Here is a 49,404-nt window from a genome sequence, read left to right as displayed (position 1 = left end):
CCCCGCGCCCCGCGCCCCGCGCCCCGCGCCCCGCGCCCCGCGCCCCGCGCCCCGCGATCTTGCACTTTCTGCACCGACAAAAGCGGGTGAAAGGGCTATTCCGGCAACCGAAAGTGCAAGATCGCGGGGGTAGAGCGGGGGCCGGGCCGGGGCGGGTGGGTGGTTAGCCTCGGCGGTCCAGCCAGCGCTGGAGGGCGGAGCGGGGGTCGTCGGTGCTGGGGTCTTCTCGACGGTCCGGGGCCTTGGGGCGCTCGACCGGGCGGTGCGGGTCGCCGGCCAGCTCGTGGCTCGGTGCGACGAACGCCTTCTCCGGTTGGCCCTTCACGGCGGTGGCGATGACCCGGGCGACCGCGTCGATCACCTTGGTCTGCACCGCTGACCCCACCGAGTCGGCCGGGTCGTCCGGGTTGGCGGCGATACCGGCCACCGCGACCTGCGGGGTGAAGCCGACGAACGTCTCGGTGGAGTTCTGCTCCGAGCTACCCGTCTTGCCGGCCACCGGTCGACCGTCGAGGATGTCGTTCACACCGGTGGCGGTGCCGCCGTTGCACTGCCCGAACGCCGACTGCTGACCCACCGGGCAGCGCGCCGCGTCGGTCGCGGCACGGGCCACGTCCGCGTCGAGCACCCGCTTGCAGGACGGCTGCCCCACCGGCACCTTCGTGCCGTCCGCGCCGGTCACCGAGACCACCGGCACCGGCGTGCAGTAGGTGCCCTCGGCGGCCACCGTCGCGTACGCGTTGGCCAGGTCCAGCGGGGTGGTGGCCGCCACTCCGAGAGTGAACGAGCCCCAGTTCGCGGCGTTGTTCTTGGCGAAGGCCGCGTCCGAGTCGGCGCGGAACGTGATGCCGAGCCGCTGCGCCATCTGGACCACCTTGTCCTGGCCGACCTGCTCGGCCAGCCAGACGAAGTAGGTGTTCACCGAGCGGCCGAAGCCGTCCCACATCATCCGGTACCCGTCCATCCAGTCCGGGTTGGCGTTCGCCGGGCACCAGTGGCCGTCGCAGCTACCCGACCCCTCGGCGGGATACCGGGTGGGCAGCTTGGCGGGCGCGTCGAAACCGGTGGAGAGGGTACGGCCCGACTCCAGCGCGGCGAGCATGGTGAACATCTTGAACGTGGAACCCGCCTGGTATCCGTCGACACTGGCCCCGCCGGAGATCAACGGGTTGACGGTGTTCGGGTAGTTCGCCTGCCCGGCCGGGTTGTCGCCGAGGCTGTAGTGCCGGTTGACCGCCATCGCCAACACCCGCCCGGTGCCGGGCTGGACCGCCGCGATCGGCAGGGCGCGCTTGTTGTCGTACCCGTAGACCTTTGTGGCCTGCTGTTGCGCGGTGGCCTGGATCTTCGGGTCCAGCGAGGTGACCACGGTGTAGCCGCCCGCACGCAGTGCCTGCTCGCGCTCCGCGACGGTCGCCCCGAAGGCCGGCTGGGTCAGCCACCACTGGCGCAGGTAGTCGCAGAAGTAGCCCCAGTCGTCGTGGCCCTGGGAGACGGCGGTGCAGCCGTTGGGCTGGGCGGTGGGGTGCAGGGCCAGCGGCTCGGCCTTGGCCTGGGCGGCCTGCGCCGCGGTGATCGCGTTCGTGGCGACCATCGAGTCCAGCACGTACGACCGGCGGGTCAACGCCTCGTCCTTGTCGCCGCTGATCGGGCTGTACGCGTCCGGGGACTGGACCAGACCGGCCAACAGGGCCGACTCGGCGAGGGTCAACTGCGCCGGAGGCTTGCCGAAGTACCGCTGGCTGGCCGCCGCGATCCCGTACGCGCCGGAGCCGAAGTAGGCGATGTTCAGGTACCGGTCGAGGATCTCGTCCTTGCCGAGGTTCTTGTCCAGCGCGCTCGCGTACCGGATCTCCTGGATCTTGCGGCCCACCGTGGGATCGGTGGCGGCGGCGCGCTCCTCCGCGGTGCGGCTGGGGTCGGTCTTGAGCACGTTACGGACGTACTGCATGGTCAGCGTGGAGCCGCCCTGCTCGGTGCCGCCACCCTTGACGTTGGCCACCAGCGCCCGAGCCAGGCCGCGCAGGTCCGCGCCACCGTGGTCGTAGAAGCGCCGGTCCTCGGCCGCCACGATCGCCTGCCGCATGACCGGGGCGATCTCCGACAGGGGTACGTCGGTGCGGTTCACGTCGTAGAACGTGGTGATCAGCGTCTTGCCGTCGTTGGCGTAGAGGTACGAACGCTGCGGCGTGGCCGGGGTCTTCAGCGAAGCCGGCAACGCGGCGTACGACCCGAGCGCGGAGCGGGCGGTGAGCCCGAGCAGCAGGTTGCCCGGCAGCGCGGCGACTGCCAGGACGAGCCCGGCCAACACGCCGGCGAGCAGCACGGTGAACAGCCGCGACAGCGGCGAGCGAGGGGCGGCCATGCTCCCCAGGATTGCCACGAAAGCCGCCAACCGACCACCCCCACACCCGGATTGTCAGCAACTTCACGGCCTCCCACCAGCCAACCCCATGTCTCCGGACCCCCGGCCCCATCTCGGTGATCATGAAGTTATTGCCGGGACACGCCGAGGGCGAGCGCAATAACTTCATGATCAACCGGCGCGGGGGCGGGGGCGGGCGGGGGGCGGGGGGTTAGGGGTTTGGGGTGCTCAGGCTGGCGGTGGCGGCGTCTCTGGCGGTTTCGCGGGGCATCAGGCGGCCGGAGCGGTAGCCGATGCCGATGCCGGCGATCAGCACGAAGATCGCGCCGAAGGTCTGCAGCGAGCCGATCAGGGCGCCGCCGAGGCCGAGCAGCGGCGCGGCGATGATCAACATGACGCCGTCGCCGAGGCTGAAGGTGCCCGAGCGGGCCACCGCCCACCCGGTCAGGAACCAGCCCGCGCTGTAGAACATGGCGCCGAGCAGAACCAGCGACCGCGCGGTGGTGCCGAAGACCGGCGTCTGCTCCTCGAACCCGGCGAACGGCAGCATCAGCACGGTGCCGGCGATGCTGACCAGCAGCCCGGCGGCGGCCACCCGGCGGCTGCGGGTCGCGGCCAACAGCCCGGTGAGGGCCAGCAGCGCGAGCAGGCCGAGCCAGACCGCGGCCACCCAGCCGATCAGGTACACCGCCCGGCCGTCGGCCGGATAGGGGTCGTTGCCCACCCCTCCGTCGCTGGCCATCGCCACCGCGCCGTAGAGGATGGCGTACGCGGGCAGCAGCCAGACCGCCGCCCGTGCGAACCGGCGCACCGACCAGGCCCAACTGGCGTTCGTGGCGGGGGCGCCCGGGGTGGGCTCGCCGACGAAGGGCAGTACGCCGAACCCGCCACCGCTGCGCCGGGAGCCCAGCGGGGCGACCGGGTCGTGCGCGCCGGGCACCGGGGCCGAGGACCACATCCGCTTCGCCGGATCCTTCATGCGTCACCTCGCTCGTCGTCGAGCGGTGCACCGACGCGCCGGGGCGCCCCGATTGCCTGGTCACCACCCGTCCTAGGACCGATCGTGGCAGGCGTCGGAGCGCCCCATGAGTCTTTCTCGTATTTAGTTGACCGGGCGGCCGGCGTACCGGATCAGCCGCGCTCGCGCTGGTCGGCCGGATCCTCGACGAGGCTGGTCGGCGACACCGGCTCCGGTGCGGGCAGCCCCTGCCGCCCCTTGCCGCCGGTGGCCTGCGCCTCGGCGACGCGTACCTCGTCGTGGATCTGTTGGGCGGCGTCCGCCGCTGCCTGCGCCGCCTCCGCGGCCTCCCGCTCGACCTGGCTCGCGTGGTCCGCGGCCTCCGGCGCGGGCATGTCCCCCACCATCTGGCTCAGCCCACCGAGCGCGCCACCCATCCCCTCCAGGGCCTTGGTCAACTCGGCCGGGACGATCCAGACCTTGTTGGCGCTGCCCTGGGCGATCTGCGGAAGCGCCTGGAGGTACTGGTAGGCCAGCACCTTCTGGCTCGGGTTGGCCTGGTGGATCGCGTCGAAGACGGTACGGATCGCCTTCGCCTGACCCTCGGCCTGCAGGATGCGGGCCTGCCGGTCACCGTCGGCCCGCAGCACCGCCGACTGCTTCTCACCCTCGGCGGTGAGGATCTGCGACTGCTTGTGCCCCTCGGCGGTCAGGATCGCCGCACGGCGGTCCCGCTCGGCGCGCATCTGCTTCTCCATCGAGTCGCGGATGCTGGCCGGCGGCTCGATCGCCTTGATCTCGACCCGGGTCACCTTGATGCCCCAGCGGCCGGTGGTCTCGTCCAGCACACCCGAGAGGTGCCTGTTGATCTCGTCGCGGCTGGTGAGCGCCCGCTCCAGATCGAGCGAACCGATCACGTTCCGCAGCGTGGTGACGGTCAACTGCTCGATGGCCTGAAGGAAGCTGGAGATCTCGTAGGTCGCCCGGACCGAGTCGACCACCTTGAAGTAGAGGACCGTGTCGATCGAGACCACCAGGTTGTCCGAGGTGATCACCGGCTGCGGCGGGAAGCTGACCACCTGCTCCCGCATGTCGACCTTGGTACGGACCGCGTCGATGAACGGCACCAGCAGGTTGAGGCCGGGGCTGAGGGTGCGCTTGTACTTGCCGAGCCGTTCCACCACGTCCTGGCGCTGCTGCGGCACGATCCGCACCGCCTTGGCCAGCGTTATCACGGCGATCAACGCCACCGCGATCACCACCACCCCGATAAACGTCATCCCGTTCACCCTCTCGATTCCGGCAGCTCGCCGGCGGAAGAAACATCGTCCTGCCACACCAGGGCGGTAGCGCCCCGGACCTTTATCACCCGAACCCGTTGACCGGGGTCGTAGACCTGTGTCGTGTCGTACGACCGGGCGCTCCACAACTCACCGTCAATCTTGACGAGACCCTGCTCGGCGTCCACCCGTTCCAGCACCAGCGCCGTGGAGCCCTCGATCGCCTCCACGCCGAACGGCTGCTCGCCACTCTCCAGCGCCGAGCGGCTGTGCCGCCGGATGACCGGTCGGACCACCACCAGGCTCAAGGCCGACACCACAGCGAAGACCAGCGCCTGCACGGCGACCGGCGCGCCCAGGGCGGCCGCACCGGCAGCGGCGAACGCACCGGCCCCGAACATGATCAGAAATAGCGTCGTCGTGAAAATCTCGGCGACGGCCAGCAGCACACCCAAAACGATCCACACCACGGCGTCCACCCCACGATCGTGACACGCAAATGCACGCGCGGCCTCCCCGCGAAGATCAGTAGGCTCGGCGGGACCCTTTTCCGGCCCGCAAAACACCACGAATCGGCGGCCCGACCCGAGGAGATCCCGTTGACCCTGTTACCCGAGACCGCCCGACAGATCGACACCCGGGTCGCCCAGGCGCAGGCCGACGGTCACACCCCGTCGCTGGTGCTGGGCGTGGTCCGCGACGGCACGCTGGCGCATGTGGCCGCCGCCGGCGAACACCCCCGCCCGGACGTCGATCTCCAGTACCGGGTGGGCTCGATCAGCAAGACGATGACCGCCACCCTGATCATGCAGTTGCGCGACGCCGGCCGACTCGCTCTGGACGACCGGCTGGAGCAGCACCTGCCGGGCACCGGTGTGGGCGCGCTCACGGTGCGCCACCTACTCGGCCACGCCAGCGGCATCCAGCGCGAACCCGAGGGTGACTGGTGGGAGCGGGCGGCGGGCGTCGATCTCACCACCCTGCTCGCCGGGGTCGACACGGACAAGATCGCCTACCCGCCGCACCGCGCGTACCACTACTCCAACCTGGCGTACGGGCTGCTCGGCGGGCTGCTCGAACGGCTCACCGGGAAACCCTGGGCCGACCTGCTCGACGAACGGGTCCTCGCCCCGCTGGGCCTGCGCCGCACCACCTACGCGGCCACCGAGCCGTACGCCCGCGGCTACGTCGTCCACCCCTGGCACGGCACGCTGCGCGAGGAACCCCGTACCGACACCGGCGCCATGGCCCCCGCCGGGCAGCTCTGGTCGACGATCGAGGACCTCGGCCGGTGGGCCGCGTTCCTGGCCGACCCCGACCCGGCGGTGCTGGCCGCCGAGACGCTGACCGAGATGTGCGCCCCCGTGGTGATCAGCGATCTCGACTCCTGGACCGGCGGGCACGGCCTGGGGCTGGAGCTCTACCGCGACGGCGAGCGGGTGTACGTCGGGCACGGCGGCTCGATGCCCGGGTACGTGGCCGCCCTCGTGGTCCACCGACCGAGCCGCACCGCCGTGGTCGGCTTCGCCAACTCGTACGGCTTCCCGATCACCGGGCTCGGCCGTCAGCTGCTGACCATGGTGCTGGACGCCGAGCCGGCGAGCCCGCAGCCGTGGCGGCCGGCCGCCGCCGCACCCGACGCGGGGTCGGCCGAGCTGACCGGTCGCTGGTGGTGGATGGGCACGTCGCTGGACCTGAGCTGGGACGCGGGTGACCTGGTGGCGCACGTACGCGGTGAGCGGGTGAGCCGGTTCACCGCCGAGGGGACGGACCGCTGGCGGGGACGTTCCGGCCCGGAGAACGGCGAGATCCTGTCGGTGCTGCGCGACGACAGCGGACGGGCGGTGGCGGTCGACATCGCCACGTTCGTCTTCACGCGCAGCCCGGACGAGGTTCCCTGACCCGCCGCCGCCGGCGGGCGGGCGGTCACGCCGCCGGCTGGCGGGCGAACCGGCGGCGGCCGGCGGTCAGGCCGGCTCGGTGACGAAGTCGATGAGCCGTTCCATGGCGTTGATCAGCGGGGTCTCCACGTCGGCGAAGCTGTTCACCCGGGACAGGATGTGCCGCCACATGTCGGCCGGCTCGGCCACCCCGAGGGCCGCGCAGACCCCCTCCTTCCACGGCCGCCCCGGCGGCACCACCGGCCAGGCCGCGATGCCCAGCGCGGCCGGCTTGACCGCCTGCCACACGTCCACGTAGGGGTGCCCGGTCACCAGCACGTGCGGGGAGTTCACCCGGGCGACGATCCGGCTCTCCTTGCTGCCCGGCACCAGGTGGTCGACGAGCACGCCGAGTCGTCGGGTCGGGCCGGGGCCGAAGTCGCGTACCTCGGCGTCGAGGGCGTCGATGCCGTCCAACGGCTCGACCACCACGCCCTCGATCCGCAGGTCGTCGCCCCAGATCCGCTCGACCAGCGCGGCGTCGTGGATGCCCTCCACCCAGATCCGGCTGGCCTTCGCCACCTGGGCCCGCACGTTGTCCACCGCGACGGAGCCGGACGCGGTCCGGCGGCGGGCCGTCGGCACCGTCGCCCGGCTGGGGCGGCGCAGCGTCACCGGGCGGCCGTCGAGCAGGAACGCCGCCGGCAGCAGCGGGAAGTTGCGCCGTTTACCGTGCCGGTCCTCCAACACGACCGCGCCGGCCTCGAAGCCCACGACCGCTCCACAGAACCCGGAGTCGGCATCCTCGACCACGAGATCCGCCTCGGCGTCCACCTCGGGGGTGACCTTGCGCCGTCGCCAGTCGCCCGCCAACACGTCCTCGCCGTATCGCCCCGCCATGTCGATCACGCTAGACCCAGCCCCCTCTCACCCCACCCCCGACACACCGCCCCGCCCCCCAACCGCCGCAGCCGCCACCCACCCCTGTCGATCAGGGAGTGGTGGTGCTCCACGAAACGGCGTCAACCGGTGCCGATCACCCACCACGACTGCATGATCGACGCGACCCGGGGGGTGGAGGCAGGGGTGCGCGGGGGCGGGGATCGGGGCGAACAGGGCAGTTGGGGGCAGGCCGGGCGACCGGAGCGGCAGCCGAGACAGGGCCGGTCGTGACCACGTACCCTTTCGGCATGTCCACCCCCGCAACGGGCGCGGTCACACTCGCGCCGCGCCGGTCCAGCCGGTTCGTTGCCTGGGTGCGCGCGTGGCGCGCCGGGTTGGTGCCCTTCGACGAGGTCGCCGACGCCATCGCCGGCGACGAGGAACACCTCGTTGCGGACGCCCCGGGCACCTGGACCGACGTCCCGCTGGGCGCCGCGCTGCCCACCCTGGCCAAGCTCTCCCCGGACGAGATCCGCCTGGTGCTGCCCGCGCCGGGTGACCCGAGGGGTCTGCCCGGCCCCGGCGACTTCGCCGGTGCGGCGCTGGTCACGGGTGAGGCGGTGGTCGCCGGCGGGCTCGGGTTGATTCCCCAGGTGCGGCTGCACACCTCCGGCTCGGGAGACTGCTTCGAGACGGTGCTCTGGCGGGTCTACCCGCTGCCGGCCAATGCCCCCGCCGCCTCACTCTCGTTGCCCGGTGCCGCCGAGGCGGAGGCCGAGCTGGCCGCCGCGCTGGCCGAGACGACAGCCGTGCTGACCCGGCTCGACGTCGCCCAGTGGCGGCCCGAGTTGGCCGGTGCGCTGGCCGCGCTCCGCCGCCCGGACGGCACCACCGACCTCCCACCGGGCTTCGACCCGCGGGCCCGTCGGCTCTTCGCCCGGGCCGCGGTGCTCGACCGGGTGCTGGCGTTGGCCGGGCACGCCGCCCCCGGGGGCGCGATCAACAACTACGAGGCGCAGCAACGCGACGCCGCGTTGCGTCCGCTCACCGCGGCCTGCCGGCAGGCGCTGGTGGCCGCCTGCAACGCCCCCCTGCGCCCCTGACCGGAGCCCCACAACCCCAGCCCTCGCCGATCTTGCAGTTTCGGTTGTCGACATGAGGGGGAATGCCCTTTATGTAACGACAGAAAGTGCAAGATCGCGGGACAGGACGGGGTGGGGTGGGTCAGATCTCGTCTAGCAGGTCCGCGACGGAGTTGATGATCCGCGACGGGCGGTACGGGTAGCGCTCGGCCTCGGTGCGGCTGCTGATCCCGGTGAGCACCAGGATGGTCTCCAGCCCAGCCTCCAGGCCGCACAGGATGTCGGTGTCCATCCGGTCACCGATCATCGCGGTGCTCTCCGAGTGGGCGTTGATGGTGTTGAGCGCCGAGCGCATCATCATCGGGTTGGGCTTGCCGACGAAGTACGGCTCGACCCCGGTCGCCTTGGAGATCATGGCGGCGACCGAGCCGGCGGCGGGCAGCGCGCCCTCCACGGACGGGCCGGTCACGTCGGGGTTGGTGCAGATGAACCGGGCGCCGTCGTTGATCAGGCGGACGGCCTTGGTGATCGCCTCGAAGCTGTAGGTGCGGGTCTCGCCGAGCACCACGTAGTCGGGGGCGAAGTCGGTCAGCACGTAGCCCACGGCGTGCAACGCCGTGGTCAGCCCGGCCTCACCGATGACGTACGCGGTGCCACCCGGGCGCTGGTCGGCGAGGAACTGGCCGGTGGCCAGGGCGGAGGACCAGATCGACTCCTCCGGCACGTCCAGCCCCATCCGGCTGAGCCGGGCCGTCAGGTCCCGCGGGGTGTAGATCGAGTTGTTGGTCAGCACCAGGAACGGCTTGCCGGAGGCGCGCATCCGGTTGATGAACTCCGGCGCGCCGGGCACCGGCTGGCCCTCGTGCACCAGCACGCCGTCCATGTCGGTCAGCCAACTCTGCACGGGCTTACGGTCATGCATGATGATCCTCAGAGGTCAGGGGCGACGGGTCGGCACGCAACAGACGGTGGGGCAGGTGTCCCACATGGGCAGCTCGCCCAGGCGGCGGCGCAGCTGCGCGCCGTCCGGGTCGGTCCGCTCGGTGACCAGCTCCCGCACCATGGTCACGAAACGCGGGTCGGTGCCCGGCGTACCGGCCCGGACGAAGTCCAGGCCGAGCTGCTTCGCCGTCTCCAGCGCTTCGGTGTCCAGGTCCCACACGACCTCCAGGTGATCGGAGACGAACCCGATCGGGCTGACCACCACACCGGTGGTGCCGCCCTGCGCGAGGGCGGCCAGGTGGTCGTTGATGTCCGGTTCCAGCCACGGCACCTGCGGCGGGCCGGAGCGGCTCTGCCAGACCAGGTCGTACCCCAGGTCAGGTGCGGCGGCAGCGGCGACGAGCCGGGCGGTCTCGTGCAGCTGCGCCTCGTACCGGCCGCCGTGCGGGCCGGCGTTGGCCGCCATCGAGTTGGGGATGGAGTGGGCGGTGAAGACCAACCGGGTGGTGTCCCGCTTTGCCGGGTCGAGCTGGCTCAACGCCGCCCGGACCGCGTCGACGTGCGGCTCGACGAAGCCGGGGTGGTCCCAGAACTGACGCAGCTTCTCGATCACCGGGGCGTCCGGGCCGACGGCGGCACGAGCGGCGGCGATGTCCTCCTGGTACTGCCGGCAGGAGGAGTAGCCGCCGTACGCGCTGGTGACGAAGGCCAACGCCCGGGTGACCCCGTCGTCGCGCATCTGGGTCACGGTGTCGGCGAGCATCGGGTCCCAGTTGCGGTTGCCCCAGTAGATGGGCAGGTCGACACCGTGCGCGGCGAAGTCGGCGCGGACGGCGGCCAGGAGGTCCCGGCACTGCTGGTTGATCGGGGACACCCCACCGAAGTGCTGGTAGTGCTCGGCGACCTCGGCCAGCCGCTCGGGAGGCACACCCCGGCCCCGGGTCACGTTCTGCAGGAACGGCATCACGTCTTCGGGCCGCTCGGGCCCGCCGAAGGACACCAGCACCACCGCGTCGTACGACATGGGGTCATTCTCGCCCCTCGGCCCCGACGCCCGGGCGACGCCCCCTGGTCCGGACGTGTGGGTCACGCGGACGGTGGCCAGGGGGCGACGTGGGAAGCGTCAGGCGCCGATGGCGTGGTAGCCGCCGTCGACGTGCACGATCTCGCCGGTGGTGGCCGGGAACCAGTCGGAGAGCAGCGCCAGGCAGGCCTTCGCGGCGGGCTCCTGGTCGGTGAGGCTCCAGCCCAGCGGGGCCCGCTCGGTCCAGGCGTCCTCGAACTGGTCGAAGCCGGGGATCGACTTCGCGGCGATGGTACGCAGCGGCCCGGCGGCTACCAGGTTGCTACGGATGCCCTGCTTGCCCAGGTGCAGCGCCAGGTAGCGGGAGGCGGACTCCAGGCCGGCCTTGGCCACGCCCATCCAGTCGTAGACCGGCCACGCCTTCGTCGCGTCGAAGGTCAGGCCGACCACCGCGCCGCCGGGCGACATCAGCGGCAGCGCCGCCATCGCGAGGGACTTGTACGAGAAGGTGGAGACGTGCAGGGCGGTCGCCACGTCCTCCCAGGGCGCGTCGAGGAAGCCGCCACCCAGGCAGCTCTGCGGGGCGAAGCCGATCGAGTGCACGACACCGTCGAGGCCGTCGACGTGCTCGCGTACCCGGTCGGCGAGGCCGGCCAGGTGCTCGGTGTTGGTGACGTCGACCTCGATGACCGGCGCGGGCTCGGGCAGCCGCTTGGCGATCCGCTCGACCAGGGAGAGCCGGCCGTAGCCGGTGAGCACGACCTGCGCGCCGTTCTCCTGAGCGAGCTTCGCCACCGAGAAGGCGATCGAGGCGTCGGTGATGACACCGGTGACGAGCAGCCGCTTACCGGCGAGCAGTCCGGACATCGCTGATTTCCTCCGTAGTCAAAAGGGGTTAGTGGCCCATGCCGAGGCCGCCGTCGACCGGGATGACGGCGCCGGAGACGTACCCGGCGCTGTCCGACGCCAGCCAGGTGACCACGTCGGCGACCTCGTCCGGGCTGGCCATCCGGCCGGCCGGGATGGACTTGAGAATCTCCGCCTTGCGGTCGTCGGTCAGGCCGGCGGTCATGTCGGTGTCGATGAAGCCGGGCGCCACCACGTTCGCGGTGATGTTGCGGCTGCCCAGCTCCCGGGTGATCGAGCGGGCGACGCCGACGAGGCCGGCCTTGCTGGCGGCGTAGTTGACCTGCCCGGCACCGCCGGCGAGGCCGACCACCGAGGAGATGAAGATCATGCGACCCCACTTGGCGCGGAGCATCTTGCCCGAGGCCCGCTTCGCGACCCGGAACGCGCCGGTGAGGTTGGTGTCCACCACGTCGGTGAACTGCTCCTCGGTCATCCGCAGCAGCAGCGTGTCGGCGGTCATGCCGGCGTTGGCGACCAGCACCTCGACCGGCCCCAGCTCGGCCTCGACGGCGGCGAAGGCGGCGTCGATCGAGGCGGCGTCGGTGACGTCGGCACGGACGCCGAACAGCCCTTCGGGCGCCTCGCCGCTGCGGTGGGTGATTGCCACCCGGTCGCCCTGCTTGGCGAAGGCCTGCGCGATGGCCAGGCCGATCCCCCGGTTGCCCCCGGTCACCAGCACGGTGCGAGCCACTGTTCCCCCTTGCTCAGCTGATCTCAGTCGCAGGCGAGCCTAGGCGTTACCGGCAGGTAAGCGCTAACGGGAGCCGCGTCACACCGAGGTACGACACCGGGATCAACCCCTGGTGGCACGCCCTGCGGCGGGGTCGCCCCGTAGCCTCCGGGTGGTGAACTGGCGACCGATCACCGTGGCCCTCGGGGGCCTCGGGCAAGCCCTGTGGGGCCGGGACGCCCCGCCCGGTCGGCCGCTGCTGGCCCGCTGGCCCAGGCTGGCTCCGTACGCCGCGCCGGTCGGCCTGCTCGCCGCGCTCGGCCTCTTCCTGATCACGCTGACCGTGGAGACCGAGTGGGGCCTGCCGACGCCGGTCGCGGTGCTGTTCGCGGCGATGACCGTGGCGCCGCTGCTGGCGCTGCCCCGGCGTCCGCTGCTGGCCTGGCGGCTGGCGGTGCTGGCCCTGCTGATCTGCACGTTCGACGCCCCAGCGGATCAGGACTGGCGGTGGACCCCGCCGCTGGCGCTCGGCTCGATCGCGGTGCTGGCGGTGGTCGTCGCACGGGTCGACCGCCCGGCGCTGGCCTGGGTGGTGCTGATCAGCACGGTGCCGGTGCTCACCATGGTGCACCCGGACAACCGGGTTCCGGTCCTGCTGCTGCTCGGCGCGCTGGCGATCGCCGGCGACCTGATCCGGCGCAACCGGCTGTCCCGGAGCGCGCTGGCCGCGCAGACCGAGCTGAGCGAACGCGAGCAGGAACGTCGGGCGGTGCTGGAGGAACGCACCCGGATCGCCCGGGAACTGCACGACGTGGTGGCCCACCACATGTCGCTGATCGCGGTGCAGGCGGAGACCGCCCCGTACCGGCTGACGGACGTGCCGGCCCCGGCAGCCGCGGAGTTCGTCGCCATCGCCGCGTCGGCCCGCGACGCGCTGACCGACATGCGGCGGCTGCTGGGAGTGCTGCGCAGCGAGGCGAGCGACGCGCAGACCGCGCCGCAGCCGGACCTCACCGACCTGGGCGCGATGGTGGACGCGGCACGCCGGGCCGGGCTGCCGGTGACCCTGGACGTCGAGCCGGTGCACGACGACCGGGTGCCCGCGCCGGTCGGGCTGGCCGCGTACCGCATCGTGCAGGAGGGCCTGGCCAACGCGGCCCGGCACGCGGCCGGCGCCGCGGTGCGGGTCACCGTCCGCGCCGGTCCGTCCGGTCTGGGGGTACGCGTCGAAAACTCCCCGGCCGACGTCCGACCGACCGCCGACGGTGGCTCCGGGCACGGGCTGACCGGTATGCGGGAGCGGGCCACCTCGCTGGGCGGTACGTTCACCGCCGGGCCGCTGCCCGATGGGGGTTACGCGGTGGCGGCCGAGTTGCCGTACGACGCGGAGGGCGGGGACCGATGATCCGGGTGCTGATCGCCGACGACCAGGCGATGGTCCGGCAGGGTTTCGGCGCGTTGCTCGCCGCCCAACCGGATCTGCTGGTGGTGGGGGACGCCGCCGACGGCGCGCAGGCGGTGGCCGCCGCCCGTCACCTCGACCCGGACGTGGTGCTGATGGACGTGCGGATGCCGGTGATGGACGGGCTGGAGGCCACCCGCAAGCTGCTCGGTGACCGCTCGACGCAGCGGCCCCGGGTGCTCATCCTCACCACCTTCGACCTGGACGACTACGTGTACGAGGCGCTGCGCGCCGGGGCCAGCGGGTTCCTGCTCAAGGACGCCCCGGCGGCCGACCTGGTGCAGGCGGTGCGGGTGGTGGCGGCCGGGGACGCGCTGCTCGCCCCCGGGGTGACCCGTCGGCTGATCGCCGAGTTCGCGGCCCGTCCGGACCGCCGCAGCCCGCGCCCCACCGACCTGGCCGGGCTCACCCCACGCGAGACCGAGGTGCTGCGGTTGATCGCTCGGGGCCGCAACAACGCGGAGATCGCGGGCGACCTGGTGGTGGCCGAGCAGACGGTGAAGACGCACGTCGGGCGGATCCTGGCCAAGCTGGGTCTGCGCGATCGGGCCCAGGCAGTGGTGCTGGCGTACGAGACGGGTCTGGTGGCCGCCGGCGAGTAGCCCTGTGGAGCCAGCTCGGAAACGGCTCTGTGGGACGACGACCGGGCCCCGCCCCCGGGCGCACTCTCCCTCCGGACGACATTCCGGAGGGAGACCGTGATGCGACGACGAGGTGCCAGCCGGGCGGCGGTGGCCGCGCTGCTCGGCGTGAGCCTGGTTCTGCCGACCCGACCCGAGCCGGCCACGGCGGTGGGGTTCGTCGAGGCGTACCCGGTGACGGCGGCGACGATGCGCGCGGCCGGCCCCCCGTACGCGGACTGGGCGGCCGACGGACGCCGGTTCCTGCTGTTCGACGAGCGCGGTGACGGCCGCGCGGTCGAGGTTCTCGGCGACCTCGCCGACGCGGACCGGATCGCGGTGCTGGTGCCGGGGGTCGGCAGCACTCTCGCCGACTTCGACCGGGGGTTGGGCGGGGTGGCCCGGCGGGCGCCGGCGGCGCAGGCCGGGCAGCTCTACCGGGAGCTGCGGGCGATCGACCCGGCGGCACGGGTCGCGGTGCTGGCCTGGCTCGGCTACGACCCGCCCGACGGGGTCCTGACGGCCGCCGGTGGCGTCAGCGCACGGCGCGGCGCGGCCGGGCTGGCCACGCTGCTCAGGGAGCTGACCGCGCGCCGTCCGGCGGCGACGATCACGCTGGTCGGGCACAGCTACGGGGCGCTGGTGGTGTCGCTGGCGGCGGCGGACGCCCCGGCCCGGGTCACCGACGTGGTCAGCCTGGGCGGCGTCGGCGCCGGGGTGCAGCGCGCCGACGACCTGCCCGGCGGGCGGCGGTTCTGGGCGGCCGAGGCGACGACCGACTGGATCCGTCGGGTACCGCCGGTGCGGCTGCCCGGCCTGGGTTTCGGCCGGCGACCCGGCGACCCGGCGTTCGGTGCCCGACCCCTGCCGGTAGGTGGGGTGGCGGGGCACGACGGCTACCTCGCCCCGGGCAGCGCCACGCTGGTCGCGGTGGCGGCGGTCGTGCTGGGCGGCGTCGGCACCGACGGGATCGGGGACGCCCGGTGAGCCGGGACCGGGCCGTCGACGCCTTGCGGGCGTACGCCATCGGCGGGGTCGTGCTGGGGCACTGGCTGGTCACCGGGTTGGTGCTGACCGGCGACGGTGGGCTGCACCAGGCGAGTCCGCTGACCGCCCTGCCCGACCTGGCCCCGATGACGTGGGTGTTGCAGACGCTCGGGTTGTTCTTCTTCACCGCCGGGTTCGGCTCGACCCGGTCGCTGGCCCGTCACCCGGGCGGCGCGGGTGGTTGGCTGGCCGGTCGACTGTGGCGGCTGCTGCTGCCCGCCGTGGCGCTGCTGGGTGTGGGGGCCGCCGTGCTGCTCGCCGCGACCGTCGTCGGCACCTCGGACGACACGCTCGCCGTCGCGCTGCGGCTGGCGGTCAGCCCGCTGTGGTTCCTGCTACCGCTGGTGATCCTGGTCGCGGTGACCGGTCCGCTGCGCGTCGCCGTACGCCGGTGGGGGGTGGTTCGGTGCGTGGCGCCGGCGGTGGCCGTGGTGGCCGCGGTCGACCTGGCCGTCCGGCTGCTGCCGTCCGGCACCGACCTGCCCCCGGTCACCGTGCTGGCGGCCTGGTCGGTGCCGTACCTGCTGGGAGTGGCGCACGCCGACGGGCGGTTGGACGGCCGGCGGGCGGGCGCGACGGTGGCGGCCGGTGGGGCGGTCGCGCTGGCGGCGCTGGTGGCGCTGGGCTACCCGGTGAGCGCGGTCGGCGTGCCCGGGGCCGGGGTGTCCAACCTGAACCCGCCGTCGCTGCTGGTCGTGGCGTTGGCGGTGACCCAGGTGGGGCTGGGGCTGCTCGCCCGGCCGGCACTGCACCGGCTGCTGACCCGGCCCCTGCCGGGCCGGGCGGTGACCGAGGTGAACCGGTCCGCCGTCCGGATCTACCTGTGGCACCAGCCGGTACTGGTGGCGGTGACCGCGCTCACCGCCCGCGGCGGGCTGGCCCTGCCCGGTCTGCACACCGCCCCGGACGCCCCGGGGTGGGTGCTGGCGCGCTGCTGCTGGCTGCCGTTGCTGGCCGTGGTGCTGGTCACCGTGGTGCGGGTGGGGCAGCCGGGTCGAGGCGTACGGGCGGGTGCCGCGCGGCGTCGGCAACCGGGCGGAGGAGGGCTCTCGGGCCGGTCGGCCGAGTGCGCCCCTGCGGCACCGCAGGTGTACGATCATCGACGTTCCGGCCCGCCCGACTTGCAGGAGGTGATCGCTGTGCGAGATAGCGATCCTCCCAGTCGTGGCCGGGCCGATGGTCAGTCCCGCTGAGCCACGACTCAGTCTGGTGAGCTGACCCCGCTCCGCTCCCCCACCGCGTCGGCACCTGCCGAGGTGAGTGTGCCGCGCCGCCCGACCCCGGGCGGTCGCCGGGAGCCGCCCGGTCACGACTTCGTGTGCGCGTCCCCACCCCCTGCGGTCCGCCCCCGCGCGCGGACCGTCCAGCCGCCACCCGGAGCCGTCATGAGCCGCTACGTCGCCCCGCTGGGCTTCACCCTCGCCGCCGTCTGGGTGGCCATCGTCTTCGTGCTCGCCGGTGGCGGTCACTGACCGCTGCGGGCCGGCAGCTCGCGCTGCCCGGTGCCGGCGGCGATCCTCGACCGCCGCCGGCGCAGCCGTTCACAGCATCCGGGACGACCACAGCAGACTGAACGCGCCCGCGCAGAGCGCCAGCAGCAACGCCACCCCGGCGTACCACTGGGTCACCTCACGCGGCTCGGTGCGGAACCCGATCGAGCTGCCCATGTCCTGATAGACCTGCTTCAACTCGCTCACCGAGGCCGCCTCGTAGAAGTAACCCTCGGTGGTCTCGGCCAGCTCGGCGAGGGCCATCCGGTCCACCGGCACCCGCTGCAACTGCCCGCCGATGTCGACCTGGCCGGTATCGGTGCCGAAGGCGATGGTGGAGACCGGAACGTTCGCGGCCTGCGCGGCCGCCGCCGCCTCCTCCACCGCCCGACCGGAGGTTCGGAAACCGTCGGAGAGCAGCACGATCCGGGCCGGCGGAATGCCCGCCGCACCATCGGTCGGCACCGACCGGATCGCCTCCAGGCAGGTGAACACCGCCTCGCCGGTCGCGGTCGCCTCGGCCAGCACCAGCCCGTCGATGGCGCTGGTCACCGCGTCCCGGTCCTTGCCCGGCGGCACCAGCACGTTGGCCGCCTTGGCGAACGACACGAGGCCCAGGTTGTAGCTCTCCGGCAGCTCATTGACGAACTGCTTGGCCGCCTCCTGGGCCGCCTCCAGCCGGTTCGGCGCCACGTCGTCGGCCTGCATCGACAACGACACGTCGATGGCGAGCATCACCGTGGCCCGCTCCAGCGGCTCCTTGGTGTCCACAGCGGGACGGGCCAGCGCGGTGGCCAGCACCAGCAGGCAGAGCAGGAAGGCGGTCGCCGGGACGTGCCGACGCCAGCCCAGGCCCTTCGGCGCGACGGTACGCAGCAGGTCCACATTGGTGAACCGCATCGCGTACGCCCGGCGGTGCAGCTGCCGCCAGACGTAGAACGCGGCGAGGGCGAAGACCGGCAGCACGGCCAGCAGCCACCACGGTTGCAGAAAACGGATCATCGTGTCGTCCCCCGGGTACGCGCGTGCCGCTGCGCGGCCACGAATCGCACCATGTCCAGCAGCCAGTCTCGGTCGGTACGCAGACGCAGGTGAGCCGCGCCGGCGCCGCGCAGGGCGGCGGCGATCGTGGCCCGTTGGGTGGCGGCGGCCTCGGCGTAGCGCTGCCGCAGCCGTGGGTCGGCGGTCTGCACCTCGTGCAGCTCGCCGCTCTCCGGGTCGACCACCGGCAACACGCCCACGTCGGGCAACTCCAGCTCACGCGGGTCGACCACCTCGATCGCCAGCACGTCGTGGCGGACGCGCAGCTTGCGCATCGGCCGCGCCCACTGCTCGGCCGGCGCGAGGAAGTCCGAGACCACCACGGCCACCCCGCGACGGCGGGGCGGACGGTTGAGCATCTCGACCAGGGCGCCCAGGTCACCACGGCCGGGTTGGATGGCGGTGCCGGCGACGGCACGCAGCAGGCCCTGCGCCTCCTTGCGCCCGGAACGGGCCGGCAGCCGGGTGAGCACCCCGGGCCCGGCCGGCGGTGGTCCGCCCCGCCAGCGTCGGGCCGGGGCGGACACCCCGCCGCCGGTGCCGATCACGGCGCCGATCCGGTTGCCCCCGCGCACGGTCAGGTGGGTGATGGCAGCCGCGGCGGCCACCACCACCTCCCGTTTGAGCCACTGCCCGGTCCCGAAGTCCAGGCTGGCGGAGAGGTCCAGCGCGAGCCAGGTCTCCAGTTCCCGGTCCGAGACCGTACGCCGCACGTGCGGCGTGGTGGTCCGGGCCGTGACCGGCCAGTCCATCCGGCGTACGTCGTCGCCGGGGCGGTACTCCCGGGACTCACCCGCCTCACTGCCCGGTCCTGGCAGCAGGCCGGCGTAGTCGCCCTGGAGCAGACCGTCGAGCTTGCGGGTGACGAGCAACTGAAGCCGGGACAGCACGGCCTCACTACGGTCGGCCAGGGGGGCCGGACGAGGGGTGGGTGAGGTCACGGGCGCTGCCCGGGCCAGCCAGCGCCCGGCGGCGGCGCGATCGACGGCGGGGTGGCCTGCTGCCGGGGAGCGACCGCTGGCAGCGGGATCGTCGACATCACCCGCTGCACGATGTGGTCGGCGGGTACGTCGTCGGCGAGCGCGTCGTAGCTGAGCACCAACCGGTGCCGCAGGATGTCCGGCGCGATGTCCTGAACGTCCTGCGGCAGCGCGTAGTCACGCCCGCGCAGCAACGCCAGGGCCCGGGTGGCCCGGACCAGACCCAGCGAGGCACGCGGGCTGGCCCCGTACTGGATCAGTTGCGCGACGTCGGGCATGCCGTGCTCGGCCGGGGCCCGGGTGGCCAGCACCAACCGGACCGCGTAGTCGACCAGGGCGTTGTGGACGAAGACCTGGTCCGCCTTGCGTTGCAGGGCGATCAGCTCCGGCGTGTCGAACACCGCGGTCGGCTCGGGCGCGGCCACGCCCATCCGGTAGACGATCTCCCGTTCCTCCGCGTCGGTCGGGTAGCCCACCACGATCTTCATCAGGAACCGGTCCCGCTGCGCCTCCGGCAGCGGGTAGACGCCCTCCTGCTCGATCGGGTTCTGAGTGGCCATCACCAGGAACGGGTCGGGCACCCGGTGGCTCTCCCCACCGATGGACACCTGCCGCTCGCTCATCACCTCCAGCAGCGCGGACTGCACCTTCGCCGGCGCACGGTTGATCTCGTCAGCGAGCAGGAAGTTGACGAAGACCGGCCCCAACTCGACGTCGAACTTCTCGCTCGACTGCCGGTAGATCCGGGTGCCCATGATGTCGGCAGGCACCAGATCCGGGGTGAACTGGACCCGGGCGAAGGACCCACCGACGACCTTGGCGAGGGTCTCCACCGCCAGGGTCTTGGCCACCCCGGGCACGCCTTCGAGCAGGCAGTGACCTCGGGCGAGCAGCGCGACGAACATCCGCTCCACCATCCGGTCCTGCCCGACGATCACACGTTTGATCTCGAACAGGCCCTTCTCCAGCAGGGTGGCGTCCTGCGCGGGTGTGGTCACCGGGGCAGGTGCCGCTCCGTTCGGCGTCGGGGCGTCGGGCATGGTCGGCTGGGCCACCGGTCCTCCACAGCGTTCGTCGGTCGTCGCGGCTCGTGCGGTATCAAGACTCGCACGCCTTGCTGAGTGTCGAGGTGGGGAGAAGCCGATTTTGGGCGTGCCGTCCCCGGCGGCCGAATCACACATCGCGGGTGTGCACACACCGGCCTGTCGCGTGTACGATTCACCCCGTCGCCGGGCGGCTCCCCCCGTGGTCGCCCGGCGCTCAACCTCTCCGTCCCGCCGCCCTAGACTGGCCGGGATGAACACCCCCTCCCCCGCCGACGAGGCCCTGATCTGTTCGGCCCGGGGCTGCCGGTCCGCCGCCGTCTGGGCGCTGGAGTGGAACAATCCCCGCCTGCACGACGCCGATCGGCGCAAGACCTGGTTGGCCTGCGCCGGGCACCGGGGCAGCCTCGGCGACTTCCTCGACGCTCGAGGCTTCCTGCGTGCCGTCACTCCGGTGCCAGGATCGCCTACGCTCGACGTGTGAGCGGCGACCCTCCGGCTTCCCCCGGCCCCACCTCCCCGTCCTGGCCGCCCACCCCGGCCATCGCGCCTCCCGGCGTCGACCCGCCGCCCGGCGCGTTCCCGGCACCCGGCACGCTCGGCCCGGAGCCCACCGCGCCGGACGTCTCGACGCCCGCCCCGCTGCCACCGGGCGCGCTGCCACCCGGTCACCGGCCGGCGCCCGCCGCCGAGCAGCGCCCGCCCGACCTACCGCCTCCCGGCCTCCTGCCGCCCGACTCCCACGTGCTGCCGACGGCCGTGCCGGGTGGCCGGGGTCCGCTGGAGCCCTGGCCGGACACTGTCAACTGGCAGCCGATCTCCACCGACCTGATCTGGGTGGAGCTGATCCGGCTGGCGATCGTGGTCGCCATCGGGCTGGCGTTGACCGGGGTCGCCTGGGCGTTCAGCGGTCACTGGTTGTTCGGGCTCGCCGTGGCCGTCGTGCTGGTGTTCGGCGCGTGGCGGGCCGTCGCGATCGTCCGCGCGGTCCGGGCCTGGGGGTACGCCGAGCGGGAGAACGACCTGCTGGTCCGGCACGGGTTGCTGGTGCGCCGGCTCTCCATCGTGCCGTACTCGCGAATGCAGTTCGTCGACGTGAGCGCCGGGCCGTTGGAGCGCGCCTTCGACCTGGCCACCGTGCAGCTGCACACGGCGGCGGCGGCGAGCGACGCCCGGGTGCCCGGGCTGCGCCCGGCGGAGGCGTCGCGGCTGCGCGATCGGCTCACCGCGCTCGGCGAGGACCGGGCGGAGGGGCTGTGAACACCCGCGCGGGCAGCCGCCCACCGCACCGAGGGCCGCTCCGATGAGCGACAGGCCCTCCGAGCCGAGCACCGTGCCACCCACCGGCGCTGTTCCCGAAGGCGCGACACCGCCCGGCGCGACACCGCCTGAACGGGTGCCGGCCGGCGCGACGCCTGGTGGGCCGGTGCCGCCCGGCGCGCCCGCGCCGTGGCCGGCACCGCCGGGCGGTGGCGAGGGCGAACCCCGGCAACGACTGCACCCGCTCAGCCCGGTGCTGCACGGCGCCAAGTCCCTGGTCGTGGTGATCGCCGGGCTGTCCTGGTCGACGCTGTCGCGGGTGGGCTTCGGCTGGTTCGCCGCCATGGTGGCGGTGCTGGCGCTCGGCGCGACAGTGCTGTCGGTCATCAGCTGGTACAACACCGGCTACCACGTCGTCGGCCGGGAACTACGGGTGTACGAGGGGCTGCTCTGGCGGCGTACCCGGGCCATCCCGTTGGAACGCTTGCAGGCCGTCGAGGTGGTCCGGCCGCTGCTCGCCCAGCTCACCGGCCTGGCCGAGCTGCGCCTGGAGGTGGTCGGCGGAGGAAAGACCGAGGCGCCACTGGCGTACCTCGGGGTGGCCGACGCGGCCCTGCTGCGCGAACGTCTGCTGGCGCTGGCCGGGCGGGTGGGGCCGCAGCCCGCGCCCGCCGACGCGACGGCCCCGGTGACCCCGGGTGCGACGGTGCCGCCGGCGGCCGTACCCGGCCGACCACTGCACGCGGTGAGCAACCAGAACCTGCTGATCAGCCAACTACTCACACCGCAGGCGTTCCTGCTCCCGTTCGGTGTGGCCTTCGTCGTGGTGCAGTTCCTCACCGCCGGTTCGTGGTCGTTCGTCGCGGTGGCGAGCACCCTGACCGCGATGGCGGGTGTGCTGCTGCAACCGATCCGCCGCGTCCTCGACGACTGGAACTTCCGGCTGGCCCGCGATGGCGGCACGCTGCGGGTGCACAACGGCCTGCTGGAGACGCGGGCGCAGACCGTGCCGCTGGAGCGGGTGCAGAACGTGCGCGCCACCTGGCCCCTGTTGTGGCGGGTCAAGGGCTGGCTGCGGCTGCGGCTGGAGGTGGCCGGCTACTCCGTCGCGGAGGCCGACGACCGTAACCGGCCCGACCGGCTCCTGCCGGTCGGTGACCTGCCGACGGCGACGATGATCGTCGCCGAGGTGCTTCCCGGGGTACGCCTCGACGCTCTCACGCTGAGCCCGCCGCCGCGCCGGACCCGTTGGCTGCACCCGCTGGGCCGGGCCGCGTTCGGCGCGGGGCTGTTCGAGCGGGTGTTCGCCACCCGGTCGGGCCGGGTCACCCGGCAACTGGTGATCGTGCCGTACGCCCGGATCCAGAGCGTCCGGGTGGTTCAGGGGCCCATCCAGCGCCGTCTCGGGTTGGCCACCGTGCACGCGGATACGGCGGGCGGCTCCGGCGCCACCGCCCAGGACCGTGACCTGGCCGAGGCCTGGGCCCTGGCAGCCGACCTGACCGCCAGAGCCCACCAGGCCCGCACCACCCCCCACCCCTGACCCCGCCCCCTCCCCCCACCCGCCCCTCCCCCCGCCCGCCCCCGGCCCTCCGTGCCCCGCCGTTCTCCGCGGTGATCATGAAGTTATTGCCCCGACACGCCGTGCGGGAGGGCAATAACTTCATGATCACCGGGCCGAGGGGGCGGGCCTTGGGTGGGAGGGGTCAGTGGTCGGCGGGGACCGGGGGGTTGGTGGTGGCGGTTTCCGGGCCGTGTGGGGTTGGGGGGTCGGGCTGAATGGTCGGGGGGTCGGCGGGGTCGGGGGGCGGTGGCGTTCCGGGCTTCGGGTGGCGGACACGCCACGCCGCCCAGCCGCGCTCCGCCAGGCCGACCACCAGGAAGGTCAGCCCCACGTAGGCCCAGCCGACCAGCACGTCGATCACGTAGTGCTCACCCGAGTAGACCAGGGTGAAGGTCATCGCCAGCGGGTACGCCAGCAGCAGCGGCCACCAGCGACGACGGGTGGCGGTCAGGAAGAACAGCACCACGAACAACGCCCAGGCGGTGTGCAGCGACGGCATCGCGGCGACCGGGTTGGAGGCGATCTGACCGGCGTTGAGGACGTTGCCGGCGCCGTGCATACCGAACGCCTTCCAACCCCGGGTGGAGATCCGGGCGACCTCGGTGAGCAGGCCGTTCTGCGCCGCCCACCAGGGCGGGGCCGCCGGGTAGATGAAGTAGGTGACCAGGCCGGCCGCGCAGAGGAAACCCCACCGCCGCATGTACGCGGCCCAGCGGTGCCGGTCGCGCAGCCAGAGCACCGCGGCGGCGGCCAGCGCCACCACGAAGTGGGAGAAGTACACCCAGCTCGCCGCGACATCCCACCAGTGCACCTGCGGGTGGTAGAGGTGCTGCTGCAACCAGACGGTGGGCACCTCACCGCCGGTAGCCCAGCCGAACATGAACCGGTCGGCGACGATCAACTCCATCGCGTGCGGCGTCGCCCCGTTGTCGGCGAACCCGCGCGAGAGGTTGTAGATCACGAACAGCAGCACCACCGGCACCCAGTCCCGGGCGAAGCGCAGGTGGCTACGCCACGGTCGATCGCTGTTCCAGGCGATGGTCGCCAGCCAGATCCAGACGAAGGCGTACGCCGGGTCGGTGGGCAGCCCGATGGCCAGCCACGCGGCGACGAAGGCGACCGCCCAGACGGTCATGGCGACGACGCGCCGACGACCCCCGTCCGGGGACGCGGGCGGGTCGGTCCGGGCGGGGGGCTGGGGGTCAGTCGCGACGGCCATCGGGGTCAAGGTTAACGACGGGTACGGCATCGACCGACGGGGACCACCCGTTGCGCGTCCGGGGGTGGTCGCGTCCGGATCGTCGGGCGCGTGCTCGACGGGTCCAGCGAGCACCTAGGCTGACGACCATGCAGGAGCAGCCCGAGCCGGCCTTCGCGCCGGGTCTGACCGCCCAGGTCGAGTTGACCGTCACCGACGCGGACACCGCCCAGGCGGTCGGTTCCGGGGACGTACCGGTGCTGGGCACCCCCCGGGTGCTGGCGCTGGCCGAGGCGGCCACCGTCGCGGCGACGGCGACCGGGATGCCGCCCGGGTCCACGACAGTGGGCACCCGGGTCGAGTTGGAGCACCTGGCCCCGACAGTGGTCGGCCGGACGGTCCGCGCGCAGGCGCTGCTGGCGACCGTCGACGGTCGCCGGCTGTCGTTCGAGGTCACAGTCAGCGACGGCGACCAGACGGTGGCCCGGGGCCGGGTGGACCGGATCCTGGTCGACCGGGGACGCTTCGTCGAACGGGCCGGGCGGGCGTCGTGAACGCCGGTTTCGTCGAGGTCGCCGACCGGGTGCACGTGCTGGCCGAGCCGCTGCTGCGGGTCAACGTCACACTGGTCGTCGGCGACGACGAGGCGCTGCTGGTGGACACGCTCTCGTCGGCCGCCCAGGCGACCGAGCTGGCCGCGGCCGTCCGGGCGGTCACCGACCGTCCGCTGACGCTTGTCAACACCCACCACCACTACGACCACTGCTTCGGCAACGCCGTCCTGGCCGGCGACCCACCCCGTCCGGTGTACGCACACGAACTGGCCGCCGCCGCCCTGCGCGAGGAGCCGGAGCGGCTGCGCCGGGAGGCGTACGAGGAGGTGCGCACGGAGCACCCGACGCTCGCCGCCGAGCTGGCCGACACCCCGCTGCTGGCTCCCACGCACACCGTGCACGTCGAGACGGTCCTCGACCTGGGCGGTCGACAGGTGCTGCTGCGCCACCCCGGGCGGGGGCACACCGAGGCCGACCTGGTGGTGCACGTGCCGGACGCCGACGTGGTGGTGGCCGGGGACCTGGTGGAGCAGAGTGGCCCGCCCGCCTTCGAGGACTCGTACCCGTTGCGGTGGCCGGACGCGGTCGCCGACCTGCTGCGCCTCACCACCGCGCGCACCGTGGTGATCCCGGGCCACGGCGACCTGGTCGACGTCGACTTCGTCCGGGCCCAGCACGCGGAGCTGGCGAAGCTGGCCTGGCTGATCCGGGCCGCGCACACCGGCAGCGCCCCGCCGGAGCGGGTGGCCGCCGAGGCCCCGTTCGGGGCTCGCCCGGCTCTGGTCGCCGCCCACCGCGGCTACCTGGAGCTGAACGGCACGGGCTGACCGCCTACACCGACGTGCGTCGCCACTGCTGGTTGGCGCCGGTGCCACACGTCCACTGCACCGCGCGGGCACCGTCGGTGGTGGCGGAGTTGAGCACGTCGAGGCACTTGCCGCTGTGCCGCGCGACGAGCTGCACGTAGCCCGTGCCGAGGTCCTGCACCCGCCACTGCTGGTTGGTGCCGCCGTTGCAGGTCCACTGGGTGACCCGTACCCCGTCGGCGGTCGCGCCCGCGCCGCCGTACACGTCGAGGCACTTCCCGCTGTGCGCGCTGACCACCGTCTGGTAACCCCCACCCGCGTCCTGGAACCGCCACCGCTGGTTGGGCTGACCGTTGGCGGCCCACTGCACCACGTCGGCACCGTCGGTGGTCGCGTTGTTGTTCACGTCCAGCAGCTTGCCGCTGTGCCGCGCGGCGAGGGTGTACGCGCTCGGCACCGGCACCGTGGTGTCCGGGGCGAGCCGGTACAGCCCGGCGCCGTGGGCCGGGAGCGACCGGGTGAGGGTCCCGGTCGCCGTGCCGAGGGCCGTGCCGGACCACAGGTCGGTCACGGCGGCCGACCCGATGCCGAGGTCGGCGAGGTTCACCGACACCTGCGCCGCGCTGCTGTCCCGGTTGAACAGGGCGACGTACCGATGGTTGCTGCCCGGCACGTCGGCGGTCCACACCTGCCGACTCCCACCGTAGAGCTGACGGTTGTTCGCGCTGTTCTGGTTGACCCCCAGGACCGCCGCGTTGGTCATCAACGCCAGCTCGGCGGCGCGGTTCTCGACCAGGTTGCCGCCCCACATCAGTGGCGCCCGGTTGATCGCCCACAGTGACATCAGGGTGCGCTGCTCGTCCGGGGTCAGGTTGGAGTATCGCGGCGAGCCGACCGGCCCGTACTTGGAGAGCCGCCCGATCGGGATCATGTCGGCGTCGGGCCAGGCGCCGGTGGCGCGGTACGGGGTCCAGTTGCGCAGCTGGTCGAAGAGCGCGTCCACCGACGACCAGTTGTCCCACAGATCGTTGACGATCCGCCACATGTGCGCGTTGGCCTGAACGTGCGCGCCGCTGGACAGCGAGGTCGGGCCGGGTGACAGGCTGAGCACCATCGGCCGGCCGCTGCGCTGGATGGCCGTCCGGTACCCCTCGACCTCGGACTGCCGGTACGTCGGGGCGGCGATGTCGTCCACCTTCACGTAGTCGACTCCCCAGGACGCCAGCAACTGGAACATCGAGTCCAGGTACGTCTGCGCGCAGGGGTTGGACATGTTCAACCCCCACATCAGGTTGAGCCAGGCCGCGGTGGTGGTGTTGTTGATCTGGTTGGCGCGGCAGTTGGTGCCGAGGATCGGGACGTTGTCGGCGACCGCCTGACGGGGAATGCCCCGCATCAGGTGGACACCGAACTTCAGGCCCTTCGAGTGGACGTAGTCGGCGAGCGGCTTGAACCCGTTGTCACCGGCGGCGGAGGGGAACCGGGTCGTGTCCGGCAGCAGCCGGCCGTTGGCGTCCATCCGGAGCCGGGGTTGCAGGTTCGCGTCCTGGTTCGGGCTGTTGTTGTGTTGACCGGGGTAGTACCAGGCCCAGTCGATCACCACGTACTCCCAGCCGAACTGCCGCAGGTTCGTGGCCATGTAGTCGGCGTTGGCCCGGACGTCGGCCTCGGTGACCCGCCAGTTGAACGAGTCGTAGCTGTTCCACCCCATCGGTGGGGTGTCGGCCACCCCGTTGTCCCACGCGGCTGCCCGCTCCGGCGGGTGGGCGACGACCATCCCGGCAGCCACGAGCAACACGACCAGTAGGGCCGCGACGTGCCGGAACGCCAGAGGTACCAGAACCACCCGCATCAGAACCTCCCCGACGACACCCACGTTTCCATCGCGCGTCATCGATGTTAACGTTCACAAATCCCCGAGGTCAACCCTCACCCCACCCTCCCCCCGACCCGCCTTCACCCCGCCCCGCGCGCGCCCGCGTCACGCCCTCACCCCGCCCCGCCTTCACCCTGCCTCCGCGCCGCGCCCCGCCCGCGCCTCCGCCCCGCCCGCGCCTCCACGCCCCGCCTCCGCCCCGTGCCGCGCCGCCTCCGCGCGCGATCTTGCACTTTGCGCGGGACGAAAGCAGGACATAGCCGACGAAACGTCGACAGAAACTGCAAGATCGACGCCGGAGAAGGGTTACGCGACGGGGCGGGCCGGGGCGGGGCGGGGCGGGGCGGGGCAGGGCAGGGGCAGGGGTGCGGCGCGAGGGCGCGGGAAAGGGGCGCGGGGGCCAGGGGGTACGGCGAGGTTAGGGGTTGAAGCGGTTCTGGACGGCTGCGCGGGTGGGCATGGCGGTGGCGCCGCCCGGGGATTCGCAGACCAGGCCGGCCACCCGTAACGCGAAGGCCACCCGGTCGACCCAGCCCGACGGGCTGTCCGGCTCGCCGTCGACGAGCAGGTCGGCGATCAGCGCGGCCATCACCGAGTCACCCGCGCCGGTGGCATCGATCGCGTTGACCTTGGGGGCGGGCACCCGGACCGGGTCGGCGGTGGCGGCGGCCAGCACCGCACCGGCCGCGCCGAGCGTCACGACCACCGTGGCCGCCCCCAACTCACGCAGGTACGCCGCCACTCCCTCGACGGGCTCACCGGGATAGAGCAGCACCGCGTCGGCGGCGCTGAGCTTGACCAGGTGCGCGCCGGCGGCGAACTCGGCCACCACCTCCCGCAGCCCTTCCAGCGCGCCCGGCCCGTTCAGCAGCCGGGGACGTACGTTCGGGTCGAAGACCCGCAGGCCGGCGGCGAGCGACCAGGCACGGCGGGCGGCGGCCAGCGTGTCGGGTCGGAGCAGCACGATCGAGCCGCAGTAGAGCACGTCGGCGCCCTCCAGCAACGCCAGGTCCAGATCGTCGGGGCCGAGCAACCCGTAGGAGGGCGGCTCGCCGTAGAAACGGAAGTCCGGCTCCGGCCCGGCGTACGTGACGACTGCGAGCGTCGTCGGCGCCGGGACCGTGATCGCACCGGCCACCCCGACGTCGGCCGCGGTGAGGAAGGCGCGGATCCGACCGCCCAGCGCGTCGTCCCCGAGCGAGCCGACGAACTGTGCCGCACCCCCCAGGCGGGCCACCCCGACGGCGACGTTCAGCGGCCCGCCGCCGATGGTCTGCCGATAGACCCGTTCCCCGTCGAGCTCGCTGTCGAGAAGGTCGACGAGCGCCTCACCGAGCACCACCGCGTATCCCATGCCGATCCTCTCGTCCCCGCCACCGGCTGCCGATCGCCGATCCGATCACCGTGGCACCAGGCTGGCACAGCGCACGGCCCGATGGGCGGCGAAGGCCGCCCACCGGCGGGCGCGCTACCCCGGCTGGTGGATCGGCCCGTCGAGGTCCGCGAGGGGGCGACCGGTGCCGCCCCACCGGGCCGCGACGATCTGCGCGGCCACACTCACAGCGGTCTCCTCGGGGGTACGACCACCGAGGTCCAACCCGATCGGGGAGGCGAGCCGGGCGAGTTGCGCCGGGCTGAGCCCCGCCTCGCTGAGCAGCTTGTGTCGCTCGTCGTGGGTACGTCGTGAGCCCATCGCGCCCACGTACGCCATCCGGTGGCGCAGCGCCAACTCCAGCAACGGCACGTCGAACCTGGGGTCGTGGGTGAGCACGCACACCACCGTCCGCTCGTCGAGCCGATCGGCCGCCAACTCGGTACGCAGGTAGCGGTGCGGCCACTGCACCACCACCTCGTCCGCCTCGGGAAAGCGCCGTGCGGTGGCGAAGACCGGCCGGGCGTCGCAGACGGTGACCCGGTAGCCGAGGAACGCGCCGATCCGGGCCACCGCGGCGGCGAAGTCGATCGCACCGAAGACGATCATCCGGGGCGGGGTGGCGTACGCGGTGACGAAGAGGCTGACGCCGCCGCCTCGGCGCTGCCCGTGGTACCCGTACCGGAGCATGCCGCTGTGCCCGGCGGCGAGCAGCCCGAGGGCGTCGGCGCCGGCCGCGTCGTCGAGCCGGTCGTCGCCGAGCGAGCCGACGGACCGCTGGCCGGTCAGCACCAGCCGACGGCCGAGCCGACGGGCCGGGTCGGTCGGCCCGGTGCGCGGTGAAATGCCGACGCCGACGGGTGGATCGTCGCCCACGTCGGCGGCCACGCAGGTGACGATCGCCGCCGGGTGGCCACCGCTGCGGGCCGCGGCGACCGCGTCCAGCGCCGGCACGGCGCTCGCGTCGACGCGCTCCACGAACACGTCGAGGATGCCGCCGCAGGTCAGGCCCACTGTGTACGCGTCGTCGTCGCTGATCCCATAGCGGCACAGCTCGGGTTGACCGGTGTCGAGCACACGGCGGGCCCGTTCGTAGAGATCGGCCTCGACGCAGCCGCCGGAGACGCTGCCGATGACCGTGCCGTCGGTGGCGACCACCATGGCGGCGCCGGGTTGCTGCGGGGCGGAGTGCCAGGTGGCCACCACGGTGGCCAGCGCGACCGCCTCGCCGTCGCGGCACCGGCGGTGCACCTCGTCGAACACGTCCGGCACCGGCGGCCGCCTCTCCGTCCCTGCTCCCCGTACGCAGGATATGACGTCCCACGACGACCGGCGGGTCTTCTTACGCATCGAGGAATGACCATTGCGCTCGGTCGCCGCGGCGTGGTGGGATGACGCGTACCGGGCGGTGCGAGGGCTGCGGCGCCGCCGGTTGCCGGGTTGGTTAGACGCGAGGGCACCGGTCCAGGACAGGACCGTCGACGGCGCACGTCCACCGGCTGTTTCCCGCCGGGGCACGTCGCCGTGATCGTCGCACCGCTCACGACAGCGGGGCGATCACGCCACATCCCACCCGATTGCGGCGGGGCGGCTCAGCCAGCGCCCCTCGCGAGTCAGGAGAACCTGTGAACCGTTCCCGTATGGCCGCCTTGCTCACCGCGGCCATGACCCTCGCGCTCGGCGCTGTCGCCCTGGCGTCCACTCCACAGCCGGCCGCCGCGCACGGCGCGGCGATGACGCCCGGCAGCCGGACCTACCTGTGCTGGCAGGACGGCCTCAGTACGACCGGTGAGATCAGGCCGACCAACCCCGCGTGCTCCGCCGCCGTCGCCCAGAGCGGGACGAACTCGCTCTACAACTGGTTCAGCGTGCTGCGCTCGGACGCGGGCGGCCGGACCACCGGCTTCATCCCGGACGGGCAACTGTGCAGCGGTGGCGCCACCGGTTTCCGCGGCTACGACCTGCCCCGCACCGACTGGCCGCTGACCCACCTGACCGCCGGGGCGCGGTTGGACTTCAAGTACAGCAACTGGGCGCACCACCCGGGCACGTTCTACTTCTACGTGACGAAGAACAGTTGGAGCCCGAACCGGGCCCTGGCCTGGAGTGACCTGGAGGAGCCGTTCCTGACGGTGACCAACCCGCCGCAGCGCGGGTCGGTCGGCAGCAACGACGGGCACTACTACTTCAGTGGCAACCTGCCCTCGGGCAAGAGCGGCCAGCACATCATCTACTCCCGCTGGGTCCGCTCGGACTCACAGGAGAACTTCTTCGGCTGCTCCGACGTGGTCTTCGACGGTGGCAACGGCCAGGTGACCGGCATCCGGGGCGGCACGACGTCGCCGACCCCCACGCCGACCACGCCGACGCCGGGTCCGACCGACCCGCCGCCGACCACCACCCCGCCGCCGGCCGGCGGTAGCTGCGCGGCCAGCTACAAGACGACGAGCTCCTGGCAGGGCGGCTTCCAGGGCGAGGTCACGATCACGAACAACAGCAGTTCGGCGATCTCCGGCTGGACCGCCAGCTGGACCTGGCCCAACGGCCAGTCGATCAGTCAGATCTGGGGTGCCACCCAGACGACGTCCGGCTCGTCGGTGACAGCGACGAACGTCAACTACAACGGCACTGTCGCACCGTCGGGAACCGCGACGTTCGGCTTCCTGGGCAGCTCCACAGGGACCAACGGCGCCCCCACGGTGAGCTGCGCCGCCCGCTGAACCCCCCGCCCCAATAGTTGATCAAGAGGTTTGCGTCACCGGAACGGCTCCGAGTGACGCAAACCTCTTGATCAACAGGGTCGGGCAGGGTCGGGCAGGGTCAGAGTTGGGCGGGGGCGGCCGGTCAGCGGACCATGGAACCGACCACCGGCTTCGTGAGCAGGGCGGACTGGTTGCGCTGGATACCCGGGTCGAGGGTCTTGGCCACGAAGATCGCGTGCCAGATGCAGAAGATCAGCACCGTCCACACCTTGCGGGAGTGGTCGGCCTCCTCCCGCTTGTGCTCGTCGAGCAGCCGCAGCGCGTACGACAGGTCCAGCAGGTCACCCGCGCCCGAGGTGCTCAGCACGTGCCGGGCCCACTCGTACATCTCGCCGCGCAGCCAGACCCGGGTGGGGGTCGGGAAGCCCAGCTTCTTGCGGTTGACGATGGCTGGCGGCACGACACCCTGCAACGCCTGACGCATCGCGTACTTGGTGGCGTCGGAGCGCGGCGGCAGCTTCAGGTCGACCGGAATCTTCGCCGCGACGTCGAAGACCTCGCGGTCGAGGAACGGCACCCGCACCTCCAGCGAGTGCGACATCGAGATGCGGTCGGCCTTGACCAGGATGTCGCCGCGCAGCCAGGTGTAGAGGTCGACGTACTGCATCTTGGTGACGTCGTCCAGCTCCGTGCACTCGGCGTAGATCGGGGCGGTGACGTCCGTGTAGCGCACCGAGGGGTCGTAGCGGCGCATCAGCTGCTGCTTCTCCTCCTCGGTGAACATCCGGGCGTTGCCGTAGTAACGCTCCTCGATCGGGGTGGTGCCGCGCTCCAGGAAGCTCTTGCCCTTGACCCCCTGCGGAATCGCCTTGGAGACCGCGCGCAGCCCCTTCTGCACACCGCCGGGCAGACCGTTGACGGTGCCCAGCGACAGCGGCTCCCGATAGATGGTGTAGCCGCCGAAGAACTCGTCCGCGCCCTCACCGGAGAGCACTACTGTGACGTGCTCGGCGGCCTTCTTCGCCACGAAGTAGAGCGGTACCAGCGCCGGGTCGGCCACCGGGTCGTCCAGGTGCCAGACGATCTTCGGCAGCGCGTCGATCATGTCCTGCGGACCGATCTTGGTGGGGATCGTGGTGACGTCGAGGTGCCGGGCCGAATCCTGGGCGACGTCGATCTCCGAGTAGCCCGGCACGTCGTAGCCGACGGTGAAGGTCAGGATGTTCGGGTTGAACTCCCGGGCCAGCGCCACCACCGCCGTGGAGTCGATGCCGCTGGACAGGAACGAGCCGACCGGCACGTCGGAGCGCATGTGCATGCGCACGCTCTCCCGCAGCGTCTCGCGGATCTCGTGGTAGAGCCGCTGCTCGTCGTCGACCGGCGCCGGCCGGAACACCGGCCGGTACCAGCGGCGTACGTCGATCCGACCGCCCGGGGTCCAGTTCAGGTACTCCCCGGAGCCGATCCGGCTGATGCCCTTGTGCAGGGTGCCGGGCTCGGGGACGTACTGCAGGGTCAGGTAGTGGCTCAGGTTCGCCGTGTCGACGCCCGCGTCGCCCTGGTAGTTGCTGTGCGCGAACGGCAGCAGCGCCTTCTTCTCCGAGGCCAGGTAGAGGCCGTCGGCGGTCTCCAGGTAGTGCATCGGCTTGATGCCGAAGTAGTCGCGGGCACCGAACGCCCGCCGTTCCTGCCGGTCCCAGATGACGAACGCGAACATGCCCCGCAGCCGGGTGAGGACCTGCTCACCCCAGTAGTGGTAGCCCGCGACGATCACCTCGCCGTCACCGGCGGTGGCGAACTGGGCACCGAAGTTTCTGATCAACTCCTCGCGCAGCTCGATGTAGTTGTAGATCTCGCCGTTGAAGGTCAGCAGGTAACGGCCGTTCGCGTAGGGCAGTGGCTCGTGGCTCGACGCGACGTCGATGATGGCCAGCCGCTTGTGGGCGAACACGCCGTCCGCGTACCGGCCGGAGGCGTCGCCGACCACCTCGACCCCGGTCTCGTCGGGGCCGCGGTGGTGCAGGCATTCCAACGCTCCGGCGATGTGGTCGCGATGCGCCGCGGCGTTGCCGTTCGCGCTGAAGAAGGCCAGAAGTCCGCACATGGTGGCCATCTTTCCACGCGCGATGTCGGCCCCTGCAGCCGTCCGTCGATCCACCCGGGTGCGAGGGGGCGTCACCGCCAACCGGACGCGCGGTACCGTCGGGACCAGCAACGAAGCGGAGGGAGCGGCGCAATGACCGAGGGACAGACCGACGGTACGCCGACGGACGGTACCGAATCGCACGATCCGGACTTCCCGGAGGCGTTCCTGTCCTTCATGCGGCAGGGTTGGAGCGACACCGCGCTTCCCGTGACGCCCCGCCCGGAGACGCCCAACTACGCCAAGCGGCGGGCGGCCCTCTCGGCGGCGTTCCCCGGCGAGACGCTCGTGATCCCCACCGGCACCGAGAAGGTCCGGGCCAACGACACCGACTACCCGTTCCGGCCGGGCAGCGACTTCGCCTACCTCACCGGCGACCACGACGCCGACAGCGTGCTGGTGCTGCGCCCGAACGGCTCGGGGCACGACGCGACGCTCTACATGCGGCCCCGGTCCTCCCGGGAGACCGACGAGTTCTTCCGCAGCCGCAACGGCGAGCTGTGGGTGGGCCGGCGGCACACCCTCAGCGAGAAGTCGACCGAGCTGGGCCTGCCGACCGCCGACCTGACCGGTCTGGACGCCACGCTCGCCGACCTGGCTCCGGGGCGTACCCGGGTGCTGCGCGGTTTCGACGCCCAGGTGGACGCGGCCGTCCGCCCCTACGACGGGCCCCGCACCGAGGGCCAGCCGGCCCGGGACCGCGAGCTGGCCATCGCCATCTCGGAGATGAAGCTGGTCAAGGACGAGTGGGAGATCGGCCAACTCCAGGACGCGATCGACGCCACCGTACGCGGCTTCGAGGACGTCGCCCGGATCCTGCCGGCCGACCGGGCGGTGTCCGAGCGGCTGCTGGAGGGCGTCTTCGCGCTGCGGGCCCGCCACGACGGCAACGACGTCGGGTACAGCTCGATCGTCGGTGCCGGCGAGCACGCCACGATCCTGCACTGGGTGCACAACCACGGCGCCACCCGACCTGGTGACCTGCTGCTGATGGACATGGGCGTCGAGGGCCGCAACCTCTACACCGCCGACGTCACCCGGGTGCTCCCGGTGAACGGTCGGTTCACCGCCCTGCAACGCCAGGTCTACGACATCGTGTACGCCTCGCAGCAGGCCGGCATCGAGGCCATCCGCCCCGGCGTGACGTTCAAGGACGTCCACCTGACCTGTATGCGGGTCCTTGCCGAGGGCCTGTCCGACCTGGGCCTGCTGCCGGTGAGCGTGGACGAGGCGATGGACGAGAAGTCGACCGTCTACCGGCGGTGGACGCTGCACGGCTTCGGCCACATGCTCGGCATCGACGTGCACGACTGCTCCAACGCCCGCAAGGAGACGTACCGCGACGGTGCGCTGGGCGAGGGTTACGTGCTCACCGTCGAGCCCGGTCTGTACTTCCAGCCGGAGGACGAGCTGGTCCCCGCCGAGCTGCGGGGTGTGGGCATCCGGATCGAGGACGACGTGCTGGTCACCGCAACCGGCGCTGTCAACCTCTCGGCCGGGCTGCCCCGCACCTCCGACGAGGTCGAGACCTGGCTGGCCGAGCAGCGCGAAGCCGGCCCCCGCCTGCCCGGCTGACCGGCCGACCGCCAGACCAGGGTGAGCCGCCCGCTCGCCTGACCCGCCAGACCCGTCTGGCCGGCTGGCCCGTCTGATCCGGCTGAGCCGCCCGCTCGGCTGACCCGCCAGACCAGGCTGACCAGCCAGTGCCCTCGCTGGGGGCGCTGGCGGGTCACGCTCCGCCCCTGGCCGCCTGTCCCCTCGCTGAGGGCCGGCGGCCAGGGGCTTTTGTCGTGATCAACTCGGTTTCCGTGAAGTCGCGCTGTCCCGCTCGCCCGGATGCCGCGTTTTCAGCGGAGCCGAGTGGATCACGCCCGGAGCGCGGGCACCGTTCGGCATCCGTCGACCTGACGGCCCGGTGTTTGGCGCTGCTCAGGTCTTTCCTGCCAGCCCGGACCGGTTGGCCGCCTCTCAGCTGACCTGCGCTGAATGCGTGGTTATCTCGGATACGTCCGCATCGCGAAGATGGTTCTCATACGGTGAGGATCAGAGGCTACAACCCATTTGTAGCTGGTCGTGGCGCCTCGGGCGGTGCGATCCCGTCTGGTAGCAGGAAAGGGCGGAAGGCTCTGATGTCCAACGACGTAACGAGTACCGACGGCGGGGCCTTGACAGCTCCGCCACCACGGCGAAGGCGGGCGCTCTGGGTCGCCGGCGTAGCCGGGCTGACCGGCGTGGTCGGCCTGGCGGCCCTCGGCGGCGTCGCCGCTCGGGACGACAAGCCCAAGTCCGACCAGGTGTCGGACGCGCAGCCATCGACCAACCGGCAGAACGTCAGCGACGACGGCGGCGCGGACAAGGGCGGCGCCAAGGACGACGGTGGTCAGGACGACGAGTGGGGCGGCGATGACTGGAGCGGCTTCGACGACCGGTCCGGCAAGGACGGCAAGGATCGCGAGGACGGCAAGCACGACGAGAAGGACCGCACCAGGCAGGTCCCCTGCGACTCCGACAAGCTGATCCAGGCGATCACGTTCGCCAACAACGACGACGGCGGCGTGCTGGAGCTGGCCCGGGGCTGCACCTACACCCTGACCCGCAACCAGGACGGCAACGGCCTTCCGGTGATCACCGAGCGCATCACCCTCAAGGGCGAGCACACCACCATCGGCCGCGAAGCCACTGCCGACTACTTCCGCATCCTCAACGTCGGGGCCGGTGGTCACCTCACCCTCAAGGGCCTGAGCATCAGGGGTGGCCAGACCCTTCAGTTCCCGACAGCCGCCGATCCGGCGACGGTCTGGGCCCCGTACTCGGCCCAGGTCCGCCCGACCAGGGCCACGCCACCGGCGACGGCACCCGTCGCGAAGCCGACGACCGCTGCCGCGCCCGGCGCCAAGCCAGCGGCAGCGAAGCCGGCAGCAACCGCTGCCAAGCCGGCCACCAAGGCAGCGCCAGCCAAGCCGGCCACGAAGGCAGCGCCTGCCAAGGCCACCGCCAAGGCAGCGCTCACCACAACAGCCACCAAGCCGGCCGCGACGGCAGCGCCAGCCAAGCCCGTGGCGGCAGCACCAAAGGCGGCCCCGACCGCCACCAAGGCTGCCCCGGCCACGCCGGTGGCCGCTACGGCGAAGCCGGCGGGTGCCGCTACGGCGGTCGTGCCGCTGGTGGAGCAGCCTGGGTTCACCGACGGCGCCGGGGTGCTGGTGCAGCCCGGTGGTCGCGCGGAGATCCTGGACAGCGAGTTGCTCTACAACCAGTCCGGCGGCAACGGCGGCGGGTTGGCCAACTTCGGCAGCACCAGGCTCAGCAAGACGACGGTTGCGCACAACACCGCCTTCTTCTTCGGCGGCGGCATCTTCAACGCCGGCGTACTCCAGATCGACGAGTCGAAGATCAAGGACAACACCGGGATCGTCGGCGGCGGCGGCATCTCCAACGGCGCTCCCGACATCTTCACCGAAGACGTGGACGGCGGCTCGGTCTGGGTCTACAAGAGCGAGGTCACCGACAACGAGACGCTCGGCTTCGGTGGCGGCGTCCTGGATGTCGAGGGCACCACGACGTTGCACCAGACGACGGTCAGTGACAACACGGCGGTCCTCGCCGGTGGTGGCGTCGCGGTGGCCGACAGCCAGCTCACCCTCAGGGACGCCTCGGTGGTCAAGAACAGCACCGCCGGCGTGGGTGGCGGCCTGGCGGTGGCCTTCGACAGCGTCGCGACGATCGAGAACAGCAGGATCAAGGACAACACCGCGGGCTTCTTCGGCGCCGGCCTCTACAACGAGGACAGCGTCACCACGCTGCGCGAGAGCGAGGTGACCGGCAACCGGGCCGTCGGCCCGGCCGGCAGCGGCGGCGGCATCTACAACACCGACGGCGGTGAGGTCAGCCTCCACCGGACGAAGGTGACGCACAACTTCGCCACTCTGCCGCCCGGCGGGATCTCCAACGGCCTCTTCAGCCTCGTGCGGCTGGACGACGAGTCCGTCGTGTCCGCCAACCGCCCCACCAACTGCCTGAACGTTCCCGACTGCTTCTGACCGGAACGGGTGGCTGATCCACATAGAGGGTGCGCCCTTCCGAGCCGTGACGGCTCGGAGGGGCGTACCCATTTGGGCAGGTCAGGCGGTTGCGGGCCGGCTTGGGTGGCGTGTGTCGTTCCCGGCCCCACTGGGGGCAACATGAACCGAATGTGGGCTTCTCTCGGATAAGCCCGCGAGGCGAGGAACCTTCTCATACGGTGGTTTTGGGAGCTACAACCGATTTGTAGCAGGGGACGCCCGTCTGACGGCGGCGACCCTGTCTGGTACGAGGAGAGGGCAGAGAGCTCCGATGTCCAACTACCTAACGAACAACGAAGCCTCCGGGCGGGCGACGGCCAAGAGCCGCCGCAAGCTCTGGCTCGCCAGTGGCGTGGCCGGTTTGACGGGCGTGATCAGTCTCGCGGCGGTGGGCGTCGCGGGCAGCGCCGGAGCGGTCGGCCTGAACTGGAACACCGCGCAGGTCAGCAAGGACGGCGACCAGCGGGGTGACGAGGGACGCGACTGGAACAAGGACGAGGACCGGGACAAGGGCCGGGACAAGGACAAGGACCACGAGCGCGGGAAGGAGGTGCCCTGCGACACCGACAAGCTGATCCAGGCGATCGTGTTCGCCAACAACAAGCACGGCGGTGTGCTGGAGCTGGCCAAGGGTTGCACCTACAACCTGACCCGCAACGACTACCAGGGCAACGGCCTGCCGGTCATCACCGAGCGGATCACGCTCAAGGGCGAGCACACCACGATCTCTCGGGAAGCCACGGCGGACTACTTCCGCATCCTCAACGTCGGCGCCGGTGGTCACCTCACCATCAAGGGCCTGACCATCAAGGGTGGTCAGACCCTCGAACTGGAGAACGGCGTCGAGCCGGCCGCGGTCTGGGCGGCCTACTCGGACTCCGAGGCGCTCGCCGCGCAGGTGAAGGCGGGCACCCCGTTGGCCCAGGCGCTCACCGCGCGTCAGGCCAACCCGAAGGCGGGCCTGAAGGCCGCTCCGAAGGTCACCCCGAAGGCCAAGCCGGGCGTCGTCACGCCGCTCGTCCAGCAGCCGGAGGAGAACGACGGTGCCGGGATCCTGGTTCAGCCGGGTGGCACCGCCGAGATCCTGGAGTCCGAGGTCGTCCTGAACCAGTCGGGTGGCAACGGTGGTGGTGTGGCCAACTTCGGCACCACGAAGATCTGGCACAGCACCGTCACCCGTAACACCGCCTTCTTCTTCGGCGGCGGTGTCTTCAACGCCGGGCTGCTCAAGGTCGAGGAGTCGAAGATCAAGGACAACACCGCTGTCATCGGTGGTGGCGGTATCTCCAACGGTGCCGCGGAGATCTTCACCGAGGACGTCGACGGCGGAACGGTCGAGCTCAAGAAGGCCGAGATCACCGACAACGAGACGCTCGGCTTCGGTGGTGGCTACCTCGACATCGAGGGCAACACCACGGCGTACGAGACCAAGTTCGTCTCGAACACCGCGGTTCTCGCCGGTGGCGGTCTCGCTGCGGCGGACAGCCAGCTGAACCTGCACAACGTCACGGTCGAGAAGAACAGCACCGCCGGTGTCGGTGGCGGCGCGGCCATCGCCTTCGACAGCGTGGCCACCTTCGAGAAGAGCAGCATCAAGGACAACACCGCCGGCTTCTTCGGCGGCGGGCTCTTCAACGCCGGCAGCGTCACCACGCTGCGCGACAGCGAGGTCGTCGGCAACCGGGCCGTGGGCCCGATCGGGGTCGGCGGCGGCATCTTCAACATCTTCGGTGAGGTCAACCTGTCGAAGACGAAGGTCGCCCACAACTTCTCCACCTTCGAGCCGGGCGGTGTCTTCAGCTTCTTCGGAGACGTGAACGTGGACGACAAGTCCGCCATCACCGCGAACCGTCCGACCAACTGCCTGGCCATTCCGGGCGCCACGATCGACAACTGCTTCGCCTGATCACCTCCGGGTGACGACGGCGTAGCGCCAGCACAACGGGCCGGCCCCCTTCCGCGAGACGCGGAAGGGGGCCGGTTCACGTCACTTCTGGACGAAGACCGCCACGCTGCGCGCCGGTACGGTGAACGTGCCGGCCGCCCGGTCGAACGAGGCGGTACGCAGCACCGGGTCGGCCGAGTCGACAAGCACCGGGTGCAGTGCCACGTCCGCTCCGCGCAGGCCGGTCACCGTCTGGTCGGCCGCCGACGGGGTGCTGTTGAAGACTACGGTCAGCGACGTCCACGGCCCGCCCAGCCCCCGAGCGTCCAGGGTCATCGTCAGCACGCCCGGCGTCTCCTGTGCCCCGGACAGCGGGAACGCCACCCGCCGCTGCACCTGCTCGGCGGTGGCCAGCCCGAACACCGGCGACGACGCCCGGACGCGCAGCAGCTCGGCGTACCGGGCGTCGGTGGTGGTGATCGCCGCGCAGTCCGGGACCAGCGCCGGGTCGGCCAGCAGCGGCCTCGCGTACGGCCACTTGTCCTCGTTGTCCGGCGCGGGCGGCAGACCCGCGCCGAACCCGTTGCCCTCGGCGCAGTCCCAGCGGATCTGGTTGAACCAGTCACCGGAGTTGTACGAGTTGCGGTCCAGCGACTTCGACCGCAACCGTTCGGTGCCGGCGGTGACGAACCCGGTGCCCTGCCCCAGCACCACAGTGCCCAACGCCAGCACCTGCATCCGGGAACGGTCCGCCGCCGAGGTCGCCTGCGGCAGTTTGTACGCCAACGCGTCGTACAGGATCTCGTTGTCGTGCGCGTCGGCGTAGGTGACGGCCTCCCCGGGCGCTGCGGTGTAGCCGGCCGGGGAGCCGTTGTAGTCGACCTGCGCCCCGGTGACCTCGTGCCCGGCGCTGTCGGTGAACCGGTAGTCGCGCAGGTTGCCGGTGAGCCCCACCTTGATCAAATCGTGGGCGCGCAGCAGGCGGGCCTTCTGCTCGGTCGGCGACCCGTTGACCGGGTCGCCGTTCGGGTCGGTGTAGAGCCCGGAGGCGAAACCCTGCACCCTCGGGTTCTCGTCGAACGGTCCGCCGCCGCGCACGGCGTCGCGCAGCCGGTCGTTGAAGGTGCCGATGCCGGTGCCGGCCATGTTGGCCTGGGTGGCCTGGACGAAACGGGCGTCGTTGGCGACCTCGCCGAAGTTCCAGCCCTCGCCGTAGAGCATGATCGCCTTGCCGTCCACGCCGTCGCGGGCGACGGTCAACCGGTCCAGGGCCGCCCGGACGGCCAGGATGTTCGCCTTCGGGTGGTGGCCCATCAGGTCGAACCGGAAGCCGTCCACCTTGTACTGTCGCGCCCAGGTGACCAGCGAGTCGACCACCAGTTTGCCCATCATGGCGTGCTCGGGGGCGGTGTTGGCGCAGCAGGTGGAGTTGGCCACCGCGCCGTCCTCCAGCAGCCGGTGGTAGTACCCGGGCACGATCTGGTCGAGCACCGACGTGGCGTCGGTGCCGGCCGCCGACGTGTGGTTGTAGACCACGTCCATGACCACCCGCAGCCCGGCGTCGTTCACCCCGGCGACCATCCGCCGGAACTCGGTGGTCCGCGCCGCGCCGACCGGGTCGACGGCGTAGCCGCCCTCGGGCACTGTGTAGTGCAGCGGGTCGTACCCCCAGTTGTAGCCGTCGGTCTCGGCGACCGCCGCCACGCATTTCTGCTGCTCGGCCGAGTCCGGCGGCAGCGTCGCCAGGTCGCAGGCCGGCTGCCGCTGGTCGGCCCGCTTCTCGGGGATCGTCGCGAAATCGAACGCCGGCAGCAGGTGCAGGTAGTTGACCCCGGCATCGCCGAGCTTGCGCAGGTGGGTCATGCCGGCGCTTCCCGGGTCGGTGAACGCGAGGAAGGTCCCCCGCCGCCCGGCCGGCACGGTGTCGTCGGCGATGGAGAAGTCCCGCACTGACAACTCGGTGATCTGCGCCTTCGCGGCCGGCACCGGTGCCGGTTTGCGCAGCGTGCGCCACCCGGGGGGTGCCAGCGCCGGGTCGTTCAGGTCGACGAGCTGGCTGTGCGTGGAGTCGGCGGCGAGAGCCACCGAGTACGGGTCGGTCACCGACGCGGTGACCATCCGCTGCGCCGCGGGCTGCCACGCCCGTACCTCGTACCGGTAGAACGTGCCGGTCCAGGTGTGGTCGCCGCGCACCGACCAGACGCCGGTACGGTCGTCGCGGCGCATCGGCACCGTCTTCGGTGCGGCGGTGGGCGAGTCGAACAGGTGCAGGCGCACGCTGTGCGCGGTCGGCGCCCAGAGCGCGAGGCTCGGCGTCCGCCCCGCGAAGGTGGGCCCGAGCGTGGCGTCGGCCGCCCGGGAGTACACGTCGTCGAGCACGCCGGGGATCTGCACGCCGGTCGCGGCGAGCAGCGCGCCCTCGGCGTCGCGTTCGGTGACCAGCAGCTGCCCCCGCAGCGCCGCCGGGACCGTGGCCAGGTCCGCCCGGTCCAGGGCGAAGCTACGGTACGACCACAGGTGCGGGAACCTGTCGCGTTGGGCCTCGGTGAGCCCGTTGCGCTGCGCCCGCAGCGGCATCGTGGTGTACGTGCCGGTCAGCTCGCCGTCGACCACGCTGACCCCGCCGGTGGGCGCGCTGACCAGCGCGTACGTCTTGCCGTCGGTCGGCGGTGTCTGCCATGCCACAGTGGACCTGTCGATCCAGTGCGCCTTCTGCTTGCTGATGTCGGTGTCTCCGCTGGCGGTGGTGGCCGTCGACGGCAGCAGGCGTCCGGGTGTGGCGGCGAGCAACCACACCTCCCGGCCGGCGCTGACGAAGTCGAGCCGCTGGTCGTCGGGCAGGTCCTTGGTGTCGCCGTTGTGGATGATGTAGTTCAGCCCGGTGGCACCGGCAGCCAGTGGCACCCGGAACACCGCCCCGAACGCGTCGACGGTGCTCGGCAGCAGCGGGGCGGACCACTCGGTCGGGTTGGCCGCGCCGTCCCACAGGTGCAGGCCCCAGCCGTCGTAGTTGCCGTCGGCCCGCCGATAGTGGAGCACGGCGGTGCCCTCCTCGACCGGCGGCTCCGGTTCCCCGGCGGCCGCCTGCCTGCTCGGGTAGATCGCCGGGTCGCCCTGTTTGAGCCAGATCTCGCCGGTCTGGGTGACGTCGATGCTGCGGTCCTGGGCGACGTCCTTCGTACCAGCCTTGTCGACGACCAGGAAGTTCACCGACGTCGCGCCCGGCTTGAGTTTCACCCAGGCGAACCGGCCGTAGGAGTCCTCCCCGGCGAACGGCTGCCCCTTCGGCCACTCGGTGACGTACGCCGGGTCGATGTCCCCCCAGGCGTACAGCCCCCAGTCGTCGTACCCTCCGGCCGGGCGCTGGTAGTGCACCACCGCCCACTCCCGGGAGCTGCCCTGCGGCGGGGTTCCCACGACAGCGGTGGACCGGGCGGTCGCGGTGCGGCCCCGGCCGTCGCGCACCACCGCCTTGTACTCCACCCGGGTGCCGCCGGCCAGTCCGGTCAGGTCGTGCTGCACCGTGTACGGGGCGTGATCGGCGCTGCCCAGCAGTGTCCACCGGCCGCCGGCCACCCGCGCCGCGACGGTGACGGTGGCCAACGGGTCGCCGGTCACCCGGGCGGTGACCGCTGCCCTGGTGGCGACCGCCGCGTCCGGAACCGGGCTGGTGATGGTGATGGTCGGCTTGTCGGCCACCGGTGCGACGGGCCTGCCGGCCCGGTACACCGCCGCCGACAACGGCGGCACGGTGAGGGTCAGTTCGCCGTCCCCGCCAGCGGTGGCGCGGTCGGTGCCGCCGTAGATGCCGGTGAAGGTGGCGCCGGCCGACCAGGTGTCCACCGTGACAGTCTGCGCGGTGTCGGCGTTGTTCACGGCCACCACGTACTCGGTGCGGTCGGACGGGGCGATCCGGGAGGCGGCGAAGACGCCCGGCCCGTCGGCCGCGTACCGGGTGACCTGCACGCCGTCGCGCAACGCCGGGTGGGCCTGGCGCAGCCGGCCCAGGTCGGCAATGGTCCGGTAGAGCGGGTGGGTCGGGTCGAACTGGTCGCTGGCGTGCGTGCGGTCGGTGCCGAGCAGGTCGTCGTCGAGGTAGTCGGCAACCGTCGACGCGAACATGTCCTGCCGGGCGTCCTTGTCCCCGCCGGGGCCGGTGAAGCCCTGTTCGTCGCCGGAGTAGACCACCGGCTGGCCCCGGGTCAGGAACATCAACTGGTGCGCGAGCTGGTCACGACGCAGGTGGCTGGCCGGGTCGCTGCCACCACCGGCGATGAACGAACCGATCCGGCCCATGTCGTGGTTGCCGAGGAAGGTGGTCAACCGACCCGCGTCGGTGTCCCGGGCCGCGTAGAGGTCGTCGCGGGCGTACACGTCGGCGAGCGCCTTCGCGGAACCGGCGCCGGCGGTGAAGCCCCGGGCGGCCTCCTGGAAGGCGAAGTCGAGGGTGGCCGGCAGGCCGCCCTGGCGGACGTAGCTGGAGGTGATCTCCGGGTCGGCGCTGTAGACCTCGCCGAACATGAAGAAGTCCTTCTTGCCGGCCTTCTCCGCGGCCCGCTCGATGCCCTGGCTGAACTGCGGCCAGAAGTCCATGTTGACGTGCTTCACGGTGTCCAACCGGAAGCCGTCGACGCCGGTCGCGCCGATCCAGTCCCCGTACGCCTTGGTCAAACCCCGCACCACCTCGGGACGCTCGGTCCACAGGTCGTCGAGGCCGAAGAAGTCGCCGTACTCGCTGTTCTCGCCCGCGAAGGTGGAGTCACCCCGGTTGTGGTACATGGTCACGTCGTTCAGCCAGGCCGGGACCTTGACGCTCGCGTCCGAGGGGTCGGCGAACGTCGGCGTGTACGGGAAGGACTCCGTGTCGACCGGCGGGAACGCCCGGGAGCCGTCGGCGTAGTTGCGGTCCTCGAACGCCCGGCCCTGCGCGTCGGTGTACGGCGAGGTCGCCTTGTCCACGTACGCGTACCTGTCCTCCGCGTACTTGATCACGTCGGCGGTGTGGTTGACGATCACGTCGAGGTAGATCTTGAGGCCGCGCTGGTGGGCGAGCTTCACCAGCCGCTTCATCTCCTCCATCGTGCCGAAGTGCGGGTCCACCTGGGTGAAGTCGGTGATCCAGTAGCCGTGGTAGCCGGCCGAGATGTCGTTGCCGGCACCCTGCACCGGCCGGTTCTTGAAGATCGGGGCGAGCCAGATGGCAGTGGTGCCCAGCCCCTGGATGTAGTCCAGCTTGTCGATGACGCCCTTGAGGTCGCCGCCGTGGTAGAAGCCCTTGTCGGTCGGGTCGAGGCCGGTCCGTAGCCGGTCGCCGGTGAGGCCGCCCCGGTCGTTGCCGGGGTCCCCGTTGGCGAACCGGTCCGGTAGGACGAAGTAGAACTGCTCGGCTCGGGCAGCGGTGCCGCCGGCCTTCAGCAGCGCCTCGGCGGTGGGTTCGGCACGCCACTGGGTCGCGCCGCCGATCGCGGACGGGGCGTCGTCGGACGGTCGGGGGCCGGCGGCGGCGGGGTGCACGGCGACCGGAGCGCCGACGAGCGTGACGGTGAGCAGGGAGGCAAGGGCCAGCAGGGCGGTGCGCGGTATCGGCGGGGGTCTCATCGACGCCTTCCTCTGGTCGCGGATGGCCGCACGCTAACCCTCGCCGAAACAATCTGCAATACCTTGCAAACATGGTCGCAACAGAGCACGTCCTTGCGGAAGCGTCGGTCAGAGCCCGTTGCAGCGCGCCCCGTCGACAGTGCACTCCCGTGGCGTGGTGGGGGCCCGCTCCATGTGGAACCGCAACGACACCGAACCGCCCGGCGGCACGTCGACCCCACTGACGTACGTGAAGCCGTCGTCGAACTGGCGGATCGTCCCCTGCGGGACGCCCTCCACCCAGGAGGTCACCAGCCGTCCACCGGCGAACTCCAACCGCACCGTCCAACCACGGCTGCGGTTGGACGTGTTGACCATCGCCACCTCGCCGATGAAGCCCCCGTCGAAGCTCTGCACCACCCGGTACCGCCCGATCATCGCCGGTTGCCCCGGCGCGACCCGGCTCGGCGACAGCATCGGCGACGGCTTCCCGGTCGGACCGGCCGTCGGACCGGCCGAGGGTGACCCGGACCCGGCCGCGGCACTCGACGGCAGCCCACTCGCACGGCCGGATATCCCCGGCAGCACCGGCGCCGGAGACGACGCCGAAGTGGACGCGCTCGGCACCGGTGGCACCGACGGCACCGGCAGCGCCGGCGGTTGCGCGCCGTCCGGCGCCGGGCTCCGTCCCCGGTACGCGCCCAGGGCCACGATGAGCAGGACCACCATCACGACGACACCCGCGCCGACCACGACCCAGGGTGACGTGGCGATCGCCACCGGACCGTGCGATGGGCGCGGAACACGGCGCATGCCGGACATGTACCTCCTTCAGCGGACTGTCCGCGCAGCGTAGCGATCGGCGGCCCGGCCCGGAAAGCCTTGGCGGTGCAGCAGTCTGGCGGCGCGGCGGTCCGGCAGAGCGGCGGCGCGGCGGTCCGGCGGCGCGGCGGCGCGGCGGTCCGGCGGCGCGGCGGCGCGGGGCGCTGGCCGCGGCGGTGCGGCGCTGGCTCAGCCGATCCGGCAGTCGACCCCGTTGACAGTGCACTTGACCGGTCGCTGCGCCGAGTCACCCCAGCCGACGCGCAGCCGCAGCGTCCGAGAGTCGCCCGCGTCCAGCGAACGGGTGCCGCGCAGGACGAACTCCCCGTGCCCGCGCCCCCGCACCGAGACGCCCGAGTCGTCACCCACCCGCACAGTCCAGGTGTCGTCGTCGAACACCAATTCCACCTGCCAGTCCGCCGACCGACTCGACTCATTGGCGATCGACAGGACCGCCGCGTCCCCGTCCCAGCCGTTCGAACCGACCTCGTACCGGGCGCTCACCGCTTCTTGCGCCGACGGCGCGATCAGGACGCTCGTCCGCCCCGGAGTCGGCGAGCCGGTGACAGTGGCCCGCGGTGACGGCGTCCGGCTACTGCGTGACGGTCGCGGCGACACCGAGCGCCGCTCCACGGCGGCCGGAGTCGGCCCACCGGTGGCCGACGTGGCGGCCGGCACGGTCGGCAGGAACACCGGAGGCGCGGCCTGCGGCGGCGCGTCCCGCTCCCTGGTGCGAAACGACAGCAGCGCGATCACCAGGAGCACCACCAGCGCGCAGACACCGAGCAGCACCACGATCCACGGCACCGACGCCATCGCCCGCGCCGCCCGCGAATCTGCCGCACCGTCCGGCCGCACCGCCATCAGGTCTCCCCTCGTCCCCCACCGACGCGACAGCGTAGCCAGCGCCGCACGGGCCCGAAACCGGGTGGGTACGGATCGGGCCAACCGGCCCCCGTCGGTCAGCCCGTCCGGACGACAGTGCAGATCAGTGGTCCGTCATCGGAGATACGCAGCAGGTAGCGGTACCGCTCCCCCGGCACCGCCTGCCCTCGGCAGTCCAGGAACTCCCACTCCACCGCCACCATCGTCAACAGCGCGGACACCGCCTGCACGTCCTCGATCCGGGCGTGGGCCGCGACCAACTCCCGGTCCTGGTAGTCGGGTGCGGCGCCCACGAAGGACAGCGCCACCGCCGCCGCGGACGTGAACGAGAAGCTGTAGGTGTCGGCCACCACCAGCCCCGGCAGGGCGTAGCAGCCGGCGATGGCCGGCAGGTCACCCGAGGTCAACGCCACGCCGTACCGGTCGAAGAAGTCGGCCAACGTGTCAAGATCCGTGGAGGCGTTCACGGTCACAGCAATTGCCGGTGACCGCACAGGTCAAACCTCAGCGCCGCGGTACCTGAACCTCGATCTCGGAACCCAACCGGGCGTCAGCGGCCAGACCCAGGTCGTCCCCGCTCCAGAACCGCCCCGGGTCGTACCAGTTTGGACGTCGACCCGCCGGCAGCAACCCCATCGCCTCATAGGTCACCGCCACCACCTCGGCGCAGTACGCCGTCTCCAGCGCCCGGTCCCGCTCCCCCGCCGACCGGGCCGAGCCGACCGCGCCGGAGGGTTTGGCGCGGTCAGCCGGGTTGGCGCGTTCGGTCGGGTTGGTTGGGTTGGGACGGTCAGCGCTGTCGGTCGGGTTGGGACCGGGTGCCGGCTGGCCGAGGCGTGCCAACGCCGACAGCCCACCGAGGTGCGGCAACGCGGGAAGCCGACCGGGACGCGGCAGCGCCGGCACCCGACCCCGCACCCAGCGCCACGCCAACTGGGCGGTCGACGGGAACGGCGTGCCGTCCAGCCGCGCGATCGTCCGCAGCACCGCCTGCTCCATCTCCGCGTCGGCCGGCGGGTCGAGCTGCCGCAACCAGGCCCGCTGGCCGTACCGGTTGGCCCAGACGCAGACCGCGTCCCGCAGGTCGTGCAGCTGGACGCCACGTTGGTGGCTGCCCGACCACAGGTCCGGCAACGACCTGCCCAACTCCGCGTGCCACATCAGCGGCGGCATATCGTCCAGCACCACCGCCATCCCGACGTGGTTCACCGGGCTGTTGGTGGTGAACTGGATCGCCCGGTCCGGCACGCTGCGGCCCCGGAACACCCACACGTCGCCGGTGCGGGTCAACTCGACGGCCTCATCCAGGCTGATGCTCATGAGGGTCTAGCCTAGGCCGATGCGGCAACGAATGCGGTGGTGGAAGGTTCTCGGGCTGGCCGGGCTCGCCGGTGTCGCGGCGTCCGGCGTGGTCATCGCGCGGGCCGAACGGCGTCGGCGGGCGTACACCCCGGAGGAGATCCGGCAGCGGCTGCTGGAGCGGCACGCCCAGGCCAGCGACGCCGCGAAACCCGCTGACCCGACCTGACCCACCGTCCTCTGTAGATCGTCGTCGGGGCAACCGGACAGGTCGATGATCGTTACGATGAGGCGATGACGACGCCCGTCGCACAACGGCCCTTCGTCCTGTCCATCCCGGCCGCGCCGGTCGAACGACACGGCACCGTCGACCTGCACCTGCCCACCCACACCGACCGCGCTCCCGCCGTCGTGGTGGTGCACGGCGCTCCGCTGCCGCCCGACGCTCCCGACCCCCGCGACTGGTTGCTCTACCGCGGCTACGGCACCCTGCTCGCCGCGAGCGGTGCGGTCACCGCACTGGTCAGCTACCAGGTGTCCGACCTGTCCGCGCTGCCCGCCGCAGCCGACGACATCGCCGCGATGGTCGAGCAGGTCCGCGCCGATCCGCGGGTCGACCCCGAGCGGGTGGTGCTGTGGTTCTTCTCCGGCGGCGGCCTCTTCGCGGCCGACTGGCTGCGCGTCCCCCCGGCCTGGCTACGCGGGATCGCACTGACATATCCGCTGCTCATCCCGTTCCCCGGCTGGGAGGTCGACGCCCGCTTCCTGCCGGTCGAGGCCCTCAGCTCCGGCACCGGCGTGCCACTGGTGCTGACTCGCGCCGGTCAGGACATACCGCCGGTCCTGGCCGGTATCGACGCGTTCGTCCCCGCTGCGACCGCCCAGGGCTGGCCGATGCGGGTGATCGAGGTGCCGGACGGGCAGCACTCCTTCGACATCCTCAACCACGGCCCGCAATCCGAGGCAGCCGTCCTGGCCGCCCGCGACGCCGTCCTGGAACTGCTCGACGCACCCTGACCACCCCCGCCCCACCGACGCAACCAGACCGCTCCGCCCCACCTCGGTCGGGTCGGTAGCGGACCGACGAACGGTGCGCACGGGCATGATCCACTCGGGTTCGTTGATGTCGGGGCATCCCCGGCATCGGGACACCGCGACTTCCATGAACCCGAGTGGATCATCCCGGCCTGGCCGCCGTGCCGGCCTTTCCGACCGCGGCAGGCGAGTGGTTTGTCGGGTTCGGGGTGAATGTGGGGTGGTCGGGGCCACCCCGGCGGTGGAATCGGCGGCCGGCCGGGTTCGTTATCCCTGGCAGATCACCGCGACCGTCGAGTCGCAGAGCGCGGGCAGCGGCCCCCTCCGGGAACACCCGCCAGGCCGCCACGGTTACACCCGCGCACGGCCGAGCACCACAACGGCCGGGCCGCCGGGAACACCCGCCAGGCCGCCCCGGTTATATCCCCGGACCGGCCGAGCACCACAGGCAGGTTGATCCCCTCGCGGGCCGGGCGGAATGACCGGCCACCGCGATTGGTTACATCCCGTCCCGACGCCGACCCCCTGTTGCGGGTCGCCGGGCAAGAACTTTCCCCGCGCCACCATCCCCCGCTGTGGTGTGGGTTTCCCCCGAAGGCAGAGGAGCACGCCATCATGCGTACCGATCTGATCCGTAAGACCGCCCTGACCGCCGCTGGGCTCGCGTTCGCCGGTGGTGCGATCGCCGGG

Annotated in this window: 40 protein-coding genes and 1 pseudogene; 19 read left to right on the top strand and 22 right to left on the bottom strand. The window is 72.0% G+C overall.

Annotated elements, in window-relative coordinates; all coding sequences use genetic code 11:
- Window positions 1-163 precede the first annotated feature (163 nt).
- The 4 genes from AB0877_RS30555 to AB0877_RS30540 form a co-directional block, all read right to left on the bottom strand.
- Complete coding sequence (locus AB0877_RS30555; RefSeq protein ID WP_366613147.1) at window positions 164-2,365, bottom strand: transglycosylase domain-containing protein; 2,202 nt, start codon at window positions 2,363-2,365, stop codon at window positions 164-166.
- 211 nt (window positions 2,366-2,576) lie between these two features.
- Complete coding sequence (locus AB0877_RS30550; RefSeq protein WP_366613145.1) at window positions 2,577-3,344, bottom strand: hypothetical protein; 768 nt, start codon at window positions 3,342-3,344, stop codon at window positions 2,577-2,579.
- Between the two features lie 152 nt (window positions 3,345-3,496).
- On the bottom strand, window positions 3,497-4,603 hold the full coding sequence (locus tag AB0877_RS30545) for an SPFH domain-containing protein (protein ID WP_366613143.1): 1,107 nt from the start codon (window positions 4,601-4,603) through the stop codon (window positions 3,497-3,499).
- Window positions 4,604-4,608: 5 nt separating this feature from the next.
- On the bottom strand, window positions 4,609-5,082 hold the full coding sequence (locus tag AB0877_RS30540) for an NfeD family protein (protein WP_091403880.1): 474 nt from the start codon (window positions 5,080-5,082) through the stop codon (window positions 4,609-4,611).
- A 120-nt stretch (window positions 5,083-5,202) separates the two neighbouring features.
- On the opposite strand from AB0877_RS30540, the gene AB0877_RS30535 reads away from it, so the two are divergent.
- Entirely contained in the window at window positions 5,203-6,504 is a 1,302-nt protein-coding gene (locus AB0877_RS30535) for a serine hydrolase domain-containing protein (RefSeq protein WP_366613141.1), read from the top strand.
- Window positions 6,505-6,570: 66 nt separating this feature from the next.
- On the opposite strand, the gene AB0877_RS30530 is transcribed toward AB0877_RS30535, so the two are convergent.
- Window positions 6,571-7,383 (bottom strand): DUF3097 domain-containing protein, encoded by an 813-nt coding sequence (locus AB0877_RS30530; protein ID WP_366613139.1) that lies wholly within the window; start codon window positions 7,381-7,383, stop codon window positions 6,571-6,573.
- Between the two features lie 290 nt (window positions 7,384-7,673).
- Here AB0877_RS30530 and AB0877_RS30525 point away from each other — a divergent pair, with 290 nt between their 5' ends.
- On the top strand, window positions 7,674-8,468 hold the full coding sequence (locus AB0877_RS30525; RefSeq protein ID WP_366613137.1) for a hypothetical protein: 795 nt from the start codon (window positions 7,674-7,676) through the stop codon (window positions 8,466-8,468).
- A gap of 121 nt (window positions 8,469-8,589) precedes the next feature.
- On the opposite strand, the gene AB0877_RS30520 is transcribed toward AB0877_RS30525, so the two are convergent.
- From AB0877_RS30520 to fabG, 4 genes are all read right to left on the bottom strand, one after another.
- On the bottom strand, window positions 8,590-9,369 hold the full coding sequence (locus AB0877_RS30520; RefSeq protein WP_091403868.1) for an HAD-IIA family hydrolase: 780 nt from the start codon (window positions 9,367-9,369) through the stop codon (window positions 8,590-8,592).
- Between the two features lie 15 nt (window positions 9,370-9,384).
- Window positions 9,385-10,413 (bottom strand): ferrochelatase, encoded by a 1,029-nt coding sequence (locus AB0877_RS30515; RefSeq protein ID WP_366613134.1) that lies wholly within the window; start codon window positions 10,411-10,413, stop codon window positions 9,385-9,387.
- Window positions 10,414-10,512: 99 nt separating this feature from the next.
- Window positions 10,513-11,280: an enoyl-ACP reductase FabI gene (gene fabI, locus AB0877_RS30510; RefSeq protein WP_366613132.1), complete on the bottom strand. Its 768-nt coding sequence runs from the start codon at window positions 11,278-11,280 to the stop codon at window positions 10,513-10,515.
- 28 nt (window positions 11,281-11,308) lie between these two features.
- Entirely contained in the window at window positions 11,309-12,013 is a 705-nt protein-coding gene (fabG, locus tag AB0877_RS30505; protein ID WP_366613130.1) for a 3-oxoacyl-ACP reductase FabG, read from the bottom strand.
- 154 nt (window positions 12,014-12,167) lie between these two features.
- On the opposite strand from fabG, the gene AB0877_RS30500 reads away from it, so the two are divergent.
- The 5 genes from AB0877_RS30500 (at window position 12,168) to AB0877_RS30480 (ending at window position 16,593) form a co-directional block, all read left to right on the top strand.
- A complete protein-coding gene (locus AB0877_RS30500) occupies window positions 12,168-13,397 on the top strand; it encodes a histidine kinase (RefSeq protein WP_366613128.1) in 1,230 nt (409 codons plus the stop codon).
- On the top strand, window positions 13,394-14,056 hold the full coding sequence (locus AB0877_RS30495; RefSeq protein ID WP_357194423.1) for a response regulator transcription factor: 663 nt from the start codon (window positions 13,394-13,396) through the stop codon (window positions 14,054-14,056). Before AB0877_RS30500 ends, AB0877_RS30495 begins: the two co-directional genes overlap by 4 nt.
- A gap of 99 nt (window positions 14,057-14,155) precedes the next feature.
- On the top strand, window positions 14,156-15,061 hold the full coding sequence (locus AB0877_RS30490; RefSeq protein ID WP_366613126.1) for an alpha/beta hydrolase: 906 nt from the start codon (window positions 14,156-14,158) through the stop codon (window positions 15,059-15,061).
- Complete coding sequence (locus AB0877_RS30485) at window positions 15,058-16,314, top strand: acyltransferase (protein ID WP_366613124.1); 1,257 nt, start codon at window positions 15,058-15,060, stop codon at window positions 16,312-16,314. Before AB0877_RS30490 ends, AB0877_RS30485 begins: the two co-directional genes overlap by 4 nt.
- A gap of 63 nt (window positions 16,315-16,377) precedes the next feature.
- Window positions 16,378-16,593 carry a hypothetical protein gene (locus tag AB0877_RS30480; protein ID WP_366613122.1) on the top strand — a complete coding sequence of 72 codons (216 nt, stop codon included), beginning with the start codon at window positions 16,378-16,380 and terminating at the stop codon, window positions 16,591-16,593.
- Between the two features lie 69 nt (window positions 16,594-16,662).
- Here the strand turns inward: AB0877_RS30480 and AB0877_RS30475 are convergent, their stop codons facing one another.
- From AB0877_RS30475 to AB0877_RS30465, 3 genes are read right to left on the bottom strand one after another with little or no spacing between them, the layout of a single operon-like run.
- Window positions 16,663-17,613 carry a VWA domain-containing protein gene (locus AB0877_RS30475; RefSeq protein WP_366613120.1) on the bottom strand — a complete coding sequence of 317 codons (951 nt, stop codon included), beginning with the start codon at window positions 17,611-17,613 and terminating at the stop codon, window positions 16,663-16,665.
- The gene (locus AB0877_RS30470; protein ID WP_366613153.1) at window positions 17,610-18,611 is read right to left on the bottom strand and encodes a DUF58 domain-containing protein; all 1,002 of its coding nucleotides are present in this window, start codon (window positions 18,609-18,611) and stop codon (window positions 17,610-17,612) included. Before AB0877_RS30470 ends, AB0877_RS30475 begins: the two co-directional genes overlap by 4 nt.
- Complete coding sequence (locus AB0877_RS30465) at window positions 18,590-19,687, bottom strand: MoxR family ATPase (RefSeq protein WP_196924350.1); 1,098 nt, start codon at window positions 19,685-19,687, stop codon at window positions 18,590-18,592. Before AB0877_RS30465 ends, AB0877_RS30470 begins: the two co-directional genes overlap by 22 nt.
- A 241-nt stretch (window positions 19,688-19,928) precedes the next feature.
- Here AB0877_RS30465 and AB0877_RS30460 point away from each other — a divergent pair, with 241 nt between their 5' ends.
- The 3 genes from AB0877_RS30460 (at window position 19,929) to AB0877_RS30450 (ending at window position 22,478) form a co-directional block, all read left to right on the top strand.
- Window positions 19,929-20,159, top strand: coding sequence for a hypothetical protein (locus AB0877_RS30460; protein ID WP_366613118.1), 231 nt, complete (start codon window positions 19,929-19,931; stop codon window positions 20,157-20,159).
- A gap of 242 nt (window positions 20,160-20,401) precedes the next feature.
- Window positions 20,402-20,935, top strand: a complete 534-nt coding sequence (locus AB0877_RS30455; protein ID WP_366613151.1) for a PH domain-containing protein — start codon at window positions 20,402-20,404, stop codon at window positions 20,933-20,935.
- A 43-nt stretch (window positions 20,936-20,978) separates the two neighbouring features.
- On the top strand, window positions 20,979-22,478 hold the full coding sequence (locus AB0877_RS30450) for a PH domain-containing protein (RefSeq protein WP_366613116.1): 1,500 nt from the start codon (window positions 20,979-20,981) through the stop codon (window positions 22,476-22,478).
- A gap of 163 nt (window positions 22,479-22,641) precedes the next feature.
- Here AB0877_RS30450 and AB0877_RS30445 read toward each other — a convergent pair whose 3' ends face one another.
- Window positions 22,642-23,718, bottom strand: a complete 1,077-nt coding sequence (locus tag AB0877_RS30445) for a phosphatase PAP2 family protein (protein ID WP_366613114.1) — start codon at window positions 23,716-23,718, stop codon at window positions 22,642-22,644.
- Window positions 23,719-23,846: 128 nt separating this feature from the next.
- Between AB0877_RS30445 and AB0877_RS30440 the strand changes: the two genes are divergently transcribed.
- Together AB0877_RS30440 and AB0877_RS30435 are read left to right on the top strand one after the other, a co-directional pair.
- Window positions 23,847-24,251: a hotdog domain-containing protein gene (locus AB0877_RS30440; protein WP_030488289.1), complete on the top strand. Its 405-nt coding sequence runs from the start codon at window positions 23,847-23,849 to the stop codon at window positions 24,249-24,251.
- Complete coding sequence (locus AB0877_RS30435; RefSeq protein ID WP_366613112.1) at window positions 24,248-25,078, top strand: MBL fold metallo-hydrolase; 831 nt, start codon at window positions 24,248-24,250, stop codon at window positions 25,076-25,078. Before AB0877_RS30440 ends, AB0877_RS30435 begins: the two co-directional genes overlap by 4 nt.
- 4 nt (window positions 25,079-25,082) lie before the next feature.
- On the opposite strand, the gene AB0877_RS30430 is transcribed toward AB0877_RS30435, so the two are convergent.
- The 3 genes from AB0877_RS30430 to AB0877_RS30420 all read right to left on the bottom strand — a co-directional run bounded on the left by AB0877_RS30430 (window position 25,083) and on the right by AB0877_RS30420 (window position 29,577).
- On the bottom strand, window positions 25,083-26,909 hold the full coding sequence (locus tag AB0877_RS30430) for an RICIN domain-containing protein (RefSeq protein WP_366613110.1): 1,827 nt from the start codon (window positions 26,907-26,909) through the stop codon (window positions 25,083-25,085).
- Between the two features lie 442 nt (window positions 26,910-27,351).
- The gene (locus tag AB0877_RS30425) at window positions 27,352-28,287 is read right to left on the bottom strand and encodes a carbohydrate kinase (protein WP_366613108.1); all 936 of its coding nucleotides are present in this window, start codon (window positions 28,285-28,287) and stop codon (window positions 27,352-27,354) included.
- A 114-nt stretch (window positions 28,288-28,401) separates the two neighbouring features.
- On the bottom strand, window positions 28,402-29,577 hold the full coding sequence (locus tag AB0877_RS30420; protein ID WP_366613106.1) for an XdhC/CoxI family protein: 1,176 nt from the start codon (window positions 29,575-29,577) through the stop codon (window positions 28,402-28,404).
- Window positions 29,578-29,945: 368 nt separating this feature from the next.
- Between AB0877_RS30420 and AB0877_RS30415 the strand changes: the two genes are divergently transcribed.
- Window positions 29,946-31,025, top strand: coding sequence for a lytic polysaccharide monooxygenase (locus AB0877_RS30415; RefSeq protein WP_366613149.1), 1,080 nt, complete (start codon window positions 29,946-29,948; stop codon window positions 31,023-31,025).
- A 124-nt stretch (window positions 31,026-31,149) separates the two neighbouring features.
- Here the strand turns inward: AB0877_RS30415 and asnB are convergent, their stop codons facing one another.
- Window positions 31,150-33,111: an asparagine synthase (glutamine-hydrolyzing) gene (gene asnB, locus AB0877_RS30410; RefSeq protein WP_366613104.1), complete on the bottom strand. Its 1,962-nt coding sequence runs from the start codon at window positions 33,109-33,111 to the stop codon at window positions 31,150-31,152.
- Between the two features lie 132 nt (window positions 33,112-33,243).
- Between asnB and AB0877_RS30405 the strand changes: the two genes are divergently transcribed.
- From AB0877_RS30405 to AB0877_RS30395, 3 genes are all read left to right on the top strand, one after another.
- Window positions 33,244-34,725 (top strand): aminopeptidase P family protein, encoded by a 1,482-nt coding sequence (locus AB0877_RS30405; RefSeq protein WP_366613102.1) that lies wholly within the window; start codon window positions 33,244-33,246, stop codon window positions 34,723-34,725.
- A 554-nt stretch (window positions 34,726-35,279) separates the two neighbouring features.
- The gene (locus AB0877_RS30400) at window positions 35,280-37,190 is read left to right on the top strand and encodes a hypothetical protein (RefSeq protein ID WP_366613100.1); all 1,911 of its coding nucleotides are present in this window, start codon (window positions 35,280-35,282) and stop codon (window positions 37,188-37,190) included.
- A 292-nt stretch (window positions 37,191-37,482) separates the two neighbouring features.
- Window positions 37,483-39,117 carry a hypothetical protein gene (locus tag AB0877_RS30395; RefSeq protein WP_366613098.1) on the top strand — a complete coding sequence of 545 codons (1,635 nt, stop codon included), beginning with the start codon at window positions 37,483-37,485 and terminating at the stop codon, window positions 39,115-39,117.
- An 81-nt stretch (window positions 39,118-39,198) separates the two neighbouring features.
- Here the strand turns inward: AB0877_RS30395 and pulA are convergent, their stop codons facing one another.
- The 5 genes from pulA to AB0877_RS30370 form a co-directional block, all read right to left on the bottom strand.
- Window positions 39,199-44,694, bottom strand: a complete 5,496-nt coding sequence (gene pulA / locus AB0877_RS30390; protein ID WP_366613096.1) for a pullulanase-type alpha-1,6-glucosidase — start codon at window positions 44,692-44,694, stop codon at window positions 39,199-39,201.
- Window positions 44,695-44,802: 108 nt separating this feature from the next.
- Window positions 44,803-45,495, bottom strand: a complete 693-nt coding sequence (locus AB0877_RS30385; protein ID WP_366613094.1) for a cellulose binding domain-containing protein — start codon at window positions 45,493-45,495, stop codon at window positions 44,803-44,805.
- A gap of 189 nt (window positions 45,496-45,684) precedes the next feature.
- Window positions 45,685-46,359 (bottom strand): hypothetical protein, encoded by a 675-nt coding sequence (locus tag AB0877_RS30380; RefSeq protein WP_366613092.1) that lies wholly within the window; start codon window positions 46,357-46,359, stop codon window positions 45,685-45,687.
- A gap of 98 nt (window positions 46,360-46,457) precedes the next feature.
- A complete protein-coding gene (locus tag AB0877_RS30375; RefSeq protein ID WP_357234833.1) occupies window positions 46,458-46,847 on the bottom strand; it encodes a hypothetical protein in 390 nt (129 codons plus the stop codon).
- 37 nt (window positions 46,848-46,884) lie between these two features.
- Window positions 46,885-47,700, bottom strand: a complete 816-nt coding sequence (locus tag AB0877_RS30370) for a hypothetical protein (RefSeq protein WP_366613090.1) — start codon at window positions 47,698-47,700, stop codon at window positions 46,885-46,887.
- A gap of 19 nt (window positions 47,701-47,719) precedes the next feature.
- On the opposite strand from AB0877_RS30370, the gene AB0877_RS30365 reads away from it, so the two are divergent.
- The 3 genes and pseudogenes from AB0877_RS30365 to AB0877_RS30355 form a co-directional block, all read left to right on the top strand.
- Entirely contained in the window at window positions 47,720-47,908 is a 189-nt protein-coding gene (locus tag AB0877_RS30365) for a hypothetical protein (protein WP_366613155.1), read from the top strand.
- Between the two features lie 65 nt (window positions 47,909-47,973).
- Complete coding sequence (locus AB0877_RS30360) at window positions 47,974-48,696, top strand: hypothetical protein (RefSeq protein WP_366613087.1); 723 nt, start codon at window positions 47,974-47,976, stop codon at window positions 48,694-48,696.
- A 513-nt stretch (window positions 48,697-49,209) separates the two neighbouring features.
- Window positions 49,210-49,404: pseudogene (locus AB0877_RS30355) on the top strand (hypothetical protein); the annotation flags it as partial.

It is taken from the genome of Micromonospora sp. NPDC047644 (assembly GCF_040704315.1).
In the GTDB taxonomy this organism is placed as follows: Bacteria; Actinomycetota; Actinomycetes; order Mycobacteriales; family Micromonosporaceae; genus Micromonospora.
This window is presented reverse-complemented; position numbering and strand designations above follow the sequence as displayed.

Coding starts and splice junctions, on each gene's coding strand:
- AB0877_RS30555 (WP_366613147.1), bottom strand. CDS start 2,365: ATGGCCGCCCCTCGCTCGCCGCTGTCGCGGCTGTTCACCGTGCTGCTC.
- AB0877_RS30550 (WP_366613145.1), bottom strand. CDS start 3,344: ATGAAGGATCCGGCGAAGCGGATGTGGTCCTCGGCCCCGGTGCCCGGC.
- AB0877_RS30545 (WP_366613143.1), bottom strand. CDS start 4,603: ATGACGTTTATCGGGGTGGTGGTGATCGCGGTGGCGTTGATCGCCGTG.
- AB0877_RS30530 (WP_366613139.1), bottom strand. CDS start 7,383: ATGGCGGGGCGATACGGCGAGGACGTGTTGGCGGGCGACTGGCGACGG.
- AB0877_RS30525 (WP_366613137.1), top strand. CDS start 7,674: ATGTCCACCCCCGCAACGGGCGCGGTCACACTCGCGCCGCGCCGGTCC.
- AB0877_RS30520 (WP_091403868.1), bottom strand. CDS start 9,369: ATGCATGACCGTAAGCCCGTGCAGAGTTGGCTGACCGACATGGACGGC.
- AB0877_RS30515 (WP_366613134.1), bottom strand. CDS start 10,413: ATGTCGTACGACGCGGTGGTGCTGGTGTCCTTCGGCGGGCCCGAGCGG.
- fabI (WP_366613132.1), bottom strand. CDS start 11,280: ATGTCCGGACTGCTCGCCGGTAAGCGGCTGCTCGTCACCGGTGTCATC.
- AB0877_RS30495 (WP_357194423.1), top strand. CDS start 13,394: ATGATCCGGGTGCTGATCGCCGACGACCAGGCGATGGTCCGGCAGGGT.
- AB0877_RS30490 (WP_366613126.1), top strand. CDS start 14,156: ATGCGACGACGAGGTGCCAGCCGGGCGGCGGTGGCCGCGCTGCTCGGC.
- AB0877_RS30475 (WP_366613120.1), bottom strand. CDS start 17,613: ATGATCCGTTTTCTGCAACCGTGGTGGCTGCTGGCCGTGCTGCCGGTC.
- AB0877_RS30460 (WP_366613118.1), top strand. CDS start 19,929: ATGAACACCCCCTCCCCCGCCGACGAGGCCCTGATCTGTTCGGCCCGG.
- AB0877_RS30450 (WP_366613116.1), top strand. CDS start 20,979: ATGAGCGACAGGCCCTCCGAGCCGAGCACCGTGCCACCCACCGGCGCT.
- AB0877_RS30445 (WP_366613114.1), bottom strand. CDS start 23,718: ATGGCCGTCGCGACTGACCCCCAGCCCCCCGCCCGGACCGACCCGCCC.
- AB0877_RS30440 (WP_030488289.1), top strand. CDS start 23,847: ATGCAGGAGCAGCCCGAGCCGGCCTTCGCGCCGGGTCTGACCGCCCAG.
- AB0877_RS30430 (WP_366613110.1), bottom strand. CDS start 26,909: ATGCGGGTGGTTCTGGTACCTCTGGCGTTCCGGCACGTCGCGGCCCTA.
- AB0877_RS30425 (WP_366613108.1), bottom strand. CDS start 28,287: ATGGGATACGCGGTGGTGCTCGGTGAGGCGCTCGTCGACCTTCTCGAC.
- AB0877_RS30415 (WP_366613149.1), top strand. CDS start 29,946: ATGGCCGCCTTGCTCACCGCGGCCATGACCCTCGCGCTCGGCGCTGTC.
- asnB (WP_366613104.1), bottom strand. CDS start 33,111: ATGTGCGGACTTCTGGCCTTCTTCAGCGCGAACGGCAACGCCGCGGCG.
- AB0877_RS30405 (WP_366613102.1), top strand. CDS start 33,244: ATGACCGAGGGACAGACCGACGGTACGCCGACGGACGGTACCGAATCG.
- AB0877_RS30400 (WP_366613100.1), top strand. CDS start 35,280: ATGTCCAACGACGTAACGAGTACCGACGGCGGGGCCTTGACAGCTCCG.
- AB0877_RS30395 (WP_366613098.1), top strand. CDS start 37,483: ATGTCCAACTACCTAACGAACAACGAAGCCTCCGGGCGGGCGACGGCC.
- pulA (WP_366613096.1), bottom strand. CDS start 44,694: ATGAGACCCCCGCCGATACCGCGCACCGCCCTGCTGGCCCTTGCCTCC.
- AB0877_RS30385 (WP_366613094.1), bottom strand. CDS start 45,495: ATGTCCGGCATGCGCCGTGTTCCGCGCCCATCGCACGGTCCGGTGGCG.
- AB0877_RS30380 (WP_366613092.1), bottom strand. CDS start 46,359: ATGGCGGTGCGGCCGGACGGTGCGGCAGATTCGCGGGCGGCGCGGGCG.
- AB0877_RS30370 (WP_366613090.1), bottom strand. CDS start 47,700: ATGAGCATCAGCCTGGATGAGGCCGTCGAGTTGACCCGCACCGGCGAC.
- AB0877_RS30365 (WP_366613155.1), top strand. CDS start 47,720: ATGCGGCAACGAATGCGGTGGTGGAAGGTTCTCGGGCTGGCCGGGCTC.
- AB0877_RS30360 (WP_366613087.1), top strand. CDS start 47,974: ATGACGACGCCCGTCGCACAACGGCCCTTCGTCCTGTCCATCCCGGCC.